The organism is Pseudoalteromonas sp. SR41-8 (assembly GCF_014163915.1).
Taxonomy (GTDB): domain Bacteria; phylum Pseudomonadota; class Gammaproteobacteria; order Enterobacterales; family Alteromonadaceae; genus Pseudoalteromonas; species Pseudoalteromonas rhizosphaerae.
Map to the genome: position 1 here is coordinate 1 of NZ_JACJEE010000008.1, position 57,671 is coordinate 57,671.

Sequence of the window (57,671 nt, forward strand, 5' to 3'; positions counted from 1 at the left end):
GGCTAGGCAATAATTATTTTTCAAATGTAAGAAAGCAAAAAACCGCCCATCAAAGGCGGTTTTTCATAATATGGTAGTGTTCTACAGATTTAAGCTCGTTCAAGTTAAAAAGTTTTAATGGTACCAGTGGACGTACTCGAACCATCAATCCCGAAGAAACCAGATTTTGAATCTAGCGTGTCTACCAATTCCACCACACTGGCATTAAAACTATACCACTACAGGGCTCCTTAAAAAGGAGTATAAGATCATACTTTTAAGTCAAGATAAAGTTCGTGATCTTACCCTGAGACCTGACCCCATTATTTTTTACTCTACTGAATATATGGAGGTAACTTCAACTTTATTATCTTTCAAATGAATATTAGCTTTCCACAATTGAGAATTTATATAAACTTTTATAGAGTATGCATTCTTTTCAAATAAGCCTGTTACTACTGGACTCATTGAAACAGCGCCAGGAATACTGGTGAATTTATTTAATTGACTGTCAAAAAACCAGTCAAACATATTCACCCTTTTTTTAATGGCGTTCTCTTTGTTATTTCTCAACTCTTCCATAAACCTCCAGATAACCCCATAATCTTCTATAGCAACGGTAGGCTCTAAACGGATGGCTCCATCAAAGTTACAACTTTGATTAGTCACAGCGACTTCCAATGTGGCAACATAGGGCTCAACTTTATATCCGCCAACCACGCCATAATGTTTTTTGTAGCAAATGCCATCAGTATTCGAAGGCTCTTCTACAAATATTGTATCACCACATTTAAAATGGAATTTGCCCCTTGCGCCATTTAATTTCTTCATTACCATTAGCTTATGCTGGTTATTTAGAACGCTTTCTCCACAGCTAACATGCAAATTACTAGTACTAACAACACTTGCAATAGCTAGAATCGTCGGACCTATCGCGACCACCATGATTTCTCCTCTGGTTTATAACTATCGGGGTCATATAACTATCGGGATCACTATCGGGGTCAGATCTTGTTTTTTGCCACTAATTACATAAAGACAAAAAGAAAGACCTGACCCTATTCACTTTGTTACTAAAGGGTGACTCTGTTTACTTTTCTGTTAGTTTAATCATCAGGCAAGGTAAGTAAATCATCAACTATTCCTAACTTACTAAGCAATGAAATGAATCTTGACTTTTTTTTATCTATCACATATTGCGCATCCATAACTACCGAAAAAACAACGTACTCAATGCCTTTTTCAAAATTCAATCTATCTCTTTTTATTAGCGTAGTGTAAGTTTTGACTTCAAGAGGTTTAAATATTACATCTCCTTCAAGTGGCGAAAACTCTACATTTTTAAACGATAATGGGTTGTCAAACGGGTTACTCGTTGCATACACGTCTTTTGCTCTATAAAACTTAAAAGCATGCTCAGTAAAATGAGTTTCATCGAAATAATTTGAAATTACTTTAATTTCAAATGCCGTATTATTTCTTAAAACAACACTCGTATTGCAATATACCAAATCGCAAATAGTATATACTACGGCTTCAATAGCTTTAGGTGGTTTTTCAATCGCATTTGAAAAGCATACCTGTGAATTAACTATTAAAAATAATAAAGTTAAAAATCTATATTTTGACATTATATTTCCTTGATGCACTATCGAAAAATTTGTGCCTTTCCTATTTTACTTTACGAGCACTTACTTCCTTCTAAAAAACTTTCCGAATATTTTATATATACAATCAGCAGTATAACTAAAAAGTGTAAGGAAGAAATAAAACAATAACGACAATGGTACTATTATTGTCAACAACCCCCAATCATTTGCACTATAAGAGATTTGGCTAATTGTCAATGCAACTATTGAAAACACACATAGTAAAGTAAATGCATTTTCTTTTACATCTTCAAAAAGAAAGCTCAAAGAAAAGAAATTGGATTTAGAACGGAAAATATAAAAAATACAAGTGGTTAACGATATGGCTATCCCATAGTGGTGATTTAAACTAATCACCAATAAAAATTGAAATATAATAAAAATAAAAATTACTTTTTTAATCATTTTTATTCCTTATTGATTCTAAAACTATTTACAAAACGCGACATAGCTAGAGTATGTTTTCTTTGTTCCTTGCATATACATTACCCCATATCCAACTTCGTAAGAAGCTCCGAGTGCATCTATAGAAAATGAATCTAGACGATGCTCAATTGCATACGCAGCTCCGTGTACCTTTGCGCTGTACTTCTTAAACCCTCTCAAAAATGCAGCTCCTATTGTTTCAATTTCCGAAGTAGACCAACCTCGGATACCATCAATATCATAAAAAAACTGTGCAATTACTATTTAAAGTCGTATTAAATTAAAGAGTTACAGTTTATTTATAGTTAAATCAGATACAGGAACAATCAGACTAAAAAATGATTAAATCAATAAAATATGTATATACGCTCAAATTAAATGACTACTTAAACGTAACTTTGCCGCCGATCATTTTATACGCGGGTGCGCCTCGGATAATTGCTTCTCGAGCAAAAGGGCGTGAGCAGTTGGGGCATACGCAAGGAATAGTGGTGAAATCTTGACTGATCCGTTCGATAAAACATTTAACCAATGCCCCTTTGCCGCCTTTACGATATTTGAATAGGGGAGCTTTACATTGACTACAAAAAATATCGACCGTTTTAGTAGGGCCTTTTTTATTTGGTTTTGCCATTATTTTGTTACTTTTACTACAAACACGCGAATAGATTAACAGCTTATGGCCAAAGTCCAAAGATTAAGCCCATTAAAGTAAACTGTAAAATATGGTAACCGCTATTGATTAAAAACAGCTTTAGTGGTCGTTGTTCATAAATATAGCTCATCCCTAAGGCACTGCTTACCCAACATAGTCCAACCGCAAAGCCAACGCCTACCGCAACCCCTAAATGTGGATGTGGTCCTAAAAACAGTGATAAGCCAAAAGCGATAAATAAAGATAAAACAAAACCGCCACCAAATACCCATTTTGGATTTGTTGCTTTTAAATCCAGCTCCGTTAATCCACAGCCTTCTAACCAGGCTCGTTGAAACAACCAAGGTGAATACCAAACGCCTCCTAACATAAAAGAAGACATGGCAGCTAATAATACGGCTACAAAATCCAGTTGTGATAAATCCATAATGACTACTTATGCTGATTGCAAAAAATACAATGATATTTTTACTGTAGTTAATGAACGCCATTGCAGCAACTATCTAAACTGCAAAACTATCTATGATGCGTGGCTGGTGCCAAAATATAAATACACTAAAGTAACCTGAGCTCCATTTAAAGTGACTAAAGGCGACTGTATTACTTAGTTGACCGGGTAAAACTTATTGCCTAAAAGGCAACAATAAACTTACTGAGCATTACTAAACCGGAAACCGTGATCCGAAATAACGCTCACTATTACGCTAGGATTTACTGCTGAACTGGTTTTTTTTGTAGCTTACGCTGTAAAGTCCGCCGATGCATATTAAGTTGCCGAGCAGTTGCTGAAATATTGCCTTGATTGGTATGCAGCACTTGCTGAATATGTTCCCACTCAAGACGCTCTGGCGACATAGTTACAATATCATCTGCAATTAACTCAGTAGTTGGCTCGCATGTGCCTGTTAAGGCTCGTAATAACGTGAGCATATCAACGGGTTTTGTTAAATAATCATTTGCACCTAGGCGCATAGCCTCTACCGCTGTGGCAATACTGGCATAGCCTGTTAATAATACAATATGTGCGTCTGTTAGTAATGCTCTCAGTGGTGCGATAAGAGCTAAACCGTTATCGTCAGCTAATTTCATATCTAACAGAATATGTGTCGGTGCGAAGTTTTTAGCTATGCCAATAGCCTCGGCTTTATCATGTGCCAGCTGACATGCAAAACCGTGTTTGTTTAAGCGCCGCGCTAACGTATTGGCAAGATTAATATCATCTTCAATAATTAATAGCTTCATACAGGCTCGACTTGTGGCTCATCAATGGTTAATTGTACTTTGGCAACCGCGCCACCTTGTGGGTGATTAAATAATGTTAAAGAGCCTTGTAAACGCTCAAATGTTACATTTGAAAGCATAACTGCAAGCCCCATCCCCGTTTCACTAGGCATTAACTGACCCCCTAACTCTGCCAATTGTGCTGCGCTAAATCCTTTACCAAAATCACGTATAACTAAACTCACTGTTTTAGGGTTATCTGGAGTCTGTTGCCAGTTCAATTCCAGTGTTTGTTGCTGTGCCTGTTGATTGGCAAAAGCAGCATTTTGCAACAAGTTTAATATCGCTGGCAGTAACATAGCATCATTAGTAACCGAGCTAGCAGGCGCTGCATTTAGCCAATTAAGCTGTTGATCGGGATACTGTAATAGCATTGTATCGCTAATTTGTTGAGCTAATGCGTTTAACGATACAGTCGCTGCAACCGTTTGTGTGCGTAGTTCAGATGACAGGGTACGAAACTGTTTTAACTGCTGTGCGCATTGCAACAAGGGCTGCTGCATGTCTTTCACAATCTCATTATCGGGCTGCTCTTCAAGAAGCTCTTCATACAATAATTGTAAATTGGCGATTGGGCTGGCTAATTGATGAGTAATTTGTGCCGCAGCACCATCAAGCGTGACTAACTGCTCTGCTCGTAATTGTTTTTCTCGCACAGTTGCAATTGTGCGCTCTCGCGAATGCAGTGCACGGTTCATAGTGCCGATAACGAATGCTATAACGCTAGCACTGATCACAAAGTTAACCCACATACCCACAAAGTGACTGGTCATTTGCATATGATGCATGCTGTGCTGAGGCATTTTAAATAGCAGCACGCTATAGGCGGTGATCGCTAATACAGCAATATAAGCTAAGCCGCGAGCACTGACACTCACCGCAGCAATCATTATTGGTAACAACAGTAACGACACAAATGCATTGGTCGCACCACCACTCAAAGACAGCAATACCGATAAAAAAAGCACATCGGCCGTAAGCTGCATTAACATCCCAAGTTCTTTCGCTTTACTGACATTACGATAAGCAATCACGCTTAAAATTTGGAATACGGCTTCAAGGGAGATCACTACCAGTAGAGGTAATAAAGGGATTTGGTGCTCAAGTAAAAAATAGACTGCTACAACGGCCAATAGTTGAATTGCAATTGCACCACTGCGTAACATCAGTAAACGGCTAATCGCAGGATCAGTGCGCATTAAAAACGCCATACATAACTACCTAATAAAAAATGCCTAATTAAAGAAGGTTAACCTAATCATCATCCATAGAGATACTAAACACAGCACACGGCGTTCCTTGATGAAACACCATTTTCCACTGGCCTTCGGTTAATCGCCACAGCGACATCCGTAACGAATAGTTAAACTCAGCGCGCGCAGAGCGCCGATATGCCGCTTGATAACTTAGTTGGGCAATATCATCACTAAGCATTCGGCCTTTAAAATGCTGATTGTAAAACTGCGGCACGACTTCGGTAGGTAACCGCGTTAATACTTGATATTTATTAAATACAGTACCATTAGCGGCAATTTCAATAAAATCATCATCGAGCAAAGCATCCAATGCCTGCTCAGATTGACGGATCTCAGGATCTAATAACTGGCGCTCAGCGTCAATCAAATGATTAAACAATGATGCCTTGATTTTGCTGCCCATACTGTATCCTACAATTGGTGTTTATATATTTGCCCTGCTTTCATCACAAATTGTACATTTTGCAATGTCGTTATATCATCAAGAGGAGAGCCATTAACGCTGATGATATCTGCTTGTTTACCAACACTCAACTGCCCTAGTCGGTCTTGTTGGCCGAGTAACTTAGCGGCATTAACTGTTGCTGACATAATAGCCTGCTTTTCAGTCATGCCATATTTAACTAACCATAAAAACTCATCAGCATTATTACCATGGCGTGATACGCCAGAATCTGTACCAAAAGCAATATTAACATTGTTTTTTAATGCCAGCTTAAATGAAGCTGCAACATTTGGTACAACGGTGCGTACTTTATCAGCAATAGCTGTTGGCATATTTGGGTTACTGAGTACTTCTTGACTGACCGTTTGGCCTGCCAATAACGTGGGCACTAAATAAGCGTTATATTGCTTAAATAACTTTACAGTCTCTTTGTCTAGGTAAGACCCATGTTCAATTGAATCAACACCTGCACGTAATGCCGCTTTGATCCCTGATGTACCATGAGCATGGGCTGTTACGCTGCGCCCTAAGTTATGTGCAGTATCAACAATCGCCATCAACTCTTGATCTGTGAACTGCTGATTGACACCCGCTGCGGTATTACTTAACACCCCACCCGTTGCGGTAATTTTAATTACATCAGCACCTGATTTAATTACTTCACGAACCGCGCGGCGACAATCATCAGCACCATCACACACCCCTAACCCTCCACTTATCACATCACTAATATCTTTACGGTAACCGTGCAGATCAGCATGCCCGCCCGTTGGGGTAATTGTATCTCCTGCAGCAAAAATACGTGGCCCTTGAATATCTCCACGCTCAACGGCACGCTGTAGTGGAAAGATCACTTTATAACTGCTACCTAAATCACGTACCGAGGTAAAACCGGCTTCAAGACTACGCTGTAAATATTTAATTGAGCGCAGAGCATAGTCCGCTTCATACTCTGTAAGCCATTGATGAGGGTTTGCGTTTGCGTCACGCTCAAATGTAACATGTACGTGCATATCAATTAATCCAGGCATAACAAATTGATTTTTTAAATCAATAATCTTTGCATCGGGCAATGCTAGATCAATAACACTCACATAGCCTTTTTCGATGCGCGTGATGATAGCGTCTTCTATAACAATAGTGCGTTGCTTTTCTAGTATTTGTTCAGCACCTGCTAACATTGATCCTGCGTAAATAACCTGAGTTTGTGTTGCAAAACTCGCCGCAGAATATACCGTCGTACCCAATGCAGCCAAGATAGTAATTAATTTTTGTTTCATGTTTACCTCATTTTTCTACTACCATTAGCCTAAATTACGTTTAATTACCACTATTTACGACGTAAGCTAAGTTATAAACTAGTCTTAGAACTGGATTTTTGGTATAAATCAAACATAGATGACACATGTCTGACCACTTAAAGAGAGCACACTATGACCTACGCACACATAACGGGTTGGGGTAAATGTATCCCACCAGCGCGTATTAGCAACGATGAAATTAGCCAATTAGTTGATACCAATGATGAATGGATCACATCCCGCACTGGTATAAAAGCCCGTAGAGTAAGCCACGTTAGTACTGCAGAGCTTGCCACTGTAGCAGCTAAACATGCAATAGCCTGTGCTGGCATTGATGCTAAAGACATTGACTTAGTGTTATTAGCAACATGTACGCCCTCTACTATGGTGGCAAACACAGCTTCGTTAGTACAAAAAAACATTGGTGCAGTTGGCGCTGCCGCTATGGACACCAATGCAGCTTGCTCTGGTTTTTTATATGCAATACAAGCAGCGACTGCACAAATTCAAGCCGGTATGATCAAAAAAGCTGTAGTAATTGCTGCTGAACGTATGACCTGGTATGTAAACTGGGATCGCCGTGACAGTGCGGTGTTATTTGGTGATGGCGCCGGTGCCGTAGTACTTGAAGCAGCAGACACGCCAGCGGGTTTACTCGCGACAAAAACAGGCTGTGATAGCGAAGACCGTGATATCTTGCATATCACTAACTTTGGTAGTGACTTAAATAAATATGTGCCTATTGGGCCATCTGATTTATTATTTGAAGGTCGCGAAATCTTTAAGCGCGCAGTAAAGGGCATGAGTGAAGCCTGTGACGATGTGCTCACACAAGCAAATTTGAGCCTTGATGATATCGATGTACTTGTGCCACACCAAGCAAATTTACGTATCATTCAAGCCATTCAACATCGCTTAAAAGTGCCAGATGAAAAAGTAATGGTTAACATTGGCGAATACGGCAATACATCGGCAGCAACTATTGCAATCGCATTATGCGAAGCTGTTGAGCAAGGATTAATTAAACCACATGCTAATATCATGTCTGCAGCATTTGGTGCCGGATTAACTTGGGCTGCTAGTTACATAAAATGGGGCGAACGCGTCACGCCAATCAGCGTTAGCGATGCAGCACTACCACCGTGTGATAAAACCGGTTTAGAGTTAGTGGCCCCCGCAGTAGCAGCTTGCAAAGGTAGTGATCAATAACATACTCAATATGGCGCAGCTATACTGCGCCATTTACCACAGATAGCTAAAAATGATGCAATTGCTAGGAATTCACCACGCTGCAATTATATGCAGCGATTACACCCGCTCAAAACATTTTTATCATCAGATCTTACAGCTGCCCATAATTGCAGAGCATTTTCGCCAACATCGCCACTCATACAAATTAGATTTAGCCTTGCCTGATGGTAGCCAAATAGAGCTATTTTCATTTGATAATGCACCAAAGCGACCTAGTTACCCAGAAGCACAAGGTTTACGACATTTAGCATTTAAAGTGGCCAATATTGAGCAAAGTAAAGTGTATTTGCAAAGCCAAGGTGTGGCAGTAGAAGAGATTCGAACTGATGAATACACAGGTAAACAATTTACCTTTTTTGCAGATCCTGATGGGTTACCGCTTGAGCTTTATGAGGCATAACCTCACAAAGCTCAATAAATTTATTTAAAACGACTTTGTAAGTAGTTAAATACGGCACGAATACCGAGTGCTTCACCACCGACTGGACGACCTGGTAATGAGCGGATATTCCATGCCATTACATCAAAATGTACCCATGGTGTGGTTGGCTCTACAAATTCTTTTAAATAAAGTGCAGCAGTAATTGCCCCGCCGAATGGGGTACTTGCACAGTTAGCCATATCAGCAACATCACTTTTTAATAAACTTTTATATTGCTCAAAAAGCGGTAATTGCCAAACAGGGTCGCTTACTGCAATACCGGCGTCAATAATGCCATTGGCAACATCACGCTCAGTTGAGAAAAACCCTGGTAACTCAGTGCCTAACGCAATACGACAAGCACCGGTTAAGGTTGCAAAATCAATGATCAACTCAGGATTGTCATTTTGTGCTTCCGTGAGTGCATCACATAACACTAAACGCCCCTCTGCGTCGGTGTTATCGATTTCGACCATAATGCCTTTACGTGTTTTAATTACATCGCCAGGGCGAAATGCATTGCGCGATACCGCATTCTCAACAGCGGGTACCAACACGCGTAAACGAATTGGTAAATTTGCCGCCATAATTAACTGCGCTAAACCAATTACATGAGCTGCGCCGCCCATGTCTTTTTTCATATTGCGCATACCTGAGCTTGGTTTAAGATCTAAACCACCAGAATCAAAACAAACACCTTTGCCGACTAAGGTGATCAAAGGAGCATCTGCAGCGCCCCAGTGTAAATCAAGTAAACGCGGTTTATTTTCACTGGCGCGGCCTACCATGTGGATAGTTGGATAGTTTTGTTCTAATAATTCATCCCCTATCCATTCATTGAATTGACCATTGTAAGTGTATGCTAAATCAGCCATCACTTGTGATAAGTGCTGTGGCATCATGTCTACGGCGGGAGTATTAACTAGATCTCTAACTAAGTTAATCGCATTTGCTTGGCGTGTAATACGCGCAAACAATGCTTCATCGGCAATTGCTAATTGTGCTTTTACAGCACCTTTGGCTTTATATTCGCTAAATTCATAACCACCAAGTATAAAACCCAGAGCAATCTGTTCTAATTGTTGTTCACACTCTTGAACTTGGTAAATTCCTGCTGGCAGTTTGCTGGCTAATTCACCCGCGAGCCAAAAGTCATCAACGCTATTAACTAAACAATACACCTGACTTAGCGCTCCACTTTGTGGATTGACCACCAAGGCTAAACCTTGTTTTGCAAAATCACAGCTATTTAGCCAGTTTTGTAAAAAAATTGGCTGCTGTGCTTGCCATGTAGCTAAGTCATTTTTAACAATAAAAGATAAAGGAATACCCGTAGAACTATGACGAATTAATGTACTCATTAAATGACTCGTTTAAAATTATATGATGATCAAGCATATCAATAACTCAGCATAAAAGGTATAGCACAAAGACTATCCTTTAAACTGCATGGCATTATTTTTTTACAGGTGGTTTTACGTCTGATTTTGCCGTTTTTTCAGCGTGGTGGTGTTGCTGCTCTTCATCAGCGATCTGCTGGTCAATATCTTTAAGTGATTTATTTATATTAAATGAACTTGGCAGTACATCAACTCCAACCCATTGACCCAACTTAACAACCAGTGGAATAGTCACAGGTGCAAAAGGTAAAACAGCAAAAACACCTAAACCCAATCCTTTGAGAATATCAACAAACTGGGCATTCGCTTTTTGCAGATCCTCTTTACTCACATCTCCTTGGGTGTAGCGACGATAAATTGTGAGCATTTCTTTGGTTTCTTGCTTTTCCTGCGCCAGTGCAATTTTAAGTGCTACCATAGCGCGCTTAAAACGCAACTGTTGGCGTTTTGTACTAATTTTTGCCACTCGAATTGGGGCACGATGAATAACTTTATATAGTCGCATAACGCTATTCTCACATAGCCTTAACGCTTCACAAAGCATAATTTAATACAATCACCGATTAACAGATCAACATCATTTCTCAACTAGCAAAAAAGCCATGATTAAGTATAATCACGGGCCAATAAACAGCCCATGCTATTAAATCTGTAAATAATGAATAAAATGCCGCAAAACACAGCCGATATACCATACCGAGTTGACGACACAAAACCAACCAGACCGACTGCTGATCAGTGCTGCGGTGGTGGCAGTTGTTGCCCATGTGTTTGGGATGAATACCGAGAAGCGTTAAAAGTTTGGCGACAACAAAATCCTGAACAAACTGATCATTAATAATCATTGAACTTTATTGAATTTTACTTAGTCTAAAGATTTATTTACAAAATTATTATTTCATTTACTTATAAAAAAATCCCACTTATTACTTTATTTCTAATTTCCCTTTTCAAAATATCATTACTTTTCATATAGGTATGTAAACCTCTAATTTCCTCTATAGAAAAACCAAAAAAAACCAAATCATTTAACACCTTGCACAATTATTTAACAAGTTGTATAACTTTAATAGACTATTTGGCTTTTTAAAAATCATATAGTTACGAAATTACAATAATTCTAACTGGGGAAATTAGAATGAAATTTAGAAATAACATATTAAATCATGCAGTTAAACTTGCATTAACGACAACCACCGCAGGCTTATTTATTTCGGGGACTGCCTTAGCTGCAGATGAACAAGCTGAAGTAACTAAAGTAAATAAAAATGTAGAAAAAATAGCCGTAGTGGGTACTCGCTCTGCACCGCGTTCTATTGGTGATTCACCGGTACCTATCGATATCATCGGTGGTGAAGAACTTGGTAAATCAGGTAATACGGATATGCTCGAGCTATTAAAAGGCTCAATTCCATCATTAAACGTGCATTCAATGCCTATTAGTGACGCAGCATCTTTGGTTCGTCCAGCTAACTTACGTGGCTTACCTTCTGACAGTACATTGATATTACTCAATGGTAAACGTCGTCATCGTGCCTCTGTTATTGCCTTTTTAGGTGGCGGCATAAACGATGGCGCACAAGGTGCGGACATTTCAGTTATTCCAAGTATCGCTCTAAAACAAGTTGAAGTACTAAGAGATGGCGCAGCCGCTCAGTACGGCTCAGATGCGATTGCTGGGGTTATCAACTTTGTACTAAAAGATGCCTCGGAAGGCGGCAGTTTCGAAGTACGCCAAGGTCAGTACTATGAAGGCGACGGTGATACAACACAGATTTCCGGTAACATTGGTCTACCATTTACCGACAATGGCTTCGCAAATTTAAGTTTCCAATACAAAACGGCTGACGCAACTAGTCGTTCAGTGCAACGTTTTGATGCAGCAAACTTAATTGAGGCTGGTGTTCCTGACATTGCCCCGATTACACAAATATGGGGCGCACCAGAAGTTGATGACGATATCTCTATTTTTGGTAATGTCGGCCTTGAGCTGACTAAAAACTCCGAATTTTACATGTTTGGTAACTATTCAGAGCGTGATGTACGCGGTGGTTTTTACTATCGTAATCCTCACACTCGCCCTGGGGTCTATTCAAACGATGGTGGTGAAACATTGTTAGTTGGCGATTTAACTGGCGATATGAGTGGTAACTGCCCTACTAACATCATGATTGATGACAACGTATTAGATAACCCAGTTTACATCAACCAAGTAGCTAATAATCCAGACTGTTTTGCCTTCAATGAAATGTTACCTGGCGGTTTTACGCCTAACTTTGGTGGCAACATTACAGATACCTCGCTTACAATAGGTACTAAAGGCGAGTTCACTGGTGGTATGTTAGAAGGTGCGTACTACGACTTAAGTGGTACGGTCGGCTTTAATGAATCTCGTTACTTTATTTACGACACTATTAATGCGTCATTAGGCCCTGATAGCCCGCGTGATTTTAGCCCAGGTAAATACTCACAATTAGAGAAAAACTTTAATTTTGATTTATCAAAAGGCTTTGATTTTGATCTAGCATACGATGTGAACATAGCCGGTGGCCTTGAATGGCACGAGGAAACATTTACAGTTACCTCTGGCGATGTAGCATCATTTACAGCAGGCCCACTAACGGATCAAGGTTTTGGTATCGGTTCAAATGGTTTCCCCGGCTTTAAACCATCTGACGCTGGTGAATATACTCGTCGCAACTACGCGGCTTATCTTGATATTGAAGCCCCATTTACTGAAGAGTTCTTAATGGGTTTAGCCCTACGCTATGAAGACTATGATACGTTTGGCTCTACTGTTAACTATAAATTGATGGCTCAATATCACTTAACCGATGATTTAAATGTTCGTGGTTCAATCAGTTCAGGCTTTCGCGCGCCTACCGTTGGCCAAGCCAATGTCAGTAACGTGCAAACAAACCTAAGCAGTGGCGTATTGGTCGACTCTGCTTTACTACCACCGACCAATCCAATTGCGGTACAGTTAGGCGGTACAGAGCTTGAGCCTGAAGAGTCGCAAAGTTATACCTTTGGCGCGGTATACACCATCGGTGAAGTATTTCTAACCATTGATTATTACAATATCCAAGTTGATGACCGTATTAGTCAATCTGATAAAATAGAGCTGAGTCAAGCTGATAAAGATACGCTTGAAGCCGCTGGTGTGCCAAACGTGCAAAGCTTAGCGCAAGTAAGCTTCTTTACTAATGACTTTGATACCACAACTCAAGGTATAGACTTTGTAGCAAACTATGCCACAGATTTACTCGGTGGTAGCTCAACATTTAGTTTAGCTTACAACTGGAATGAAACTGAGGTTACTCGCTCAACTAATATTACTGGGGTGTTTAAAGTAAGCCGTTTAGAAAATGACTTACCAAATCACCGTGGTACGCTTAGTTGGTCACAACAATGGGAAAGTTTCTCAATGTTTACTCGTGCAAATTATTTTGGTGAATACCAAGGTGTGCATGTAGATTATGACGATACAGCAAAAATGGCAGATGCGGCAATTACGCTCGACGCTGAAGTAACTTACTTTTTGAATGATTCGATTAGTTTCTCAGTCGGCGCACAAAACCTGCTCGACCAAGAAGCAGAGAAACTTGATTTTACCGTGGCACCTAATAATAACTGGGGTGGTAAATACTATGAAACTTCGCCATATGGTATTAACGGCGGCTTCTATTATGCCAAAGCAACTTATACGTTTTAATCATAATTAAGCGTTGAAAAGAAAGGCGAAATGCTCAAGACATTTCGCCTTTTTCGTGCTATACCCAAATAATAAATATAGTAATTAAAAAATAAAAAAAGTGATGCATGTTGCTAAAAAAAGCTAACCAACTACTTGCCGAAAACAAACTCCAAGAAGCGGAGTTTCACTATAAAACCTTGCTTGAAAGTGATCCCCAAAATGGCGAGGCGCTATTTGGTTTGGGCCGTATTGCCCTGCGCTTAGAGCGCTTTGATGCTGCAGTTTATTTATTACAAAGAAGCTGTGAACGTCTACCTAATATGTTGGAGCCACTGCACGCGTTAGCGGATGCATTTAATGGCGTTAATTCGCCAAATGATGCATTAACCGTACTGGAGTATGCAAAAAGCATTGCTAGTCATAACCCAGAGCCACACTATTATCTCGCACAACATTATTTAACCCATGGCGAATTAGATAAAGCACATACCACCTTTGCACAAGCACTAAGTATTGGTTTATATCCGGTCACTGCTTATATTTTATTTGAACTGGTACAACTTGGCCGCTTTGATCAACAGCATAACTACATCAGTAACTTGCATCATTTACTCACACAAACCAATAATTTACGTTTAAAAATGGTTTGTTATTACGCCTTGGCAAAAAGTTATGATCAACTCAATGATATAGAACAAGCTGTAAATTATTATAAACTAGCCAATAAATTGCAGCTGCAATTGAGTAGCTTCAACACTGAACAATTAACGCCGTTTTATCAAACTATTATGCGTTATAACCCAAAAAGTTTATTTGCCACTATCAAGCCTGGATTTACTGGTACTGTTTCGCCCGTTTTTATTATTGGCATGCCACGCAGTGGCTCAACATTATTAGAACAAATGTTAGCTTCACATAGTGAATTTGCAAGCCTTGGGGAAGATCGCTGTATTAGCTCGCAAGTTGTTGCATTCATAGAACAACAAACCAAGTTGTCCTACCCTGAATGTATCAGCGCACTAACACCGCAACTGATTGAGCAAGCGCGGGCTCTTTATACCGCACGGTTAAAACAAGCAAAACCTATTCGCGCGTTCATGATCAACAAATTGCCCGCTAATTATCAATCGTTAGGGCTTATCTATTTATTGTTTCCAAATGCTAAGTTTATTAACTTGCAGCGCGATTTTAATGCCACAGCTTGGTCCGTTTATAGTAATTACTTTGCAGAAAATGAACCTTATTTTTGCTCATTACCTGAATTTAAACGTTACTATGATTTATACCAAGGTTTGATGACGCATTGGCAACAAGCAATACCTTCGGCTATCTTAGATGTTCATTATGAGCAACTGATCAGCGAGCCGCGCGATACGTTAAAAAGCGTATTTACATTTTTAGGTACCGCATTTGAAGCACAATGTTTAGACTTTTATAAATCAAAAAAACCAGTTACCACGCTTAGCAAAGCAGCTGTACGAAAACCGCTACATAACCGTGCAATAGAACACTGGAAACGTTTTGAAACGCCACTCAGGGCGTTGCTGAATGACGCTCAAACCACGTCACTAGATCCTTAAATTGATCTGCTTTAGCACTAGCGTGCGTTAACATATTAATATGATCGTAATCATATTGATGGCCGTGTTTTTTCCCGTACATTTGCAGGTGTTGAATACCAGTACCTGACTCGGCAATAAATTTTTCAATATCAATTTGTTGTGCAAGCGCTTTGTCTTTCACCCCCCCTATGTGTAAGGTCGGTGGCAAACTTAAGCCAGCCACAGCTTGCGCGTAATCAAACCCGTCGTCGCTATCTAACCATGGTTTACGTTTAGCCCATTGCATACTTTGATAATGCGACTTTTTAGTTTCATCATCACTGCCCCACTTGAGTCTTTTGGCGGGTAAATAACCATGTTTTTTAGCCAGTATTGGCGCTAAAAAATACCAAATCAAATTTCCTTGAAGGTATTTTTGTGGATGATGATTATAAAGCGAGCGTTTAGTACCAAAGTAAGCACATGCTTTTACATCATTGATATACTGTGGGAAACGCGCAAACACACTATTCATTAATACACCACCCCAGGAATGGGCTACCCAATACGCTGGTGGTCTACCTTCACGCTCGGTAATTTTAGCAATAAAAGCGGGAATATCTTCAATAATAGCTTCGGTTTGGCCATAGTGAGCATGCTTTGAGATAGCCGGTTTGCTGTCACCACGACCTCGTAGATCAGCCACATAACACACATATCCTTGCTCAGCTAAAAAAGGTGCTAAACCCTTATTTGAATGCGTATAAAATATTTTGCCATTTTCAACAGCACCATGCATAAACAACACAGCTGGCCCAGCGACTTTGCTGTTATCTGCTATGCGGCGCAAATGTAATGTTTGTAGCTCAGTTAGTTTAATAAATACTGATTCTTGTACGATCGCCATTTCAGTTCCTTGTTGTCATTGTTATGAACCGCAACTCATCCTACCAGTAATTTAAACAAGATCACACGTCAATGTGTTTCTCTGGTAAAATAACTTTTTTGTTTGTTAAGCTAATTATTTGTTATGAAATCAACACCATTAAAATCAAAACTACACCCTCGAAATCGCCATAACGAAGGCTATGATTTAGACTACCTAAGTATTCAAGTGCCCACTTTAAAACCATATATCGTGCTTACTCCCAATGGTACTAAAAGTATTGATTTTAGTGATAACAAAGCAGTAAAAACGCTTAATCAAGCACTTTTGCAAGCGTACTATAACGTTGATTTTTGGGATATACCTGAACACAACCTTTGCCCACCGATTCCAGGACGCGTTGATTACATTCACTACTTGGCCGATTTACTAGCAAACGATAATCAAGGCGTTATACCTCAAGGCAGACAAGTTAAAGTGCTGGATATAGGTACTGGTGCGAACATAATTTACCCGTTACTAGCAAGCCATGAATATAACTGGAGCGTCACAGGCTCAGATATAGATCCGAGCGCTGTAAAATTAGCCAAACAAATCGTACAATTTAATAATCGCAAAATTACCGTCAAGCTACAAAAGCAGTCGCAGCATATTTTTCAGGGGGTAATAAATGCAAAAGAGCTTTTTCATATTACATTGTGTAACCCTCCTTTTCATGCCAGTGAACAACAAGCAGCTCAAAGTAGCGAGCGGAAATGGAAAAACTTAGGCAAAGCCCCTAAATCGGCTTTAAATTTTGGCGGGCAACATAATGAGCTTTGGTGTGAAGGTGGCGAAGCGCAATTCATTTGTACCATAATCGATGAAAGTGCCCTATTTGCTGAGCAGTGTATGTGGTTTACCTCTTTAGTTTCAAAAAAAGAAAACTTAGCCACGTTACAAGCACAATTAAAAACACACCCTGTGGCTGAAGTTAAAATCATTGAAATGGCGCAAGGGCAAAAAGTGAGTCGCTTTATTGCGTGGAGTTATTTTGATCAACAAACTCGCCAAGAGATCAGCAAGCAATTTACACAACCGGAGATATCATGATTGATTTTCGTTCTGATACTGTCACTAAGCCCTGCGCTAAAATGCGCGAAATTATGTTCAACGCCCCTTTAGGTGATGATGTATATGGTGATGATCCCAGTATTAATAAATTAGAAAGCGTTGCAGCACAGAGTCATGGCTTTGCCAGTGCATTGTTTTGTAGCTCCGGCACCCAAGCAAACTTATTAGCGTTAATGGCTCATTGCGAACGTGGTGATGAATATATTTGTGGGCAAAATGCACACAATTATAAATTTGAAGGCGGTGGCGCGGCAGTGCTTGGATCAATCCAACCGCAACCTATCGAGAATGAAAATGATGGCAGCCTCTGCTTTGACAAAATACGCGCCGCTATCAAACCCAAAGACTTTCACTTTGCTAATACCCGCTTACTCAGTTTAGAAAACACCATTGGCGGTAAAGTGCTGCCATTAAGTTATTTAGCCCAAGCGCGTGAGTTCACTCACAGCCATCAATTAGCACTGCATTTGGATGGTGCTCGCGTTTATAACGCTGCGGTTGCGCTTAAGGTAGATATTACCGAGATAACCAAACACTTTGACTCCGTGTCTATTTGCTTATCAAAAGGCTTAGGCGCACCAGTAGGCTCATTACTACTTGGCTCTGTTGAACTGATCAATAAAGCAAGGCGTTGGCGTAAAGTACTTGGCGGCGCTATGCGCCAAGCTGGTATGCTGGCAGCCGCTGGCCACTATGCACTTGAGCACAATGTTAGTCGTTTAGCCGACGATCACAGCAATGCGCGTTACTTAGCGCAGCAGCTCAGTGCCATTGAAGGCTTTAACGTTGACTTGTCGCGCGATACAACCAATATGGTCTATGCAAATGTTGCTGATAATGTTGATATTAATGCCATTGCACAGCAACTAAAAGGACAAGGGATAGTATTCAGCCCAAGCAAAACTTTGCGTTTAGTAACTCATTTACAGATCACTCGAGCCGATATTGATCAATTTATAGCAGCGTTAACTTCGGCGCTGCATGTTTAACGCAGCTTTATAGTGTTTGCGGCACACCGACACATAACGGTCGTTGCCGCCAATTTCCACTTGATTACCATCGGCAATCGCTTTGCCTTGCTCATCCGTACGCAATACATGGTTCGCTTTGCGACCGCAATGACACACCGTTTTAAGTTCAACCAGTTTATCAGCCCACGCTAGTAAGTACTGCGAGCCGCTAAATAACTCGCCTCTAAAGTCATTACGCAAGCCATAGCACAACACCGGAATGCCTAATTCATCCACCACATCGGTCAGTTGCATTACTTGCTGACGTGATAAAAATTGACATTCATCCACCAGCACACAGTGACGTTTTTGTTCACTATTAAGCTGTTTGATCAGTTCAAAAACATCTTTGTCAGCATCAAAAATATGTGCATCAGCTTGTAAACCAATTCGAGAAGATACCTTACCAACACCAGCACGATCATCCAATGCAGCCGTTAAAATAACAGGCTCCATGCCGCGTTCGCGATAGTTAAATGCCGATTGTAAAAGCGTGGTAGATTTACCTGCGTTCATTGCAGAATAATAAAAGTACAGCTGAGCCATGAAAATGCCTACCCTGAAAAAAGTGCGCTAATGCTACCTTAATCTTGATTGAACATCACCTTTTTTACCCGTGCTAAAACTAATTCCTGGAGTCTATTGACCCTTTTTTGAAGATTAAATCAGCCCTTCGTGCTCAAGTAACCACTGCTTGCGCTCTAGCCCACCCGCATAGCCGGTCAATTTACCGTTGGCACCAATAATACGGTGACACGGCACAATAATACTGATTGGGTTTTTACCATTAGCAGCCCCCACTGCGCGAACTGCCTTGGGATTATTGAGTGCATGAGCAATATCTGAATAACTCTGTGTTTGTCCAAATGGCACCGCGGTGAGCGCTTGCCATACCGCTTGTTGAAAAGCAGTACCATGGGTGGCTAGAGTGATATCAAAGGTTGTTCGCTTGCCTGTAAAGTAGTCATTAAGCTGCGCAGCACAATTTAAAATATGTGGCTGCTCAACCTCTGAAAATGGGGTTTCTGAGCACTCTATAACTGGATAAAAGCCCACATAACTCACCCCGTGTTGGTTACCTTGAATAATAATCTCATCAATTGGGCTGGGTATGCGGGTTTGAATAATAGTCATGTTAGCTGCTGCCATAGTTGAAAGGTTAAATAGGAGCGAAATGGCGCGCACATCTCATCATTAAATGGTTTTGCCCCCGCCTGTGCTTTCTTTACACCTAAATCTCCTGCTAATAAAATATCGGGCTGACTTTGGCCGCGTAATTTTGCATAGTTTACTGTCCAAGGTCCAATCCCTTTGAGTGGCAGCCATTGATCAAGCTGTTGACAATCAGGGTTATCGGCGCAGAATTGCGCTAAATTACGCAGCGCATTCTTTCTCGCTTGAGGCATTTTAAAAAATGCCAGCTCACTGTTTGCCACTACCTCAGGGGTTGGAAAATACACTCGCTCGCCATCTTGTTCGCCCAGTTCATCCACCAGCTGAGTCACTAAGTTATGCGCAGCAGTCACACTGACTTGTTGGCCAAGTACCGCACGAATACCAGCCTCAAATACCGACCAAATACCAGGTAACCGCAGCCCTTGGGTTAACACAATTGCCCCTTGAAGTTGAGTTGTTAGGTATTGTTCGATTTGCGCAGTATCGGCATCTAAATCGAGCACCCTGCGAATTTCACTTAAAATAGGCTGTAAAAAGCGTGGCTGATCAATATCAATGCTGACTAAAAAATGATGTTTGTGCTCTACAAACTCAGCCGTAAACTGGCCTTGGCAATGCTGGTTTTTAAAGCTGCGACCATAATATGTCTCACCAAGCCACTCAAGAGGTGAAATTAACCGCTTAGCTAAAAATTGCTGTAACGCAGCCCAATTATAAGGGGGCCGAAAAGGTAATTTAAGCGTCAACATCGCACGTGATGTACTGCGCTCACCACGCATTTTTGACGGGCAAATATGTAACTGCTGTAAAAAAGCATCATTAAAGCGACGAATACTATTAAAGCCCGCTGCAAAAGCAACTTGGGATACCGACAGGCTTGTTTCTTGTAATAATTTTTTAGCGAAATGGCATTGATTAAATAACCGATATTGAGTTACTGAGATACCAAAATGTTGCTGAAATAACTGCCTTAAATAGCGGCTACTCACGCCTAGTCGCTCAGCTAACCGTTCACAGCTTTGTTGTGTTGTTAAGTCACTGTCTATCAGATGTTTGGCTCGCAGCGCTGTGGTTTTTGTTCCTTGCCATGCGCTACTTCCAGGGGCGCTATCTGGGCGACAACGAATGCACGGGCGAAATCCAGCCTGGGCAGCATTATGGGCATATTGAAAGTATTCTACGTTTTGCTCTTTTGCAGTAGGGGCAGGACAAATTGGCCGACAATAAATACCGGTGCTTTTAACACCGATGAAAAAGAGTCCATCAAAACGATGGTCGCGGCTTTGTCTGGCAAGTTGCCAATGGCTAGTATCCATAAGGTGCTCTTAACTATACATCTGCTAATAGAGTACGTGAAAAAACACAGTTTACTAGCCATTTTCGGCACTCAACCTTTATTCGCTGATTGATTTACTGGTAGCAGCTAAATAACGACGCTCAACTTCAGCCCAATTAATCACATTATAAAATGCTGCGATATACTCCGGGCGGCGGTTTTGGTATTTCAGATAATAGGCGTGCTCCCACACATCTAAACCTAAAATCGGCGTGTTGCCGTGCATTAATGGACTGTCTTGATTTAAACTACTTTCCACCACAAGCTGGTTATCTTTATTAACACTTAGCCACGCCCAGCCACTGCCGAAGCGACTAACAGCTGCTGCTGTAAATGCCTCTTTAAAGTTATCAAAGCTGCCAAGCTGCTCTGTGATCGCATCTAATAAACTCCCTTTTGGCTGACCCCCACCATTGGGGCTCATTACTGTCCAAAACAATGAATGGTTTGCATGTCCGCCACCATGCTCTTGCACTACTTTTTGCAGCTCAGTTGGCAACGTGTCAATCTTTACGAGTAACTCATGTACATCAGTATCGCTATACTGGGTATTTTCAAGTGCCGCATTGGCTTTATTGATATATGTTTGATGATGCAAAGTATGGTGAATCTCCATAGTTTTAGCATCTAAATGTGGCTCTAACGCATCGTACTCATATGGTAATGGGGGTAATGTAAACGCCATAATTGTTCCTTGTCGGATTAAGAATAAGTGATCAATGCACAGTGGCAGTTTGATCTGGGGTGTAACTTAACGTCTGATTGATTTGTTCTATTAATTGCGGGTAATGACTGTGCAATTTGGCAAACTGTACTAACTCTGTGTAGGTTTTGTGATGATGGTGCACAACCACTGTACGCACCGTATCGCATGGATGCTGGAGCAAATGACTTGAACTTATATGCACATCACACAAACACTGACACGCTTGCTCTGCTTGATTCATCGCTCGATATGTATCCGCTAAATTATGAGCGGCAACAACGAATGCGGGGCAGCAATGTTCAATTGCGCTAATAACTGACTGGCATATTTTTGCTTGGCTAAATTGGCTTAATAAACGAGCTGCGAGGGTGTGTGCTGTCGTGTATTTATCGCGAGCTTCAATTAAAGCACCGCGTTCAAACGCTGTATTTCCAGCAATAATGTTGGCTTGCCAAGGACTTAATACTTGCTCAACCTGAGACAATTTATTACTGCTGTGAAACTGTGGGTGTGACATAAAAATCACCTGCACAAAATTAAATGATGTGATTAATTTACACAGCCAAACAACTTAATGCAAATGATTTTTATTTATATTTGCGTATTTTTATTTCTCGGCAAAATCAATTAATGCTTGTCCTGTAAGTCGATAAATGATCCACTCATTTTGTGGCTCTGCCCCCATACTATTGTAAAAATCGATCGCAGGTTGATTCCAGTCAAGTACCACCCATTCAAAACGGCCACAATCTTTTGCGATAGCTTGGCGTGCCAAATGTTGCATAATCAGTTTACCCGCACCATTACCTCGGCAATCTGGGCTGACATATAAGTCTTCAAGGTACAAGCCATTCTTGCCAAGCCAAGTCGAGTAATTGTAAAAGTACACCGCAAAGCCAATTGGCGTATCGCCTTCAAAACAAATCAAACTATGCGCTGTTGCACCTTCACTAAACAGGGTTTTTAAAATCGCCTGTTCATCGGTTTTAACTGCATCGGGCTCTTTTTCATAAATTGCCAATTCGGTAATAAAATGCAAAATAGTAGCAGCATCCGAAGGCTGCGCATCTCTTAAGGTAATCGTTTTTTGGTCTGTCATAAGCTCTCTTATTTATTACTGCATTGTTTAATACTGATCTAGTTTATCTTTTAATATTTGTAGTTGAATTGGTTTAGCCAAGTAGTCATCCATTCCAGATGCTAAACACAACTGTTTGTCTTCATCCATTGCATTGGCTGTGAGTGCAATAATCGTGATCTGTTGATGTTTAGCACCCGCCTCACCGGCACGAATTGCGCGAGTAGCGTCAAATCCATCCATCACCGGCATTTGGCAGTCCATGAGCACTAAATTAAAGTGTTCTGCAGGTACTTTCGCTAAAATATCAAGAGCTTGCTGACCATTCTCCGCTAGCGTTACGGTAAAATTCAGTTTACTTAACATTAGTTTAGATACTTGCTGGTTAATCGGATTGTCTTCAACCAATAAAATATGGCTATTTGCTCTATGCTGATCACTACGCAGTGAGGATATATAACTTGATGTCACTAAAGGTAAGTCTGTCGAACACTGTTCATCAGCGATCACTGCTATTGTTGAAATCAAATCAGCAGTGGTAATCGGTTTTGGAAAGTACGCTTGAAATCCAGCATCATTAAACCGCTGCGCGCCTTCCATCCCCGCAATACTGGTCATCATTACTAATGGCATAGCTTTAAAATCATCATCAGCTTTTAATTTTCGACACAGCGCTAAGCCATCCATTTCTGGCATTTGCATGTCTAATAACGCTATATCATATAAACTCTGTTGAGCAGCTATACGCTTTTCACACAGCTCAAGCGCCTGCCTTGCATTGCATGCAAGCTCTACTTTAGCTCCCCAATGAGCAAGCTGTTGGCTTATCACAATCCGGTTGGTTTCGTTATCATCAACCACCAATATAGTGAGCTTGGTCAGATCTATGGTCGGTATACTGCGTTCGGTTTCGCTCCCCTCTTGAAGCATAATCGTCGCTGTGAATTCACAGCCTTGGCCAACTTCGCTGGTTAAAGTGACAGTTCCGCCCATCAGCTCACACAGCTGCATACAAATTGCTAAACCTAAGCCAGTACCGCCATATTCGCGCGTAGTCGACGCATCAACTTGTGAAAAAGGGCTAAATAAATCTTTTTGCTTGGTTAGATCAATTCCGATGCCGGAGTCTTTTACACTAATACTGAGCTGATATTGCTGTTCAATGGCGGTTACTGATGCGCGGATCAATATCTCCCCCTGCGCAGTAAACTTAACAGCGTTACTCAGTAAATTGGTCAACACTTGGCGAATACGCCCCGGATCGCCTTTAAATTGCACCGGTGTCACAGCCACTAAATCGAGAATGATTTCAATATTTTTCTCTTGCGCTGATAACGCTTGAGATTCAGCTATTTCGCCAAGTAAATTACAGACATTGAAGTTGATGCTTTCTAGCTCGATTTTACCAGCTTCAACTTTCGAAAAATCTAAAATATCATTAATTACCGATAATAAAGAATGCGCACTATTTTTAGCAATAGCGACTTTCGTTCGCACCGGCTTGGTCAAGGCCTCAAGTTCGATAAGCTCAAGCATACCCAACACCCCATTCATTGGGGTGCGTATTTCATGGCTCATGGTTGCTAAAAATTGGCTTTTTGCTGTTGCTGCAGCATTAGCTTTAACTAATGCAAGTTTCAGCTCTTGAGCGGTTTGCTTTCGCCTTTGCGACATTAACACGCTGCCCACTAATGTCGCTAAAGAGCGTAAATAGGTTTCTTCATTTTGGCTCCAACAGCGATAGCTATCGACACTTTCCGCACATAGCACCCCTAAAATGCCCTCACCGGTAGATATCACCGCATCGAGCATCGAATTAATATTTAATGGCGTTGTGTAAGTATCAATAAATTCTACAGTTGCAGGATGGCTATTAACATCATTAATTGCCACTAAACCTTGTGCAAATATTGCTTGGTAATAAACGGGAAATTGACTCGCTTTAAACACTAAAGGCTGCTCGACAAAGCCTTGTTCATCAATAAATAAACTCACGCACGTCATTTCATCGCTAGCTTCATCAAACAACCAAACTGCTGCGCGTTGCACATCTAGTACCTCACACATTGACTGCGCAACTAAATTTTTTACTGCATCGAAATTACCAGCCTGTACCTCAGGAGAAACTGTTAAACTAGCCAGGTTTTTATTGTACTGATTGGCTTTTTTACTCTCTAATTCGAGGTATTTGTAAGTATCAATATTTTGAAATGAACCATACACACGCACACAACGTTCATTTTTAAATTCAACTTGGCCTATCGACTTAACCCATCTTTCATTGCCTAACGCTGTGACAAGGATTAACTCTATTTCCCAGCTGTTACCATTAATAACAGCATCTTCGAACAGTTCGCTAATTTTATTACGATGTTCACCTTGCTTATAAAAATCAAGAGCTTGCCCTATTACTGGCTGATAGTCGTCAGCGACTTCATGAATTGCTTTGACTTCATCAGACCAGTACATAGTCTGTGCTTCTAAATCAACTTCCCAGGCACCAATTTGACCTTGTTTACTCATTGCTTCAAGTAAGTTTTGTTGGCGGTAAAGTGTTGATTGAGTATGATAACGTTCGGTTATATCATGAATAAAACCATCTAAATACAATACTTTGCCAGCCTGATCATACACTGCTTGACCTTTTTCATGTACCCAATGAATACTGCCGTCAGAAGCGACCAAACGGTATTCTAATGACCATGGCTGACGAGCATCGACTCTCACTTTCTCTGCCACGCTTGAGACATCATCCGGGTGAATTAATTCAATGAAGCTCAGCTTATGATTATCAACTAAATCACTTGGTTCATAGCCGGTAATAACTTTTGTTTGTTCACTCAGATAGAGCATGCTCCATTGGGCATCGTATTTACATCGATACACAATGCCTGGAATATTGCCAACCAGAGACACAAATCGGTCGCGACTCAATTGTAATTGTGCTTCTGTTTCTTTTCGCTCTGTAATATCAAGATGAGTACCTATCATTCGTTTTGCAGAGCCATCACTATTGCGCTCAACGATACGTCCTGTGGTCAGTACCCACACCCAATGTCCGAGACGATGCAACATACGAACTTCGCAGACATAATAATCGCTCTCACCCGCAAAATGCTGTTCTAAAAGCTGCCCTGAAGTAACAAGATCAGCTGGATGAGTATATTTGTTCCATGTATTAAAATCAGTTGGTTGTAGTTCTTCTAATTTATAGCCGATAATACTCGCCCAGCGGTTATTAAAATATGCTTTGCCGGTATCTACATACCAGTCCCAGATCCCTACTGCAGTGCTGTCCAGCACTAATTGCAATTGTGTTTTATGCTGTTCGAGTTCAAATTCTTGTAATTTCAATGCGGTAATGTCTGTGCGTATAGCAATATAACTTTGCGGTTGCCCATGCTCATCTAAAAAAGGCGCTACGGTGGTATCGACCCAATAAAAGTCACCATTTTTTGCTCGATTACAGATTTGGTCATGCCATACATTGCCTGCGATTAAGGTTTTATACATGCCTTTAAAAAAATCTTTAGGGTGAGTCCCGGAGTTTAAAATACGGTGATTTTTTCCTAACAATTCACTTTCGCAGTAACCGCTGATCTCACAAAATTTCTTATTAACAAAGGTGATCGTGCCCTTGATATCGGTCACTGCAACAATTGCATGTTCATCAAGTGCGCTTTTTTGTTCCGCTAGTTGCTTAAGTGCTAATTGCAGTGCTTCACTTTGCATTTGCAACCTTGATTGCTGCTGTAATTTACTACTAACCAGATGATCGAGGTCAATCGACAACTGCTGCAGTTCACTGCTATCCGCTAAAATAGGTATGCGGCTTCGCGAACCATTGCTAATCTCAGTCGATGCCCTAGCAAGCGAAATAAGTGGCCGTGATAGCCGCCGAGCGAACCACCACGACAGCACCAGAATGACTAATAAAGCAATAATATTAACTAACATCGCCGCTTTTTTATAAGTAGTGGCGCCTTTGAGCATAACCACCGCAGGCTTTTCCACCAGTAGTTGCCAATCAGTTGCACTAGCAAAGTTTAACTGTGTAAGTATCGCGTAGTGCTTGGTATTATCACTTTTATGATAAGTAAAGACATGATCAAACTTTGCTAAATGCTTACTTAACATCGCAGAAAGTGAGGAGTGCGTTGCATCTTGTACAACGCCACTTTTGATAATATGAAAGGTCAACTCTTCATTATTTTCATGAACATGAGCTAAGTTTTCGAGCAACCCTTGAAAATTAACCTCAACCAAAATAATAGAGTTTAATATCTGTTGGGTATTGGTTACTGACAACACCACAAAGTGTCGTTGCGGCTTTGCTTGCGTTGAGATAAATACACTCGCTGCGCCTCGCTCTAAATCGGTAAGCATAGCGTTTAGCTGTTCGCTATCTAACTCAGAGAATGCAGCATTATTAACTAAATTAGTACGATTAAGAGGGTCAATAATAATATCAATGTCATTTACAAAGTCATAGCGCGCAACAAATTCGTTGATTAGTGATTGTTTATCCAACTGCTTATGGCTGAGCTGGTCATTTAAAAGGTACAAATCTTTAATATGATCTGCAAACCAAATATCAGCAAATTGCTTACCTATACTACTCAATTCAACTAGTTGCACCTCAGCACTTTGCTCTAGTGAATCAATAACATGTTGTAAACTAAACCACGACAGTAAACACAATGGCGCTAGCGCAATGACAATAAAAGTAACAATCAGTTTCGTCCGTATAGATTGGCTTTTATTTTTTAACAGGCTATTCAGCATTGTATTTCCATAATCAACTTTTTATTGTTTTAGACACTTACTTACATATATTAATGCACTAAATAACACAAGACGCAAGTTTATGCGCCTTGTGTAAGGTACTGCAGTAAAGCTAGTTTTTATTCCCATTGACACGATAAAACTGCTGACTAAATTGAGCGTAGAGTACCGGCAATACAAATAAAGTAAGAAAGGTTGCGGTAAATAATCCGCCAACAATAACCGTTGCTAATGGTTTTTGAATTTCAGCGCCGATGCCTGTTGATATCAACATGGGTATCAAACCAAGCGCTGAGGTTAACGCTGTCATTAGTACCGGTCGCAGCCGAGATAGTGCGCCATTAAATGCCGCGCTTTGTAGACTATCTCCCGCTTTAACGCGATTATTAATACTCTCAACCATCACCACGCCGTTAAGCACTGCCACCCCAAACAAGGTAATAAAACCCACAGAGCTTGGCACTGATAAATATTGCCCTGATACGTAAAGTGCAACCACACCACCAATAACTGCTAACGGCACATTGACTAAAATCAGCAATGCTTGGCCTATTGAGCCAAATGCAAAATACAAAAGTAATGCAATCAAAGCCAGCGAAATAGGCACCACGATAGATAAACGTTGCTGCGCCCGTTGTTGGTTTTCAAATTGACCGCCGATATTCACACCATAACCTGCGGGTAAATCAACTTGCTCAGCTATGGCAAGGCGAATATCCGCGACGACTGAGCCCATATCGCGCCCTTGTACATTGGCTTGGATCACTACTCGGCGCTGAACGTCATCACGGCGCACTTGTGGCGGACCAGATTCAATATTAACCGTTGCGACATCTCCAACCCTAACCACGGCACCTGTCGGTGAGGATAAACGTAGGTCTGCAATGGCTTCTGGGCTGTCACGAAACTCTGCACCAATGCGCACATAAATATCATACCGCTCATTGGCATTAATAATTTGCCCTGCCGCAGTGCCGCCAATGCCATCTTGCACTATCGACATTAAATCACCCACAGATAAACCATAGCGAGAAAGTGCTAAGCGGTTCGGTTTGATCACTAATTGTGCTTCACCAGCAATTTGTTCCATTGCCACATCTTTAGCGCCAGCAACACTTTTTACAGCTTGCTCAATTTGCTGCCCTTTAGCGACTAACACATCTAAATCAGCACCAAACAGCTTAATCGCTAGTTGCGCTTTCACCCCTGATAGTAGCTCATCCACCCGCGTGGCTATCGGCTGTGAAAAGTTAAACAATAAACCAGGAAACTGCGCTAATTTTTGTTCCATTAACACTTGCAGTTGTGCACGATTAGCAGCTGATTGCCATTCACTCACTGGCTTTAAACCTAAGTAAATCTCAATATTATTAACTGGCTCTGGATCCCCCCCGACTTCTGGGCGACCAATTCGGCTAAGTGCATACTCAACTTCAGGAAAGGCCAATAATATCGCTTCCAACTTAGGAGCGACCATTAATGCTGTATCCAAGCTTGCCGAAGGTGCCAGTGTTACCCGTAAGTTAATAGTGCCTTCTTCAAGCTCTGGCACAAACTCAGTGCCTAGTTGCGGCAATAAGATACCAGCAATCACAACTAATATTCCCGCCAGCGAGATCACCGTTTTACGTGCGTTCATTGCCCAGCGTAAACATGTTTGATAAGTTTTATCTAACGGTTCAAGTAATACACTGCGCCTAACTGTGACACCTTTAGAAAATAAATACACTGCCATTGCTGGCACGATTACTAGCGCAACAATCACAGCAGAAATAATAGCTAACATGATACTTATAGCCATTGGCTGGAATAATTTAGCTTCTACGCCTTCAAAACTAAACAGCGGCATAAACACGACTAAAATAATTAGTGCAGCAAAAAATACCGGCCTGGCAACTTCTTTAGCCGCCATAGTGATCAATTTAGCCGGTGAGTGATCAGCATGAATATTGTTAGTTAAGTGACGAAAAATATTTTCCACCATAACCACCGAGCCATCCACCAGCATACCAATTGCCACAGCAATACCACCGAGTGACATCAAATTAGCCGAGAGCCCTAACCACGACATGACACATAAAGCCATACTAATGGAGATTGGTATAGACAATAAAACCAATAATGTGGCGCGTAAATTCATTAAAAACAACGCCAGCACAACCACAATAAATACAAACGCTAATAGCAAGGCATCTACCACAGTATCAACCGCTTTGGTGATCAAATCAGCTTGGTCATATAACGGTTCAAACGTTACCCCCTCTGGTAGTGCTTGATTGATCATCGCAATCCGCGCGCTAATACCATCAATGGTTTGCTTGGTATTTGCACCAATGCGTTTTAATACCACCCCTGTCACCACTTCACCTAATGATTGCACATTACCTTGACCATCTTTTTTACTCATCGTAGCGGCACCTTGGCGAATTTCACTGCCAAGCGTCACCTCTGCCACATCGGCAATGGTGATCACTGTGCCATTGATGGTTTTCAATGGCGTTTGTGCTATTTCTTGCAGCCCTAGTGTGCCGGCATTAAACCAACCTGTTCCACGAATAACTAACTGCTCTTGGCCGCGGTTCATATACCAGCCACCTACATTGGTGTTGTTTTCTTCCAGTGCAGTTACCACTTGTTGTTGCTCGAGCTGATAAGCCAATAACTTATTTGGGTTAAGATTTACTTGGTATTGACGCACATCACCACCGAACGACAGTACTTCGGTAACCCCATCAACAGGTAGAATAAGCAATTTGACAATCCAATCGTTTAAGCTGCGCAGCGCCATACTATTCAAGCCAGATTCAGGTGATGCCGCTAATAAGTATTGGTAAACCTGCCCGAGCCCTGACGTATTCGGGCCCATTTCTGGCAAACCAATCCCGTCCGGGATCAGTTCTTTCGCTGCTTGCAAACGCTCAAATACCAGTTGGCGGGCAAAATAGATATCCACCCCTTCTTTAAACACCACGGTGACACCAGAAAGCCCCGTTTTAGAAATCGAACGAACTTGCTCTACATCAGGTAATGCATACATGACCGCTTCAATTGGGTAAGTGATCAGCTGCTCAACTTCAACGGCAGCCAAACCTGGTGCTTCGGTATTAACAGCCACTTGCACATTGGTAACATCTGGAAAAGCATCAAGGTTGAGTTTTGGGATCACCACAACACTGGTGACAATTAATACACAAAGAGTCAGCAAAACCAGTAATCGATTAGCAATCGCACTATCTATTATATTATTAAACATAGTGTTAGCTCCTAATGGTTGTGCGGATCAAAACCGCCTTTAGCTTGTTCTGATGCGACAAAAAATGCTCCTTGAGTAACGACTTTAGTGCCCTCAGCTAATCCTTTAATTTCACGAAGCTGACCAAACCGTCGGCCACGTTCAATTTCAGTTGCTATAAATTCACCGTCTTCATCTTGCACATATACCGCCCAATCACCATCTGGGTTCCTAAGTAGAGCTTGCTCTGGTACTGCCAAAACTTGTTGCTCAGTTGAAAATTCAAAATACACGTCACTAAACATCCCCGGGTGTAATTGATGCTGGCTGTTTTGTACACTTAAACGCACAATCCGTGAACGAGTGATCTGATCTATAGTGTGTGCTTCTTGGATCACCTTGGCTGGGTATGTGAATTGATTCACTTTCACTTGCGCTATTGTGCCTGTATCAATATTAATGGTTTGATTTGCCGACAATTGCGCTTCAACCCACAGTAGACTTTCATCAGCAATCAGCATCAGTTCAATTCCTGCATCGACCCGCTGCCCTTGTGCAAAATTATCACTGAGCACAGCCCCTGACGTACCAGCAAATAATGTGTACTCCCCCAGTTTATCGGCTGGGCTGACCGCACTTTGCGCAATTGCTTTAGCCGATAAACCAAACGCCACAAGTTGACTGTGAGCCACTTCATATTCTGCCTTGGCTGTGAGTAAGCGTTTTTCGCTCACCGTACCTTTGCCCATTTTTTGCACCCGCTGCCACTGTGCTTTAGCTAATCGATAAGTGGTTTGTGCACTGGCGACCTCGGCACTAAATAAAGTCACTAACGGTGCGCCTACTTGAATATGTTGTCCTAAGGTTGCGTGACGTTTCACCACAATTGAATCTACCCGTGGCGATAATACATAACTGCTATAACCATTAGCTTTGATTTCACCAGGGGCATATAGCTGCGATTGATAAGTGCGCTTCACTAATGGGCTGATCTGCACATTTGCTAAACGCATTTGTGTCGGGGTTAAACGTACCCCGCCGGCTTGATCATGTTCAACATTCTCACTCGGTTGTACTGCTGTGGTAGCACTATGATCAAGGGCTGCATCTGGTGTATGAGCGTGCGGTGCTTCTTCACTGTGTTGATGACCTGTTTTTGTATCATCAAACTTTTGTTGTGCAACAGTGGTTGCCTGCCCTAAATTGCTAAAAATAAATAGCACAGCAGAAAGAATAATTTTTAAGCGCGTCATAGTGCAGCTCCATCAGTTAGGGGATCCGTAAAGGTAGAAATATAATGACTAAGTTGACCACTTTGCGTTAACCAATTCACGCTCGCCAGTTGGCTTTGCTGAACAATTTCAATGCCAGCAAGTAATCCTGAAATACGCTGTTGGCGCATGGTTAGGTACTCAGCGGTACTGATATCACCGCTTTGCCATTGTTGCTCTATCAACGTAAGGCTGCTATCTGCATTTGCTTGGTTAATCGACTGCCAACGCTTAACGCGCTGAGCGTACGCTTGCATCACCTCTTTACTGGCTTGCGCTTGAAACGTCATAGTGCGCTTTAAAGCTTGATATTCGGCTTCTTTTGACATCACCATAAATTCTGCAGCTTGATATTCATCGCTAAAATTATTCACTATATTCAGCGGAATAGAAAAACTCACAGAGACAAGGTTATCATCACCATTTTTACCTGCTACAAGCCCAATGGTTGGTTTGACGGCTCGTTCTGCTTTGATCACCTTTACTTGCTGACGCTGTTGTTGCCATTGTGATTTCACCAGCAAAAGTTGTGGATGTTGGACCACATTTTCAGTATCTGTAGTGAGTTTAATACCACTGAGTAACTGTTCAGGTGTCAGCTGTCCATCCTCGTGCCACGTTGGTAACAGTGCCTGCACAGCTAATTTAGCATCTGCATAAGCACTGGCTTGTTGGGCGGTTTGATTCAAAATTTCTGATAGTGAGTACAATGCTAATTGTTCATCCAGCAACCCGACTTCTCCGGCCGCTCGACGGCGCTTAACCACGGTAACTAAACGCTCTAATTGCTGCTCTTGCTGTTGCGCTAACTGAAAAGCTGCTTTACTACTGCGCCAATTGATAAGCGCAATCAGGGTTTGTTCAACTAATTGTAAATACGTTAATTGCAAACGCTGCTGCTGTGCAACCAGTGTAAGTAGCGCCGCACTGTGTTGTGCCTGTTGTTGATCATTAATATCAAATGTTTGGCTCAGCCCAATACTAAAATTATTAGCATCGCCTTCTTTTTCAATACTCGACTCAAGGTTTGGATTATATAGAGATTGCCCTGCGGCTCGCACAGATGCAGTGGCACTTTGCAGCTGCTGAAAATCAGCCTGTAAATTTGGGTGTTGTTTTAATTGCAACAACAACCAGGTTAAATCGGCGGTATTGTGCGTTGGCGCAGCCAATGCGGGTGGTGCAGCTAATACAGTCGCACACAGACAAGCAAACCCAAATGGTTTGTATAAATTCATAACATATACTCTTACTAAATAAATCGGTGACCATAATATTGGCCAGCTAAAAATTAACTTAGTGAGTGAGTAATTGGAGGGCGTAGATCAGGAATAAGCAGACGCGAATTAAATACAGGGGCGTTCAAACTAATAATGTCGTAGCTTGGTAAATTGACATGCTGCTGCCACGGCTCAGTAAAAAATGCGGGGATATGACATACATGACAATGCGCATCATCGGCGTTATCAGCTAATGCTTGGCTTAATTGCTGATGTTGCAGTTGGTGAATATCATGATCGTTATTGACAGAGCAGTGTTCGTCTAATTGACTTTGTTGATGTAATAATTGCGAGGTTACATTAATAGCAGTGTTATGATCAGCCACGTCAAAACTATCCAGCACAGGCTGAAGTAGTACAAACGCTAAAATAAACAACACTAATTGCTTCAAGCAATATATCCTTTGAACGATTTCCAAGCTAACTTAACACATCTTTTCGTTACTGAGAAGTGCTTAACCGCTCGCGACAGATGCCAACTTTATGCCACTGGCTAATTCAGCAATGCTCATTTAGTATTGTAGTATCAATATAATAACAACTTAGGCAATACTCAATATGGCTCATCAACATTCTCATAGTCATCACAATGACGACCAAAGTGATCGCCAGCTAGGCTTCGCTGTTTTTATCAATGTGCTACTTACTATTGCCCAAGTTGTTGGCGGTCTTATCTCTGGCAGTCTGTCTTTAATTGCCGATGCATTGCATAATCTCAGTGATGCAGCGGCTATTTTTATCGCATTAATCGCCCGTAGAATTGGTAATAAACCCGCTAACGAGCACTATCATTTTGGTTATAAACGTGCAGAAATTTTAGCCACATTGTTAAACAGCAGCACCTTAATCATTATTGGTGGATTTTTAATACTAGAAGCCATTGACAGCTATTTTAACCCAACCCCAATCGATGGCTGGATTGTAGTGTGGGTGGCAGCATTAGCACTAGTAATTGATGTTGCGACGGCGGTGTTGACCTTTCGTGCGGGGGCAAAAAATAGCATGAATATTCGCGCTGCATTTATTCATAATGTGTCTGATGCTATGGCCTCGATCGTGGTAATTGTGGCTGGTACCTTAATTATTCTCTATCAATGGTATATTGTTGATTTGATTGCCACAGTATTCATTTCGGCATATGTAATTTATCACGGGGTATTACTACTGATTGAAAGTTGCAAAATTCTTATGCAAGCTGCGCCCAATAACTTTAATCGTGAAGCAATCACTAATGCGTTACAAAAGCACTTTACAATTAGCCAAGTACACAGCATTAAAGCCTGGCAAATTGATGAGAAAACGACCTGTTGTGAACTGGTGATCATAGCTACTCAGCCACTTGATATTGACGCAATTAAAGACTATTTACACCATGAATTTGCTATTGAGCAATGTATTATTGAATATAAACAGCCACAATAACAAACCATGATGCGAACTCATAATTGCATTTAATCGGATTTTTATTGAAAACAGCTCGCGTTCTCATTTATCATCGCATCTTTATTTTTATAAATATCATAGGATATCTGTGTTGTTAAAGCTGTGGTTACGCCGTACTCATTTAATACTGACATTAGTTAGTGGGCTGTTTTTGATCTGTTTAAGCATCACCGGCGCTATTTTAATTTACGCAAAAGACATTCAGCAAATCATTAACCCGCAATATTGGACAGTAACCCCGCAATCAACACCACTGGCCTATCCGGTGCTTATCAATACGCTGGCTATTCACTCCAAACAAAATGTCACTTTACTTATGCCAGAGCAGCAGCCCACTGTTGCATGGCAAGCCCAGCTTGCTGATAAAAACTATATCAGCGTTAACCCATATACCGGACAAGTACTGCTCAAATATGATTATTACAGTACAGTGTATGGCTTTACCATGGCCGTTCATCGTTGGCTATTATACCAAGATGCAGATGGCAAAAAGCCGCTGCGCAATTGGGTCTCTATCTGTGCGTTAATTTTTATTATCAATATATTCGTTGGCGTATACATGTGGCTTAAACCTAAAAATCGCCTAAAACGTTTAGTAATAAAACCCAAGGCTAAATTACGTATTTTGCTTTACCAACTCCATACAGTGATTGGCATGTATCTGTTTATCCCTCTTATTTTAATTGCCTTTACTGGTATGGCATTTCACTGGAAAGACGAGACCAAAGCAGTGCTTGAGTTTGTAACACAAAATAATGTAGAGGCACGCCCTAAAGCGCCGGAACTCGAGGTGCCAAATATAATCAATGGCGATAACTTTGCAGTGGCTATACAAAACGCATTAGCCGTATTTCCTGAGGCTGAATTATTTCGTATCTATTTACCTAAAAAAGCCAGCGACCCAGTTGCACTTAGAGTAAGAAATCCTGATGAAAGTCATGCTTATAGTTGGGTATGGGCCGATCAATACACCGGTCAAGTCCTGCAATCTTACGATGCCTCAAAGGCCAACCTTACAACTCGCGCGTGGAATTTTAAATACAAATTTCATATTGGCGATTTTGCCGATTTTTTGGTGCAAATGTTATGGCTATTGGTTGCACTACTGCCTGCTTTTTTTACTATCAGCGGGGGTTACTTTTGGTATAAACGCCATTATAGATAACTCAGCATTATAACGTTTTAATAAATCAGCTCGCACTGGTGATGTTGAACAATAACTTTAAGTTCACACCACCAGTAACACTGTCAGATCAACTCATGCCACCCTTACCTTTCAAATAACTGCCGTTCCTGACTCGATGTAAATGTACTTTTTGCCTTGTGGCAACTCATACTTTAAACAAGTGACGTTGCTTTATTTTTCCTATTTTAGCTCCTAAAATTAATCGTACCAATTACATGGAATTAATCACTTATTAGCGCATCAGGAAAAAAGCTTAAGGACGAGAGCTATGAAAAGTGTTCTATTATTATTTATAATCAACCACCTGTGTTTTTTTATAGCAGCCGAGTTTTTTACTGGCACCTTGAGCAAACTATCAGGTAATAGCTTTCTCTCAGTGATAGGAATCATTTATGCCTTTGTGGGTTTTCCACTCCAGCTACTTATTGAGCTACTACTGCTTATTGGTTTTTGTTATCAACTTTTTAATGTCGGAAAATATCAAGCAAGTGCGCCGCTTTGGTTGGCATTTTTTGCAAGCATAATGCTGATGTTTAACTTTTTTGAATAGCAAAAAACAAAATGCAATTGATAATAACTATCAATACCCTTGCCTTTACACTTCTTTACACTTATTATTGCGCCAATAAAAACAGCAATATCTCATAATTACATAGTCGTAAAGGATCTTCATGTTTAAAACCTCTTTCACTTTATTAGCCCTCGCTGTAAGCACTGCCACTTTTGCCGATGAAGCAATCAATAAAAACCAATTAACCGATGCACAAATGGAGCGTGTGGTTGTCTCTGGTAGCCGTGTTTTTGAAAGCATTGATGAGGTTCCCGCATCAATTACTATTATCAATCAACAGCAAATCGAAGAGCATTTAAAAGTAAATCCAGAGCTACAAAGCTTACTTGCGCAAATGGTGCCGGGCCTTGCTCCTGATACAGGTAGTTCGAGTAATACCGGGCAAACGCTGCGTGGTCGTGCACCACTTATAATGATTGACGGCGTGCCGCAATCAACCCCACTGCGTAATGGCTCTTTAGGTATAAAGAGCCTCGACCCAAGTGCCATCGGCCGCATTGAGGTGATCAAAGGTGCCACCTCTATTTACGGTAACGGTGCATCAGGCGGTATTATTAATTACATCACTAAACAAGCAAAAAGTGATGGTAAAACCGAAGGTGAAATAAGTTTATCGAGTCGCTTTAGTGCGGTAAAACTTGAGGAAAGTGCCGGTGCAAGGCTATCAGCAGCCATTAATGGCCGTGCTGACAAATTTAGCTATTTAGTTACTGCCAGCTATGAAGAAAATGGCGTACAACGTGATGCCCAGGGTGACATACTCGGTTTACAATATGGTTTATCCGACGCAGTTACACAAAACTACTTTACTAAATTGGGCTATGATTTTGATGACGAAAAACAGCTACAGTTTAGTTATAACTACTTCAGTTCGCAGCAAAAAACAGACCTAGGCGATGTTGCTGGCGATATGAGCTTAGGCGAAAAAACCTACGCAATCCATGTACCATCTGAATTACAAAAACAAGGTAAACCACAAGGCCCCGAAGGCAACGAAAATATCACCCTAAAGTACATAGACTACGCGCTATTTGATAACACCCAAATGACCTTAGATCTTTATATGCAAGATATAGAAAACGTGTTTTTCTTCTCCACCAATCTTGCTAATCAAGACGAAAATTATGACGGCGGCCAGTCAATTATCAGATCAGAGAAAAAAGGCGCACGGGCAACATTTAATACCCAAATAGATTTTGATTCTATCGAAGCCTCATTTATTTATGGTATCGATGCATTAACCGATGTGACTTCGCAGCCACTTGTTGATGGCCGTATCTGGGTTCCAGAGATGGATATGCAAAGTGTTGCTGGCTTTTTACAAACCAAATGGGTGATTGCTGATGACCTTATTGTCAAAGCCGGTGTTCGCAAAGAAAGCATTGATTTAACTGTAGACGATTACCGCACACTTAAACTATGTAAAACGCCAACTCAGTGCTCAGTACCTATTAACGTTAAAGGCGACACTATAGATTACGATGCGACAACCTATAATATTGGTATTAAGTACAACCTTGATGAAAAATTCAGCCCATTTTTAAGTTACTCACAAGGCTCCGATATTTCAGACATTGGCCGTTTGTTGCGTGCTGCCACGGTAAACGATATTGGACAGATCCAAACTGAAGCCTCGATCATCGACAACTATGAAATTGGTTTTAATTCACAATTTGATAATGTACGTATTGAAGTTGCCGCCTATCGTAGTACCTCTGAACTTGGCACAACCAATAAATTTAATGAAGTGACCGGCGTATATGAACCAGTACGAGCACCACAGGAAATTTGGGGCTACGAAACACTGGTAGATTATACAATTTCTGCAAACCTAAAATTACTGGCAACGTATAGCTATGTTGAAGGTAAAAACACCGAAGCAGATGTTTATTTAGGTTCTAAACAGATCAGCCCACCAAAAGCGACAGCTAACCTAAACTGGCAACCCAGTGATGCTATGTCTCTAACATTAAGTTACCTGTATGTCGGCGATAGAAAACGCTTTGCAGCAAATGACGATGGCAAATATGTGGGCGATCAGGGCCCTGTCGAAAGTTATAATATTTTTAACTTAACTGGCCAATACCAATTTGCTGATAACTGGCAAGGGTTTGCAGGTATTGAAAACTTATTTAACGAAGATTACTTTCCAGCCCGCGCTCAGTCATATACATTCGGCGGCTATAACATCAAAGGTTTAGGAACAACAGCAACTGTTGGCGTTAAATATAAATTTTAAGCATCATTAAACTCGTTCATTACGCGGTGCAATGAACGAGCCTTTCTTAATTTAACCTTTAACCTTTAACCTTTAACCTTAAATATAAATAGCAATCTGTTCATAAAGCAACCAACAATGCAAACTTAAACGAGAATCACACGCAATATTAACCATATGATTTAAAAGGAAAATACTTGCAATTTTGTGGTTTTACACTAAACTTGTCGCAATTATGAATTTCAAGGTAGGCCGTTATGAAAGGTAATCAAAAAGTTATCGACAGCTTTAACACATTGCTTGCAAATGAACTTGCAGCAATCGATCAATATTTCATCCACTCACGTATGTACGATGATTGGGGTTTAGATAAACTTTATGTACGCCTTAATCATGAAATGGAAGAAGAAAAAGATCACGCTGATTGGTTAATTAAGCGTATTTTATTCCTCGAAGGCGTACCGAACATGACTAAACGTCGTGATCTAATTATTGGTCATGATGTTAAATCAATGATGCAAAATGACTTAACCCTAGAGCTTGAAGTCGTTGAGTGTGTTAAAGAAGTAATTGCAGTCTGTGAGCAAGAAAAAGACTATCAGTCACGTGAGATCCTTGAAAAGCTATTATTCGATACCGAAGAAGATCACGTTTACTGGCTTGAACAACAACTTGGTTTGATTGATAAAATTGGTAGCCAAAACTATCACCAATCACAAATGGGCGAATAGGAGCTAAATTATGAAAGGCGATAAAGACGTTCTTGTTGCATTAAATAAAATACTGGCAAATGAATTAGTAGCCATTAACCAATATTTTTTGCATGCCCGTATGTTTAAAGATTTTGGTTTTAGCGCATTAGACAAAGCCGATTACAAAACCTCGATTCAAAAAATGAAAAACGCTGACCGTTTAATTGAGCGTATTTTATTTTTAGAAGGCTTACCTAATCTTCAAGATCTTGGCCGTTTACGCATTGGCGAAAACAGCGAAGAAATGATTGCCTGCAACATGAGTTTTGAACTAGATTCATTGGTTGATCTAAAAGATGCGATCAAACTTGCTGAAAGTAAAAAAGATTATATTAGCCGCGAAGCGCTCGATAACATTTTATCTGAGCAAGAAGAGCAAATTGACTGGCTAGAAACACAACAACAGTTAATTAAAAGCACCGGTATTGAAAACTACCTGCAGTCGCAAATGTAACGTTTGGTTAATACCAAAAAAGCAGCTTAGGCTGCTTTTTTAGTTTTTATAATACAGATAAATGTCACTGAGTTTAAACGATTACCAATAAGCAATAGCTACGCCACTTGCTCAGTAATATCAGCAATTTGAATAAGCTTACGGTTGAGGATCTTTTTAGTACAGCCGCAGCATTTGCCGCACTGGCTACCGACTTTAAGCTCTTTAGAAAGCTCGCGCATTGTAGTCGCGCCTTCGTCGATTGTTTGTTCAATTTTTTTATCTGTCACACCGTGACATAAACAGATATACATGAATACAAACCACTCTCAATTACATTCGAGCTTGTATATTAATCTAAACGTAAACGGTTCGCAATTAATAATCGCATAAAATTGAGAATTATTTTTATTTGCTTAATTTCATATAGTTTTAGATGATCACCGCAATCCGGCTAAAACTTGAGAGGCTGATATGTGTCACTTCATGAAATAAAGCATATCTAACCGTTATCTTCTTCGAGCCACTCATTCATATCATTCAATAACGCAGGAAGCAGCTTTTCCAGAAGTGAAAACTCTTTTTCAATATCTAGTTGCCCCTTGCTTGCTTGTAATTCAATCTCTGCAAACAAACTTCTTAACCCGTCGGCGCTTATCTCACCACATAAACCTTTAAGAGAATGCGCAACTTGACGAACTTGTTCATAATTACGATCATCGACAAATTCTGTTAGCTGTTTAAATTTTTCTGGTACTGTTTTAATAAACATAGTACAAATTTTAGTAAGCAATGCTTCTTTGTTAAGTAAACGAGAAAGTGCAGCTCTTTGGTCCCATAACACTTCTTTTTCAGCCGTAATTTCAGTGACAGGGTGTTCATTGTTGTCGTAATTAGATAATGCCCACTCTATTACTTTAGCTTGCGCCTCATTAGCTTGAATGGGCTTACTAATATAGTCATTCATACCAACCGATAAACACTTTTCTTTTTCACCCATCATGGCGTTAGCTGTCATAGCAATAATAGGAATATTTATAAACTCATTACCAGCATCTCCCGCACGAATTTTCTCACAAGCTTGGTAACCATTTAAGATAGGCATTTGACAATCCATCAAAATACAACGTATTGGCTTTCCTGCTAAGCGACTAAGCTTTAATGCTTCAATTGCTTTTTCACCGTTACTTGCTGTTTTTACATAAATTGGTAAAAACTCAAGTGCTCCAACTGCTACTGCGATATTTATCTCATTATCATCAACAATTAATATACTGCACCCATCAATTTGCTCTAAAGTTCGTACTGGTATATTACTGTTTTCGCTTGCTTCTACAGTAAGCAACTGCAATTGATCAACCTTACTCAGAGTTAATCCAATCGCTCTTAGTAAGTCACTTTGTGTGAATGGTTTACTAATTGTCGTGATCTTACTTGAAATACCTTTAGGTAATAGCGTTCCGGGTTTATGTAACACAACAATTTTAACGTTTGATTTATGGTGCATGAAGTCATCAATTATTTGTTCTAACTCACCACTTTTATTGTCTTCTGCATCTAAGAAAATAATGTCATAAGGTTCAGCAGTTATATCGGCTAAATCTTCAAAACTTGAGAGTTCGACCTCGCCCCCTTCATGACGAATTAACTGTCCTAGTAGCTCTTGAGATTCTTTATTATTATTAATAACTAAGACTTTTTTAGACAAATAATGTTTGTTCTGTGGTGTATTCTCACTACTTTCACTATCAATTATTATCTCAAAACTAAACGTACTGCCCTTAAGAGGAACTGAGTTCACTTTTATATCGCCCCCCATCATCAGGCATAACTTTTTGCATATTGATAATCCCAGTCCCTTAGCACCAGAGCCTGCGGTTATAGAGCTATCAGCTTGGTTAAATGCATTAAACAGTTGTTGCTGGGCGCTATACTCAATGCCTACGCCGGTGTCTTGGACGCTAATAATTAATTTGTGTTTTTGATCCTCAATCTTTTCTGATTCAACTTTGATCTTTATGAAACCACGCTCTGTAAATTTAATCGCATTATTAATTAAATTATTGATTATTTGGGTTAACCTTAATGGGTCTGATACAGCTCGCTGGCAATTTAAACCTCGTGTATCAAGATAAACCTCAAGCTCTTTATCAAAGGCCATTATGGAGCACGATTCAACTAAGCCTTCAATCAAGTACTTGGGATTAAATGTTTTAAAGTTTAATTCAAGTTTACCCGCTTCAATCTTAGACAAATCTAATATATCGTTTATCAACAAGTTTAAATTTGTGGCACTTAACTCCATCATACTAATCAACCTGCGTGATTGTTCTGGTAATTCTTCGCGCTTTAAAATATTCAATGTTCCAATCACACCATTAAGAGGCGATCTTAGCTCATGGCTGATATTAGAAATAAACGCGCTTTTTAGATCACTATTTTTGATAGCCAGATCTTTCGCTACAGCAAGGTCTTTCGTTCTGTTTCTAACTTTTGTCTCTAGTTCAGAGTTCAAACGTTTTACCTTAATTTCAGCCGCTTTCTCTTTACTAATATCCCGGATAATAAGCGCAAGGCCATTGAGTACAAGCTGTTCAGAAAATACCGGGCTTACTGAAATAGCAAAAAAGTAGGATTGCCCATTTACCTCTACGGACCGTTCATCTTTGACTTGTGGTTTCGAGTTTTCCAAATCGGCTATATACGTATCTATCGGCAGTTGTTGGAGTAATATCAGTTCATTGGTATGCCTACCTATAGATAAAGCTCTAGACGTTGATAATAATCGCTCTGCACTAAAGTTAAGGCTGGTTAATTCACCTTGAAGATTTAATCCAACAATGGCATCAATTGAACCATCGACAATGGCAGAAGACTCCCTACGTGCTTCTGCTAGCATTTGGCTTCTGGTTGCATTTCGATAAAAAGTAATAAGCAGTATTACAGTAAAGAAGATAATTACCAATAAAAAGCCATAAGTCAAAAGCCGTTTATCACTAATCATCGTATCGATATACTGCTTTGAAACGACAGTACTTAAATCAATATAACTAAACTTTTTTCCCGGTCGCATTTGCACACTATCGGAAAACACATAGTATTGATCACTCGCTTTTTGCTTCGAATCGATACGATAAAGTCCTTGGTATTGGATCGGCTGCTCATATAGCGTATCCCATGTGATGTTCGGTGCTAAATCTCTTGTAAATCGATACTTTTCGATAGGATGATATAAAAAGTCACCTTCAGAGCTGCTAATTATAAGCTGAGAATAGTCAAACACTGTGGTTGTTAATTTTTCAATTAAGGCATTTGCGTTCACGTTCATAATTAAGAAAGCAAAACGCTTACCTTCTTCACTGTAAATAGGGATAGAAAACCGTAACATCGGCTTATATGGAAATGTAACTTCTCCAAACTCGCGATTCAACGACATCGGAGATAAATATATTTGCTTAACTTCAAGCTGCGAACTCGGCAAAAAATACCGCTCCCCACTTTTGGGCTGTAACGAATAATCGGGTACAGCCTCCACTGAAGCACCTCGGCGCTGTACACGAATAAGCTCTTCTCCTGTTGCGGTAACGGCAATAACACGCAATTGCTCAATATTTAAATTATTTTCCATAAAGCCAATAAAGATAGTCTCTAATCGCTCTTTCCACTGTTTATAAGTGGTTCCATCATATGGGTCTATGCCATTATTATAATGAGCTCTTGGTAACCCTGAAATAGGCGGTGTAGAATGCAAAAAACTAATTTCCGATTTTGATCTAGATATAGATGAAGTCACCACCTCCCTTAATCGCAGGTTTGTTGCTGTAAACTCGTCCTCTATTTGTATTAACACACCTTTTTTTACATGCATTTCAAATAGTAAAACAGCCAAAACCAACAACAGACCAAAAAAGAACGTGATCCACCTAAGAAACGCCTTTGAAGATACAACTGACTTATTTACTTTCATGGAAGTATTCATTTTAGTCCTTTGTTACTAATGCTTAGTTAGGGGATTACACCACTTTAATAGTACCGTTCTTAAGCACTCATAATTTATTGGTTTGCCGATAAAATCATCCATACCAGATTCAAAACAACGCTGCTTATCGCTCCCTAGTACATTTGCAGTTAAAGCTATTATCGGTGTTGTTAAAAAAGCTGGCATCGTTCTAATTTTAAGTGTTGCTTGAGGCCCATCAAGAACAGGCATTTGCATATCCATAAAAATAATATCAAACGCACACATTTTGCACTGCGCAATCGCCTGTTCACCATCACTTACTATATTAATAAAAGTAATATTAAACTCTTTCAAAAGCGCTTCAATAACAATTTGATTAATCTCATTGTCCTCAACAACTAATACGTTTAAGTTAGATAGATCAATCTTTTGCGGTGCTGATAATTTAGTATTTTCATGTTTTCGACTCGCCTGTTTATCACCCCTTTGAGTCTTTAATTCAAAATAGAAGAGCGAGCCTTTACCAAGCTCACTTTCTACCTTTAAAGGCGCATCCATGAGCGCTAATAACTTGCTGGTAATAGCTAAACCGAGGCCTGTGCCGCCAAATCGGCGTGTAATCGAAGTATCTGCCTGTGAAAAAGCCTCAAAGAGTGTATCTATATGCTCTTGTGATATACCTATACCAGTGTCCGACACACCAAACGACAATATAAGCTCATTATTCGCCTCTTTCTGAACATTTACATTTAATGCAACACTTCCTCTTTCAGTAAATTTAATGGCATTGCCTAACAAATTTATAAGTACTTGCTTTATGCGTGTTTCATCTCCTGCAAAAATAATATTCTCTTCGTCTGTCGGCGATGAAACAAAAAGCGGCACTTGTTTTGCACTTGCTTGTTCACTAAATAGTAGCTTTAACTCTTCTAGCATTTTATGTAAATCGATTGATTGGTTTTCAAGCTCGACTTTTGCGGCATCAATCTTACTCAAATCGAGAATATCATTGATAATAACTAACAGGCTGGCGCCTGAAGACTGAATAATCTCCAACATTCTCGCTTGCTTATCTGTCAAAGAGGTATTACCAAGCTGTCGCGCCATCCCCAAAATTCCATTCATAGGAGTGCGGATCTCATGACTCATATTCGCCAAAAATTCAGATTTGACCTTAGAAGTATGTTCCGCTGCTTTTTTTGCAGAAATAAAGTCTTTACTTAACGCCCTGAAACGATTTGCAGCACCCGCTAACAAACCGATTTCATCTTTGCGTGTTAAATCGTGAATGGGCGCCGATAGGTCACCATTAAGAAAGCTTTGAAAACTTTTGGTTAATAGTTTAATAGCATGTGCTATATGAAAGTGAAAAAATAACGCTAGTCCAATGATATACAAAATAGCGCCTATTCCGAGTAGCTGTAAAACATGCTCTGTTTTTGAAATACTAACTGAGCCGGTTTCTTTTATTGTAATTAAACGTGACAGTGACTGCTCTCTAAGTGTATTTGCTAATGCACTAAACTCGATGGCATCACCCGCCATAACAACATTAACTAGACTTAAATAGTTACGATTTGCTTGAACGCTTTTAGTAAAAGCTTGCTGGTAATCTACAGCTAACTGAACTGTTGGGTCTTCGATCCTGTTTTGCTGCTTTTGCAAAGCTAATTCGGAGCTTGAGAGACTTTGCAGCGCCTTAATGACTTGTTGACGCTTAGAATAGTCCTTTTTAGTTAAATAAAGCTGCGCATTGTGGTGTAATGTGTGCCATATATTTATATTTTGCGTAATTAGCAACTTATCTTTTAAATCTGCGGTCAGTTGTAGTAAGCCTGTTAAATGGGCAACAGCGCCTAAATAAATACGTGGCAGCTCTGTATCTATCAATGCTGTTTTTATATTATAGCGCTTTTTTAGCACGCTTAGATTATCACCATACCTAAGCACGAGTTCAGACATGGCATCGATATAAATTTTATCGTCAACTTCACTATTTTTTTTATCTATTGCTTTTAAACGCTGGTCAATACTTTGGTAGTTCTGTTCAATCTTAGCAAATACCGCATCACTCCCTGATGCGCCATAGACCGAAATATCACGTTGCATTTCAACAATATCTTTGTTTATTCGTAAAACACCAATGGCATGATTACTAATATCCGTAATGTTATTTACCGATGTATCAATTGCTTCTAAGCGTTTATCCATGACGAGGTAGCTGATACTGAGTGTAATTACCACCAGTGCTAACGCTAATGTCATTTTAGCTGCAATAGAACGCGATATTAAATGTACCAAACGACGTCCTTAAGCATTAAGTAGTTCATACCATTTATCTAAACTATAATCGTAATTTTGCATTACGGTATTCCACACAGCTATATTTGAAAAACGTTTAATATAACTTCCACCATCGCGAGTCTGGCCAGCTTGTACAGAAATTTTACCATCCGTTCCAATCAGCTCCGTAGTTGCTTCTTTTCCCTCGTACCAATAATCCCACTCAGGCTTAGACATTAAGGGCTGGCTACGCTGTGGGTTAGATATATAGTAACCTTGTCGAGCAATAAAGGCTCCTGGATAACCAGATAGCCACCAATTCATATATTCATAAGCCGCATCTTTTACATGCCCCGAGGTATTAGCAGATAAACACATAACACCATGCCAAGCACGATACCCTTCCTTCGGGGATGCATTGACAACAGGAATACCTTGGCCTCTACAGGCACTCACACCCGGTGAAAACATACTTTGGATATTAACGCGCTTTGTCTTCATAAAATCCACTGACTGCGGTACTGATGTCCAGAAACCAGAAAAGTGGCCTTGCCTTTTTTTCGATAATAAAATTGCAAACAATTTATCTAATTCGCCAATGCTCATGTTGCCAATGTCGTTAAATGTCATCAGACCTTGGCCCTGAGCAGCAAGCGCAGCATCAAATATGCCTATTGTTGGTGCATTAACAAGGGCCACTTTTCCCTTATTTCTATCATCCAGCAACCAAGACCAAGACTCAGTTTCATAGGCTTGCCCCTTTTCGATGTAATCTGTGTTATAGCCAAATGAGTCAACATTGTGGACATATGGCATAAAGCTTATTTTTTTTGTAGGTGTACTTGCTAATGAGCCATCATTTTGAACAAATAAAATTTTGTTTGGTGCATCACCTGCCCCTAGTTTGGCCGAGGAGGTTATTTTACCTGTTTTAGTAAGGTCATTTATTTCATTCCAGTAGACAAGCCTATCGACGTCTATTGGTTGAATAGCACCGGCTTGCCATAGGATATTTATTGAGTCTGACCACTGTTCATAAAGGTCAAAAGAAGTTGGATCCGCCGCAGCTTTTTGTAAAACAGCTGCACTACCCATAGGTATAAATTGTAAATTTATACCTAGCTCTCGCATTGCTCGCTGCCGAAGCTCTTCTTGCAATGTAACGTGAGTGCCCATGACGCGCAAAGTTGTTACTTTTTTAGCAAATACATAAGGCGCTTTGAATGCGAGTGTTGATACAGCGGCCCCGGCACCTACCGTACGCAGGAAGTGTCTACGATCAGGTGAATAACTCATTATTATTTATCCAATACCAATGTCCCTAAGAGAAAAGTATAGACTAAACAATAAAAAAAACAGCAAATTAGATCTCATAATTAATTAAAATTACTAAGGAGCCAAATTAAACAACCTGTAATTTATAGCAATTACGGCCATCTCGCTTGGCGCAATATAGTCCTTCGTCAGCCAATGAGATCAACTCATTAAGCTCCATTGTGCCCTGTTTCTCACACGTTACTCCGCCAATACTAACAGTAACGTGCCCAATGGATGATTGACTATGCTCAATATTTGACTCATTAAGTTGTAGAATTATTTGTTTGCATACGTGCGACATCCCTTCAATGTCGGTATAAGGCAGAACAATCAGAAACTCCTCACCTCCAAATCTAATCGCTACGTCATGAGGCCTTTTTATACTATTGGCAAACACATCGGCAATTTGTTTTAAACAAATATCACCTTGAAGGTGACCATAATGGTCGTTATAAAGTTTAAAATGATCAATATCGATCATTAACACACTAAATGGCTTTTTTTCACGCTCTGATTGTTTCAGCGCATTACTGACTTCCTTCTCTAGATAGTGCCGATTATAAAGTCCTGTAAGAGAATCTTTATAAGTCAACTTCATCAACACTTCTAAGCGCAGCTTATTCTCTACGTGATTTGTAGTTCGATGTATAAGCGTTGAGGCAATTACTGGTTTATCAATAAAATCTGCTGCACCAACTTCCCAACAAGCATTCTGAGAATCAGTATCATAAGTTGCAGTAATAAATACAATAGGAACGTGCGCAAACAATATATCCTGTTTTAACGCTCTGCATACATCTAAGCCACTGATGTCTGGCAAATTTACATCAAGTAAAATGAGATCTGGGATATTGGATTTGCAATAATCTAACGCTTGTAAGCCCATAGCTAGTGTTTCGACTTCAAAGTAATCTTCCATGATAGCCTGTAGTGAAAAACGAATTATTTCATCATCATCAACTATTAATATTTTACATTGCGTTAATGGCTTAAGAGCTAGGTGCATATATTTCCTTTATTTTTGGCTTGAGTAAGCACGTCCATCATCTCTAAAAAGGGCATTGGTTTACCAAGTAAGTATCCCTGACCAATGGCACAGCCTAGAGATTGTAGCTTATCTCTTTGTTGGCTTGTTTCAATACCTTCCGCCACGATCTGTAGGCTTAATGAATTAGCCAAGTCGATAATTGCAGTAACAATATCAAGCGATTGAGAGTCACTAATCATATCACGCACAAAAGACTGATCAATCTTCAGCACATCAAGAGGAAATAGTCTCAAATATGACAGACTAGAATACCCCGTGCCAAAATCATCAAGCGCAAGGCTAACCCCCATATCAGCGATCGCCTGTAATTGCTTTATCGTTTGTTCGAAATTATCAATCAGTGCTGATTCGGTTACTTCCAGCTCTAAATAACGACTTGGTAGCTTAGTTTTTTCTAATATTGATGCAACCGTATCAACCAGCGAAATACCAGTGAATTGTTTAGCTGAAATATTAACAGCGACTTTCTTTGGGTATCCTGCATCAAGCCACTTTTTAGCATCAACACAACTTTGCTCCAAAACTTGTTCACCTAAACGGTAAATTAGTCCTGATTCTTCGGCATATTCAATAAAATTAAGTGGAGATATAAATTCTCCAGTGTCATCTTTTAGTCTCACTAATCCTTCAGCACCAATAACGTCGTTGGTCACTAAGTCATATTTTGGCTGATAAAGCACAACAAGATCATTGTTATCTAGCGCGTTGCGTAAGCAATTACCCACTTTTAATCGCTTAGTCATTTCAACTTGGAGATCATTACTAAAATAATAATAGCTATTAGCGCCTTCTTGTTTTGCTTTATACATTGCTGAATCTGCATGACGAAGCATTTCCTCTACACTTGATGCATCATCAGGATACACACTTATCCCCAAGCTTGCTGAAAGGACATGTTGCTCATCAGCTAATCTGAAAGGTTTAGCGATGACATCTAGCACTTGACTAATAAGCGGTTCAAGACCGAATGTGTCTTTTTCATAGGGAACAACAAGTGCAAATTCATCGCCGCCCACTCTTGCAACAGTAATATCATTACATGCAAATTTATCAAGGCTATGACCTATATGGGCAATTATTTCATCACCAATATGATGTCCTAAAGCATCATTTATGTACTTAAATTTATCTAAGTCAAGAAGCATCAGGCTCACCTTAGTATTATTAAATGAGGCTCTAGCTATTCCTTGAGTTAATCTGTCATGCAACAATACGCGATTGGGTAATGCAGTTAGTTGGTCGTGATGAGATAAATAAGTCATTTGAACTGACATAGCAAGGACTTCGCTAACATCTTGAAAAACCATTACTGCACCACGCTTATTACCATCCTTATCTAATATTGGAGCCGCACTATCTTCGACTCGGTGCAGCATACCTTGCCGACTAATTAACTGTGTGTTTATAGCCATAGCAACAGGCCGATTTTCCTTCAGAGCAACTGATAAAGGATTTATAGAAGGTATTTTTGTTGAGGCATCTCTGAGTATCATCACTTCTTCAATATGCCGCCCTCTAGCCGCGGTTTGTGACCAACCGGTTAGACGTTGCGCTACTGGATTTAGGTAAGTTATACACGCATGCTCATCAGTAGAAATAACACCATCAGCAATAGAGTCTAACGTGATCCGTAAGTGCTCTTTTTCAGCAGCCAAAGCTGCTTTAGTGCGCTGAATAGTTTTTTCTTGAATTCGAATTTTTGCATGGTTTTCAACCCTCATTCGACATAAAGTTAAATTCAAAGGTTTAGATATGAAATCAATAGCTCCCAATGAAAGCGCTTTTTGCTCGATTTCAGGATCATTATGAGAAGTGATGACCAAAACGCGTAAATCACCAAGATGAGGTCTTTTTTGTATTTCTAGTAATATGTCAAATCCACTAACATTAGGCATTTCTAGATCGAGTAAAAGTATATCTGGTCTAAACTCTTCAATAAAAGCGATGGCATCCTCACTTTTATTACATGAACAAATAAACCCAACATCGTCCAGAACATGCTCTAGTTGCAAGGTATTGATCTCTTCATCATCTATAACGAGGATTTTACAAAGCTCTGCCATTTAAACGCTCTCCATAATCTAATTTGCCTATAATTAAAGATAGTCCTAATCTCTATGAAAAGCGATACAGCCCAGTTTTAATATATATGTTGAATTATCATCCACATAAGTGGAAACAACTCAAATCACTATATAATCCTAAAGAGGGTTGGAATAAAAATAAGCCTGTAGGACAAAGGTTGCTTCTCAAACTTCAACAAATATGAGTTATTCGAATACAACTAGAACTATTTTATAAAGTAAGAGATCTGGCGCTTTTTAACCTCGCTATCGATAGTAAACCAAGAGGGGGGGAGGTGAGTAAATGACATCGCACATGGTAAAACAATCCAATCAAGGCCTATTGTTGCTCAGAAAAAGACAGGTATGTGGCACAAGTAAAGTCGACCAAAATGGAAACACATGCTAAAAATATTTAGCCCGTATTTCGCTTTTTAGACAAACTTCACAAAAGTGCCCTAGCGCTCATTCAGGGATTATATTCTATCTGCAAATTTCACTCATTGACGATTTAGTAGCTATCTACTTACTTCTTATTGCTTACCAAGCATTAAGAAATTCCGCATAAACTTCTAAGTCAATTTGATCCCCAACAATCGGTATATAACTGTCCATGCCAAAGTCAGAACGTTTGATTTGACCTACCGCGCTAAAACCAATGGTGTATTTTCCTGTCATCCAGTTGTCTGCTCCACCGTGAAATGTGGCTTTAAACGTCACAGGTTTGGTAACACCTCTAAGAGTTAAATCACCTGAGAAATTAAAACTGTTATCAGATATAACTGTAACAGTGTGGCTAGTAAATGATGCCTGCGCAAAACGCTCACTGTTAAACCAAGTGTCATTTTGTAAGGTTTCTGCTAAGTCAGCATTATTAATATCAATAGAGCTAATATCCACCACTGCGTTTAATGACGCCGCAGTCATATTATTAGGATCAAAGTTGAGTTGTGCATCAAATTTATTAAAACGCCCTACATAGGTTGATAACCCTAAATGTTGGATTTTAAATATTAATGCAGCATGTTGACTGTCTAGCTGATATTCGCCCGCTTGAAGCGCTATCAACTCAGATTTAACAGTTGGTGCAATCCAACTCACACAACTTGTCAGTAACAGCGCAGCACACATAACTGAGACCGAATGTATAAATGTTCGCATTGTATTCTTTGACGCTGAGTTCATAGTAGTTAAGCCATTAGTGATGTGTTGAGTGTAGGTAAAATAAAACGTCATTTTTCATAAAATCAAAATATATAATGCCTCATATTTTCCATTTTCACTTCTCTTTTATATTATGATGGAATGAAGCCGCGAATTTTTCCTTCACGCTCAAAGCCGAACTACTCAAAAGTGCATTTAGCGGACGGTGGTAACGCCCTAAAAAGTAAAGTGCGTAGCTGAGCGAAACCGAGTCAAACTTTAGCAGTTCCGCCTTAATTAGCTTATTAAGCGCCGTTATTACTGTCTTAAGGTTATCATTTCTTTTGCTACAAGTGCAGCTGAAGGCAAAAACATTGTTGAGATAATACGTTGATCTGCAATCACAGCGTGTTTATCTTTTAATGTTTTTTTATTTTGAGCAATAGCACCATTCTTATTAAGTTGATTTTCAATAAGAAAAGGTAAAAGTGTTCCTTGTTTTGCCCATGGTTTCGATGTTTCAGCAGAGTTAGGAAAACCAGCTATTTTTTTCCCTTTCACCAAAAACTCCCCATTAGATAATTTCACGTTTACAATGCCCGCTGAGCCATGACCACCAACACCTAAAATACCACCTGACTCATAAATACTACTGATAATGGATTGGATTTGTTTGTTATCTGTAACGTCAAACATTACTCCATAGCCACCACCTATGAATACGCCCCAATAGTCATTCGGGTCAATTTGAGCAGGTTTGAATGAGCTGTTTGCTTTTTCTAAGAAGCCTTCATATTTGATGGTGTAACTACTTATACCTAAAGGCTCCAACATAAACTTAACTTCTCCACCATTAGGTGATACAAAGTCAACTTCAAAGCCGTGGCTAAAAAAAATGTGATACGGAGGTGCAAATTCCCATAAATTATTTCTTGCGTCATGCTGTTCAGGATCACCCATATTTATCATATTAGATGCCACTATCAGTACCTTCTTTTTAGGCTCTGCTATTGCATTTGTGGCTAGCAAAGCGCCGGTTAGTAAAATAATGGATAAGAGTTTCATTTTTTTCCTTTATAAATAATTAAACTATTATTTAGACGAGACAAAAGACGAAAAGGTTTAAATATAGAATTTGTATCGGTACTTAAAAGCGTATTAGGAAGGCCTGCAAGATAGAGGTTTAGTCAAGTCAGATAAAATAGTTATCAATGAACGACCGCTATCCGAACGCAGCCAACTGTAAAAAGAGGGCCTATGTAGTCTTAGTCTTTGCAGCTTATTTTCTGGTTGGGTTTTAAACGCTAATAACTGCTGGCAAATTTCAATTTATCGAAAATTCTTAACCCCTATAATTTCATTTAGTGCTAGATTTTCTAAATTTTTTATCAACCATAAAACGCTAAATTTATATTTCAGATGCTCAACCCTCTCACACTTAAAGTAAGAGGGTTATCATCTTTAAAAGTTAATTGTGATGCCAATAGATGGTAAAGGCATATCAGGGAACTGGTAGTCTTTTTCAAACTCGCTGTAGTCTTGATTGTATTCTAGCTCCTGTACTGCGCGTGAAGCAAAAACATTTAACACTTCAAAATATAAATTAGCATCAAAGCCATGGAGCTGTGTTTTATAATCTGCACGAATGTCTAAACGGTGGTAATTGCTCCATTGTGAACTGTTAAATTCACTGTATTTTGGAATATAAAAGAGCGCATTTTGACTGCCAGTTTCTTTATAAGGCTGTGCAGATAATACTGGCGTATAGCGCCTGCCACTTTGAAATCGCCATTTTGCACCGACTTGCCAGTGATCATTCCATTTATAATCTAAAACCAAGTTTGCAACCCAAGGCAGGTCAAATTCAGAATTAAACGCCTCTGCTGTTAATGGGTTCTTTCGCTCTGTTTTACTATAAGCAATACTTGCCCAGCCAAACCAGTCGTTCGACAGTTGCTTATTTACAAGTATTTCAATCCCATACGCTTCGCCACTGGCAACATCATCAAAAAGCAGATCACTGAGTGCTACATCGTTTTCGCTGCGAGCTTGTGCTTGCGGGTTTGCAACAACGAGGTTTTTCAATTCTTTGTAAAAAAGCTCTGTTCGTAGAGCTATTCCATCAGCTAATTGTGAATCAAGGCCTAAAACCCATTGCGATGAATTACTCGCCTCAAGGCTTGGCTCTCCATATTGAGCGGTTAAAAATTGATAGTCATCTATAAAGGTATGATGGATCCCGTAGTTTAGTCTGAGCGTGTGATTGTCATCGAGGTCGAAGCCAATCCCTAATCTTGGTTCAACATAACTTTGGCTGTTATTGTCTGTGCCAACAACAGCAATGCCGATTTGATAATCAAGTTTAGCAGTGATTTGCCCCGTAAGATGGGTGTAAGCATGATAATCTGAAATAGTTAAAGTCCCTTGCTCATTAAATTTAGGACTAAAGTAGCTAGGTGGGCACATTTCAAATTCGGTATTACACGGCATCAACCGGCCACTGGCTAGATAGTCTACCGACGTGTCTCTATAGGTGGCACCAAAATTTAACGTAAAGGATTCTGCTACGTATTGGTTTTCAGTTTTGAAAATCAATTTTGTGATATCTGCATCCCATCTAAAAACCTCCCCTTCACGCTCTTGCTGATTTTGAGTCAATAAATTAACACTAAAATTAGCCTCTATTACATCGCCAAAATGTTGCAAACTCACCGCTTGACTGTGGTAGTAAGTTTGATATCTTTCGCCGCTGGCTAGATCAGGATTTTTAGCAATATCTCTACCGTCTTGATCAAACGCTATTTCGATATAATCTTTTGCGCCACTGGCGGAGAATCGAATAATATTGCTTGCGTCAAAATCCCAAATAAATTTTGCCTGATAGTCTCGATTTCTCGGTGGTACCGCGAAAGAAAAGTCTTCGTCTTCTATAAAATTATCAACATAAGTATGAACTAAGCTTTCTCGAAAAGAAACGTAGAACGCTGCGTTGCTTGATAAGGCCTGTTCATATAAAAACCCACTTCTAAAAAAGCTTAAGTCGATCACTCGTGCCGGCTCCACACCATTGGGATCTCTTAAATTGGTTAATATCACTCCGCCATTCGCATTTGCGTATTGACTGCTCCAAGCCCCCGTTTTTAACTCAAAACTCTCAACGAGAAGTGGGTTATAAACACTTAACCCGTCATTATGAAAAACATACCCCATCTCCAAGCCATCGGTAAGATATAAGTTGTCATTGCTCGAGCTACCACGTATTGCAGGCTGCGCAACCGGGCCTCCGGTGGCGGGAGTTGCAAGTACAACCCCCGGCAGTGCTTCTAAGCCCTTTAATGGATCATTCCCGGTGCCTGGTAATGATAAGAGCTTGTCTGAACTGATCTTTAAACCATCTGGTTTTACTGCGATCACCGTTATTTCTTCGAGCTCTTTTTCATCACTAGCCTGAGCGTTAATGACTGCCAAAGCACAGATTGTTAAAGGTAATAATCGTGTCATTTTATTCATAGTATCCATTCCTTGTATAAATTGTGATGACAACAATTTACGCCATGGATTGAATTTGCTTTAATTAAGTTTGTTGATTTTGAACGAATGGGCAGCTTTTTGTATGAATGGGCATTTTCCGTTAGGTGAGATAAATCCTTGGCGATATTTTTTTATCTTGGGGTTTATTTTAGCAAGCCTATTTACCCTCGTTAACGATGATGAAACACGTCATGTTGTTGAAGTTTTTTTACAGTGGCAGCTTCAAGTTCATAGCGGATCATTATTTTTTATCGCCACTCACCTATTTTTAACTAGCCAATTATCAGGACTTAACAGTGCTTTAAAGTTGCTAGTGAGCGCATTTATTGCCTCTCTATTTTATGCCCCCGTCTCACTGCTATTTGATGTTTATTGGCTACATGATACTGATTATACCCTCGCAGCTTTAGTCCAAGAATGCAGTGATATGATCCCCACGGCAATGTTTTCTTGGTTAGTTGTAAATCTACCTTGGTTAACTGGGCTTTCTTTGCAAAGAAGAATACCTTTACCAGAAATGCCGCCCGACACGCCAACTTTAGCAATTGCTCGCACAATACCGATATCCCCCCCCTTAGCGCCACTCAAAGCTGTAGAAGTAATAGAACCAGAAACAAAAAAGCTTACCGCATTTTTACAGCTCGCTACTGTAAATAGCGTAGATGAAATAGTCTATTTAAAAGCCGAGCTACATTATTTAAAAGTCGTTGCACATGATTTCGAAAAACTGATCTTATTTAATTTAAAAGATGCCATATCGGCTTTGGCCGAAGCTGATGAACAACATACAATGAGTCAAACTCACCGTAGTTATTGGGTCAATCGGGCGTATATTCGCAGTGTAAAAAGTAAAGGTCGCCAAGCAACACTACTCATGAGCAATGATGATAAAGTGTTGGTAAGTAGGAATAATATGCAAAAAGTAAAAGCATGGTTTTAAGCATACGTTTATATTCAATTACAGAGTTCACCCTCAGCCGCACCACAAAACCTGTTGTTGTACCTTTACTCTAAAAAAGAAATGTGGCAAAGTGCGCACTTCTCGGGGGAGTAGCCTGCTTGATGCCTTTTAACTTAAAGCGCAGCAAGTAAACTTATCAACATAATTGCACCTCATGTGCATGGTAAGTTTGTAATGTAGCAAGCATTATCGGCAAGACCTGGGTAAACACTATCCTCATGGCGGGAGATAGGCGTTTACCTTGGTTTAATGTTCCCGCCTTATAGAAGTAAAATGGATACATTTATCACATCAACCGTCACCGTTGCTTTAGCTGAAATAGGCGATAAAACGCAACTTTTATCCCTGCTGTTAGCTGCCCGCTTTGCCAATAAACCTGCACTTATTTTAGGTATTTTAGTCGCTACTATTATCAATCATGGTTTATCTGCATGGTTGGGCGATTATTTATCGCAAAGCTTTACCTCTTCGTACCTGCCTTGGATTGTGAACGGCTGTTTTATTGTCGTTGGCTTATGGCTACTGATCCCAGATAAAGATGAAGAAGTAAGCAATAAGTACGATCAATACGGGGCTTTTTTAGTTGCCTTGGTGCTGTTTTTCATTGCCGAAATTGGCGATAAAACCCAAATAGCAACAGTATTGCTTGGCGCTCAATATCAATCAGTGTTGTGGGTAACCATAGGAACCACTGTAGGTATGTTACTTGCCAATGTGCCGGTTATTTATGCTGGCAATGCCTTGCTAAAACGTATTCCAATGGCAAAAGTAAGAATGCTTGCTGCTATAGTGTTTGTTGCTTTGGGTTGTTACGGCCTAGTTACTAGCTAACTTTATCTGCACGTTACAGCACCGGCGAATATAGTTTTGCTGGTGCTTGGCGTACACTAAATGTTTGCGTTGTGAGAAGTAGCGAACAACATACTAATAAAACACTTACTGCACCCATGATACCAAACCATTGCAATAATGAAGGCTGCTTACGCTTTACTCTCAGCCAATTCATATACAATCCAGCCATACATATACAGGTCATTAAACAACCAAATACAGCCCAAATTAACTTCGTACCTAGCCCTGCAAAGTTGCCAAAATGCAAAGGATCTGCGGTATCTTTAATGCGCGCGACAATAGGTAAATCTGCGGCTTTTTGAATTGCCAGTACATCTGCTGAAGCTGGATCTAAATACACTTTATTAGCTCGTAAACGTACTAAAATGTCATCATTATCGCCCAGTACCACAACCGGTTTATTTGCTTTGCTTGGGTATTGTATAGCGCGAATCTGTAAACTTGGAAACGCTGATTGCGCCGCGTTTACCATGGCACTTATCGCTGGCGGATGCGCGGCGTCAGTTTGTAGATCCGTAACCTCTGCGGGGGGTTTTATATAATGGTCAATTTTGGCTGTTTGTAGGGTGTGTTCAACTAAGTACCACACGCCAGTAATGGCCATGACCACAATAAACCAGTAACTCCAAAGCCCCAGTAATTTATGCCAATCAGCCCAGCTGCTACGATTGGTTGTTTTTAATTGCCGTGGCTTTTTTAAAAAATGTCGCCACCACTGGCGATAAACAATCGGA

The 57,671-nt window shown here is 40.1% G+C and carries 46 protein-coding genes and 1 tRNA gene (1 of these 47 running past the window's edge); 14 read left to right on the forward strand and 33 right to left on the reverse strand.

Going from position 1 to position 57,671, the window contains the following annotated elements; translation table 11 throughout:
- Window positions 1-118: 118 nt before the first annotated feature.
- From H5162_RS07240 to H5162_RS07280, 9 genes are all read right to left on the reverse strand, one after another.
- A tRNA-Leu gene (locus H5162_RS07240) sits at window positions 119-203 on the reverse strand.
- Between the two features lie 106 nt (window positions 204-309).
- Window positions 310-924, reverse strand: coding sequence for a hypothetical protein (locus H5162_RS07245; protein ID WP_182717833.1), 615 nt, complete (start codon window positions 922-924; stop codon window positions 310-312).
- Window positions 925-1,085: 161 nt separating this feature from the next.
- Window positions 1,086-1,610, reverse strand: coding sequence for a hypothetical protein (locus H5162_RS07250; RefSeq protein WP_182717832.1), 525 nt, complete (start codon window positions 1,608-1,610; stop codon window positions 1,086-1,088).
- 826 nt (window positions 1,611-2,436) lie between these two features.
- A complete protein-coding gene (locus H5162_RS07255) occupies window positions 2,437-2,688 on the reverse strand; it encodes a hypothetical protein (protein ID WP_149980101.1) in 252 nt (83 codons plus the stop codon).
- Window positions 2,689-2,731: 43 nt separating this feature from the next.
- A complete protein-coding gene (locus tag H5162_RS07260) occupies window positions 2,732-3,136 on the reverse strand; it encodes a DUF1761 domain-containing protein (RefSeq protein ID WP_145236169.1) in 405 nt (134 codons plus the stop codon).
- Between the two features lie 284 nt (window positions 3,137-3,420).
- On the reverse strand, window positions 3,421-3,951 hold the full coding sequence (locus H5162_RS07265) for a response regulator transcription factor (protein ID WP_182734090.1): 531 nt from the start codon (window positions 3,949-3,951) through the stop codon (window positions 3,421-3,423).
- Complete coding sequence (locus H5162_RS07270) at window positions 3,948-5,189, reverse strand: ATP-binding protein (protein WP_145236312.1); 1,242 nt, start codon at window positions 5,187-5,189, stop codon at window positions 3,948-3,950. Before H5162_RS07270 ends, H5162_RS07265 begins: the two co-directional genes overlap by 4 nt.
- Window positions 5,190-5,244: 55 nt before the next feature.
- Window positions 5,245-5,649: a DUF4440 domain-containing protein gene (locus H5162_RS07275; RefSeq protein ID WP_145236175.1), complete on the reverse strand. Its 405-nt coding sequence runs from the start codon at window positions 5,647-5,649 to the stop codon at window positions 5,245-5,247.
- Window positions 5,650-5,657: 8 nt separating this feature from the next.
- Window positions 5,658-6,971 (reverse strand): amidohydrolase family protein, encoded by a 1,314-nt coding sequence (locus tag H5162_RS07280; protein ID WP_182778068.1) that lies wholly within the window; start codon window positions 6,969-6,971, stop codon window positions 5,658-5,660.
- 153 nt (window positions 6,972-7,124) lie between these two features.
- Here H5162_RS07280 and H5162_RS07285 point away from each other — a divergent pair, with 153 nt between their 5' ends.
- Together H5162_RS07285 and H5162_RS07290 are read left to right on the forward strand one after the other, a co-directional pair.
- On the forward strand, window positions 7,125-8,201 hold the full coding sequence (locus H5162_RS07285) for a ketoacyl-ACP synthase III (protein ID WP_145236180.1): 1,077 nt from the start codon (window positions 7,125-7,127) through the stop codon (window positions 8,199-8,201).
- A 55-nt stretch (window positions 8,202-8,256) separates the two neighbouring features.
- The gene (locus H5162_RS07290; RefSeq protein WP_145236314.1) at window positions 8,257-8,643 is read left to right on the forward strand and encodes a VOC family protein; all 387 of its coding nucleotides are present in this window, start codon (window positions 8,257-8,259) and stop codon (window positions 8,641-8,643) included.
- A gap of 20 nt (window positions 8,644-8,663) precedes the next feature.
- Here H5162_RS07290 and H5162_RS07295 read toward each other — a convergent pair whose 3' ends face one another.
- On the reverse strand, window positions 8,664-10,025 hold the full coding sequence (locus tag H5162_RS07295; protein ID WP_182778070.1) for a M17 family metallopeptidase: 1,362 nt from the start codon (window positions 10,023-10,025) through the stop codon (window positions 8,664-8,666).
- Window positions 10,026-10,119: 94 nt separating this feature from the next.
- A complete protein-coding gene (locus H5162_RS07300) occupies window positions 10,120-10,569 on the reverse strand; it encodes a hypothetical protein (RefSeq protein ID WP_145236186.1) in 450 nt (149 codons plus the stop codon).
- 162 nt (window positions 10,570-10,731) lie between these two features.
- Between H5162_RS07300 and H5162_RS07305 the strand changes: the two genes are divergently transcribed.
- The 3 genes from H5162_RS07305 (at window position 10,732) to H5162_RS07315 (ending at window position 15,341) form a co-directional block, all read left to right on the forward strand.
- A complete protein-coding gene (locus tag H5162_RS07305) occupies window positions 10,732-10,902 on the forward strand; it encodes an oxidoreductase-like domain-containing protein (protein WP_145236189.1) in 171 nt (56 codons plus the stop codon).
- A 300-nt stretch (window positions 10,903-11,202) separates the two neighbouring features.
- Window positions 11,203-13,779 (forward strand): TonB-dependent siderophore receptor, encoded by a 2,577-nt coding sequence (locus H5162_RS07310; RefSeq protein ID WP_145236193.1) that lies wholly within the window; start codon window positions 11,203-11,205, stop codon window positions 13,777-13,779.
- A gap of 107 nt (window positions 13,780-13,886) precedes the next feature.
- Window positions 13,887-15,341, forward strand: coding sequence for a sulfotransferase (locus H5162_RS07315; protein ID WP_182778072.1), 1,455 nt, complete (start codon window positions 13,887-13,889; stop codon window positions 15,339-15,341).
- On the opposite strand, the gene H5162_RS07320 is transcribed toward H5162_RS07315, so the two are convergent.
- The gene (locus H5162_RS07320) at window positions 15,295-16,209 is read right to left on the reverse strand and encodes an alpha/beta fold hydrolase (RefSeq protein WP_182778074.1); all 915 of its coding nucleotides are present in this window, start codon (window positions 16,207-16,209) and stop codon (window positions 15,295-15,297) included. The genes H5162_RS07315 and H5162_RS07320 overlap by 47 nt on opposite strands.
- Window positions 16,210-16,332: 123 nt before the next feature.
- On the opposite strand from H5162_RS07320, the gene rlmF reads away from it, so the two are divergent.
- Both rlmF and ltaE read left to right on the forward strand, forming a co-directional pair.
- Window positions 16,333-17,280, forward strand: a complete 948-nt coding sequence (gene rlmF / locus H5162_RS07325; protein ID WP_182778076.1) for a 23S rRNA (adenine(1618)-N(6))-methyltransferase RlmF — start codon at window positions 16,333-16,335, stop codon at window positions 17,278-17,280.
- On the forward strand, window positions 17,277-18,290 hold the full coding sequence (gene ltaE, locus H5162_RS07330; RefSeq protein WP_182778078.1) for a low-specificity L-threonine aldolase: 1,014 nt from the start codon (window positions 17,277-17,279) through the stop codon (window positions 18,288-18,290). The genes rlmF and ltaE overlap by 4 nt, the downstream gene beginning before the upstream one ends.
- Here the strand turns inward: ltaE and H5162_RS07335 are convergent.
- The 11 genes from H5162_RS07335 to H5162_RS07385 form a co-directional block, all read right to left on the reverse strand.
- Window positions 18,267-18,857: a thymidine kinase gene (locus H5162_RS07335; protein WP_145236208.1), complete on the reverse strand. Its 591-nt coding sequence runs from the start codon at window positions 18,855-18,857 to the stop codon at window positions 18,267-18,269. The two genes, ltaE and H5162_RS07335, sit on opposite strands and share 24 nt — an antisense overlap.
- A 114-nt stretch (window positions 18,858-18,971) precedes the next feature.
- Window positions 18,972-19,445 carry a methylated-DNA--[protein]-cysteine S-methyltransferase gene (locus H5162_RS07340; RefSeq protein WP_182778080.1) on the reverse strand — a complete coding sequence of 158 codons (474 nt, stop codon included), beginning with the start codon at window positions 19,443-19,445 and terminating at the stop codon, window positions 18,972-18,974.
- Window positions 19,442-20,803 (reverse strand): DNA-3-methyladenine glycosylase 2 family protein, encoded by a 1,362-nt coding sequence (locus H5162_RS07345; RefSeq protein WP_182778082.1) that lies wholly within the window; start codon window positions 20,801-20,803, stop codon window positions 19,442-19,444. Before H5162_RS07345 ends, H5162_RS07340 begins: the two co-directional genes overlap by 4 nt.
- Before the next feature lie 78 nt (window positions 20,804-20,881).
- Window positions 20,882-21,508, reverse strand: a complete 627-nt coding sequence (locus H5162_RS07350; RefSeq protein WP_182778084.1) for a superoxide dismutase — start codon at window positions 21,506-21,508, stop codon at window positions 20,882-20,884.
- A 31-nt stretch (window positions 21,509-21,539) separates the two neighbouring features.
- On the reverse strand, window positions 21,540-22,046 hold the full coding sequence (locus H5162_RS07355; protein WP_182778086.1) for a hypothetical protein: 507 nt from the start codon (window positions 22,044-22,046) through the stop codon (window positions 21,540-21,542).
- Between the two features lie 90 nt (window positions 22,047-22,136).
- Complete coding sequence (locus tag H5162_RS07360) at window positions 22,137-22,628, reverse strand: GNAT family N-acetyltransferase (protein ID WP_182778088.1); 492 nt, start codon at window positions 22,626-22,628, stop codon at window positions 22,137-22,139.
- 27 nt (window positions 22,629-22,655) lie between these two features.
- The gene (locus H5162_RS07365) at window positions 22,656-27,392 is read right to left on the reverse strand and encodes a PAS domain-containing protein (protein WP_182778090.1); all 4,737 of its coding nucleotides are present in this window, start codon (window positions 27,390-27,392) and stop codon (window positions 22,656-22,658) included.
- A gap of 112 nt (window positions 27,393-27,504) precedes the next feature.
- Entirely contained in the window at window positions 27,505-30,645 is a 3,141-nt protein-coding gene (locus tag H5162_RS07370; RefSeq protein ID WP_182778092.1) for an efflux RND transporter permease subunit, read from the reverse strand.
- 11 nt (window positions 30,646-30,656) lie between these two features.
- Window positions 30,657-31,877 (reverse strand): efflux RND transporter periplasmic adaptor subunit, encoded by a 1,221-nt coding sequence (locus H5162_RS07375; RefSeq protein WP_182778095.1) that lies wholly within the window; start codon window positions 31,875-31,877, stop codon window positions 30,657-30,659.
- Window positions 31,874-33,133, reverse strand: coding sequence for a TolC family protein (locus tag H5162_RS07380; RefSeq protein WP_182778097.1), 1,260 nt, complete (start codon window positions 33,131-33,133; stop codon window positions 31,874-31,876). The genes H5162_RS07375 and H5162_RS07380 overlap by 4 nt, the downstream gene beginning before the upstream one ends.
- 53 nt (window positions 33,134-33,186) lie before the next feature.
- Entirely contained in the window at window positions 33,187-33,567 is a 381-nt protein-coding gene (locus H5162_RS07385) for a hypothetical protein (RefSeq protein WP_182758504.1), read from the reverse strand.
- A gap of 166 nt (window positions 33,568-33,733) precedes the next feature.
- Between H5162_RS07385 and H5162_RS07390 the strand changes: the two genes are divergently transcribed.
- The 5 genes from H5162_RS07390 to bfr (H5162_RS07410) all read left to right on the forward strand — a co-directional run bounded on the left by H5162_RS07390 (window position 33,734) and on the right by bfr (H5162_RS07410) (window position 39,799).
- Window positions 33,734-34,597 carry a cation diffusion facilitator family transporter gene (locus tag H5162_RS07390; protein WP_145236243.1) on the forward strand — a complete coding sequence of 288 codons (864 nt, stop codon included), beginning with the start codon at window positions 33,734-33,736 and terminating at the stop codon, window positions 34,595-34,597.
- 112 nt (window positions 34,598-34,709) lie between these two features.
- Complete coding sequence (locus tag H5162_RS07395) at window positions 34,710-35,783, forward strand: PepSY domain-containing protein (RefSeq protein WP_182778181.1); 1,074 nt, start codon at window positions 34,710-34,712, stop codon at window positions 35,781-35,783.
- A 692-nt stretch (window positions 35,784-36,475) separates the two neighbouring features.
- A complete protein-coding gene (locus tag H5162_RS07400; RefSeq protein WP_182778099.1) occupies window positions 36,476-38,614 on the forward strand; it encodes a TonB-dependent receptor in 2,139 nt (712 codons plus the stop codon).
- 236 nt (window positions 38,615-38,850) lie between these two features.
- Entirely contained in the window at window positions 38,851-39,324 is a 474-nt protein-coding gene (gene bfr, locus H5162_RS07405) for a bacterioferritin (RefSeq protein ID WP_149980077.1), read from the forward strand.
- Window positions 39,325-39,334: 10 nt separating this feature from the next.
- Window positions 39,335-39,799, forward strand: a complete 465-nt coding sequence (gene bfr, locus H5162_RS07410) for a bacterioferritin (protein ID WP_145236253.1) — start codon at window positions 39,335-39,337, stop codon at window positions 39,797-39,799.
- Window positions 39,800-39,897: 98 nt separating this feature from the next.
- On the opposite strand, the gene H5162_RS07415 is transcribed toward bfr (H5162_RS07410), so the two are convergent.
- The 9 genes from H5162_RS07415 to H5162_RS07455 all read right to left on the reverse strand — a co-directional run bounded on the left by H5162_RS07415 (window position 39,898) and on the right by H5162_RS07455 (window position 55,103).
- Window positions 39,898-40,092 carry a (2Fe-2S)-binding protein gene (locus tag H5162_RS07415; protein WP_145236256.1) on the reverse strand — a complete coding sequence of 65 codons (195 nt, stop codon included), beginning with the start codon at window positions 40,090-40,092 and terminating at the stop codon, window positions 39,898-39,900.
- Window positions 40,093-40,280: 188 nt separating this feature from the next.
- Window positions 40,281-43,757, reverse strand: a complete 3,477-nt coding sequence (locus H5162_RS07420) for an ATP-binding protein (RefSeq protein ID WP_182778102.1) — start codon at window positions 43,755-43,757, stop codon at window positions 40,281-40,283.
- 15 nt (window positions 43,758-43,772) lie between these two features.
- A complete protein-coding gene (locus H5162_RS07425; protein WP_182778104.1) occupies window positions 43,773-46,040 on the reverse strand; it encodes an ATP-binding protein in 2,268 nt (755 codons plus the stop codon).
- A gap of 9 nt (window positions 46,041-46,049) precedes the next feature.
- Complete coding sequence (locus H5162_RS07430) at window positions 46,050-47,318, reverse strand: PotD/PotF family extracellular solute-binding protein (RefSeq protein ID WP_182778106.1); 1,269 nt, start codon at window positions 47,316-47,318, stop codon at window positions 46,050-46,052.
- Window positions 47,319-47,424: 106 nt separating this feature from the next.
- Window positions 47,425-48,345, reverse strand: a complete 921-nt coding sequence (locus tag H5162_RS07435; RefSeq protein WP_182778108.1) for a diguanylate cyclase — start codon at window positions 48,343-48,345, stop codon at window positions 47,425-47,427.
- Window positions 48,336-50,450, reverse strand: a complete 2,115-nt coding sequence (locus tag H5162_RS07440) for an EAL domain-containing protein (RefSeq protein WP_182778110.1) — start codon at window positions 50,448-50,450, stop codon at window positions 48,336-48,338. Before H5162_RS07440 ends, H5162_RS07435 begins: the two co-directional genes overlap by 10 nt.
- A gap of 540 nt (window positions 50,451-50,990) precedes the next feature.
- The gene (locus tag H5162_RS07445) at window positions 50,991-51,611 is read right to left on the reverse strand and encodes a YceI family protein (RefSeq protein WP_259398182.1); all 621 of its coding nucleotides are present in this window, start codon (window positions 51,609-51,611) and stop codon (window positions 50,991-50,993) included.
- Between the two features lie 300 nt (window positions 51,612-51,911).
- The gene (locus H5162_RS07450) at window positions 51,912-52,658 is read right to left on the reverse strand and encodes a type 1 glutamine amidotransferase domain-containing protein (protein WP_182778112.1); all 747 of its coding nucleotides are present in this window, start codon (window positions 52,656-52,658) and stop codon (window positions 51,912-51,914) included.
- 396 nt (window positions 52,659-53,054) lie between these two features.
- Complete coding sequence (locus H5162_RS07455) at window positions 53,055-55,103, reverse strand: TonB-dependent siderophore receptor (protein WP_182778114.1); 2,049 nt, start codon at window positions 55,101-55,103, stop codon at window positions 53,055-53,057.
- Window positions 55,104-55,206: 103 nt separating this feature from the next.
- Between H5162_RS07455 and H5162_RS07460 the strand changes: the two genes are divergently transcribed.
- On the forward strand, window positions 55,207-56,064 hold the full coding sequence (locus tag H5162_RS07460; protein WP_182778116.1) for a LytTR family DNA-binding domain-containing protein: 858 nt from the start codon (window positions 55,207-55,209) through the stop codon (window positions 56,062-56,064).
- A gap of 294 nt (window positions 56,065-56,358) precedes the next feature.
- Window positions 56,359-56,916 (forward strand): TMEM165/GDT1 family protein, encoded by a 558-nt coding sequence (locus H5162_RS07465; RefSeq protein ID WP_145236272.1) that lies wholly within the window; start codon window positions 56,359-56,361, stop codon window positions 56,914-56,916.
- A 13-nt stretch (window positions 56,917-56,929) separates the two neighbouring features.
- On the opposite strand, the gene H5162_RS07470 is transcribed toward H5162_RS07465, so the two are convergent.
- Window positions 56,930-57,671, reverse strand: partial view of a PepSY domain-containing protein gene (locus H5162_RS07470; RefSeq protein WP_182778118.1) — the 3' portion only. The gene runs 452 nt beyond the window's last position; the window shows 742 of its 1,194 coding nt (coding positions 453-1,194); the start codon falls outside the window, past its right edge; the stop codon is at window positions 56,930-56,932.

What these genes read in the sequence shown, in the direction of transcription:
- H5162_RS07260 (WP_145236169.1), bottom strand. Translation starts at nt 3,136, where the DNA reads ATGGATTTATCACAACTGGATTTTGTAGCCGTATTATTAGCTGCCATG.
- H5162_RS07335 (WP_145236208.1), bottom strand. Translation starts at nt 18,857, where the DNA reads ATGGCTCAGCTGTACTTTTATTATTCTGCAATGAACGCAGGTAAATCT.
- H5162_RS07440 (WP_182778110.1), bottom strand. Translation starts at nt 50,450, where the DNA reads ATGGCAGAGCTTTGTAAAATCCTCGTTATAGATGATGAAGAGATCAAT.
- H5162_RS07435 (WP_182778108.1), bottom strand. Translation starts at nt 48,345, where the DNA reads ATGCACCTAGCTCTTAAGCCATTAACGCAATGTAAAATATTAATAGTT.
- H5162_RS07250 (WP_182717832.1), bottom strand. Translation starts at nt 1,610, where the DNA reads ATGTCAAAATATAGATTTTTAACTTTATTATTTTTAATAGTTAATTCA.
- H5162_RS07290 (WP_145236314.1), top strand. Translation starts at nt 8,257, where the DNA reads ATGCAATTGCTAGGAATTCACCACGCTGCAATTATATGCAGCGATTAC.
- H5162_RS07355 (WP_182778086.1), bottom strand. Translation starts at nt 22,046, where the DNA reads ATGTCACACCCACAGTTTCACAGCAGTAATAAATTGTCTCAGGTTGAG.
- H5162_RS07350 (WP_182778084.1), bottom strand. Translation starts at nt 21,508, where the DNA reads ATGGCGTTTACATTACCCCCATTACCATATGAGTACGATGCGTTAGAG.
- H5162_RS07450 (WP_182778112.1), bottom strand. Translation starts at nt 52,658, where the DNA reads ATGAAACTCTTATCCATTATTTTACTAACCGGCGCTTTGCTAGCCACA.
- H5162_RS07400 (WP_182778099.1), top strand. Translation starts at nt 36,476, where the DNA reads ATGTTTAAAACCTCTTTCACTTTATTAGCCCTCGCTGTAAGCACTGCC.
- H5162_RS07320 (WP_182778074.1), bottom strand. Translation starts at nt 16,209, where the DNA reads ATGGCGATCGTACAAGAATCAGTATTTATTAAACTAACTGAGCTACAA.
- H5162_RS07310 (WP_145236193.1), top strand. Translation starts at nt 11,203, where the DNA reads ATGAAATTTAGAAATAACATATTAAATCATGCAGTTAAACTTGCATTA.
- H5162_RS07295 (WP_182778070.1), bottom strand. Translation starts at nt 10,025, where the DNA reads ATGAGTACATTAATTCGTCATAGTTCTACGGGTATTCCTTTATCTTTT.
- H5162_RS07375 (WP_182778095.1), bottom strand. Translation starts at nt 31,877, where the DNA reads ATGACGCGCTTAAAAATTATTCTTTCTGCTGTGCTATTTATTTTTAGC.
- H5162_RS07265 (WP_182734090.1), bottom strand. Translation starts at nt 3,951, where the DNA reads ATGAAGCTATTAATTATTGAAGATGATATTAATCTTGCCAATACGTTA.
- H5162_RS07245 (WP_182717833.1), bottom strand. Translation starts at nt 924, where the DNA reads ATGGTGGTCGCGATAGGTCCGACGATTCTAGCTATTGCAAGTGTTGTT.
- H5162_RS07455 (WP_182778114.1), bottom strand. Translation starts at nt 55,103, where the DNA reads ATGAATAAAATGACACGATTATTACCTTTAACAATCTGTGCTTTGGCA.
- H5162_RS07345 (WP_182778082.1), bottom strand. Translation starts at nt 20,803, where the DNA reads ATGGATACTAGCCATTGGCAACTTGCCAGACAAAGCCGCGACCATCGT.
- H5162_RS07315 (WP_182778072.1), top strand. Translation starts at nt 13,887, where the DNA reads ATGTTGCTAAAAAAAGCTAACCAACTACTTGCCGAAAACAAACTCCAA.
- ltaE (WP_182778078.1), top strand. Translation starts at nt 17,277, where the DNA reads ATGATTGATTTTCGTTCTGATACTGTCACTAAGCCCTGCGCTAAAATG.
- rlmF (WP_182778076.1), top strand. Translation starts at nt 16,333, where the DNA reads ATGAAATCAACACCATTAAAATCAAAACTACACCCTCGAAATCGCCAT.
- H5162_RS07340 (WP_182778080.1), bottom strand. Translation starts at nt 19,445, where the DNA reads ATGACTATTATTCAAACCCGCATACCCAGCCCAATTGATGAGATTATT.
- H5162_RS07285 (WP_145236180.1), top strand. Translation starts at nt 7,125, where the DNA reads ATGACCTACGCACACATAACGGGTTGGGGTAAATGTATCCCACCAGCG.
- H5162_RS07305 (WP_145236189.1), top strand. Translation starts at nt 10,732, where the DNA reads ATGCCGCAAAACACAGCCGATATACCATACCGAGTTGACGACACAAAA.
- H5162_RS07465 (WP_145236272.1), top strand. Translation starts at nt 56,359, where the DNA reads ATGGATACATTTATCACATCAACCGTCACCGTTGCTTTAGCTGAAATA.
- H5162_RS07365 (WP_182778090.1), bottom strand. Translation starts at nt 27,392, where the DNA reads ATGCTGAATAGCCTGTTAAAAAATAAAAGCCAATCTATACGGACGAAA.
- bfr (WP_149980077.1), top strand. Translation starts at nt 38,851, where the DNA reads ATGAAAGGTAATCAAAAAGTTATCGACAGCTTTAACACATTGCTTGCA.
- H5162_RS07280 (WP_182778068.1), bottom strand. Translation starts at nt 6,971, where the DNA reads ATGAAACAAAAATTAATTACTATCTTGGCTGCATTGGGTACGACGGTA.
- H5162_RS07270 (WP_145236312.1), bottom strand. Translation starts at nt 5,189, where the DNA reads ATGCGCACTGATCCTGCGATTAGCCGTTTACTGATGTTACGCAGTGGT.
- H5162_RS07380 (WP_182778097.1), bottom strand. Translation starts at nt 33,133, where the DNA reads ATGAATTTATACAAACCATTTGGGTTTGCTTGTCTGTGTGCGACTGTA.
- H5162_RS07460 (WP_182778116.1), top strand. Translation starts at nt 55,207, where the DNA reads ATGAATGGGCATTTTCCGTTAGGTGAGATAAATCCTTGGCGATATTTT.
- H5162_RS07255 (WP_149980101.1), bottom strand. Translation starts at nt 2,688, where the DNA reads ATGGCAAAACCAAATAAAAAAGGCCCTACTAAAACGGTCGATATTTTT.
- H5162_RS07420 (WP_182778102.1), bottom strand. Translation starts at nt 43,757, where the DNA reads ATGAATACTTCCATGAAAGTAAATAAGTCAGTTGTATCTTCAAAGGCG.
- H5162_RS07390 (WP_145236243.1), top strand. Translation starts at nt 33,734, where the DNA reads ATGGCTCATCAACATTCTCATAGTCATCACAATGACGACCAAAGTGAT.
- H5162_RS07370 (WP_182778092.1), bottom strand. Translation starts at nt 30,645, where the DNA reads ATGTTTAATAATATAATAGATAGTGCGATTGCTAATCGATTACTGGTT.
- H5162_RS07415 (WP_145236256.1), bottom strand. Translation starts at nt 40,092, where the DNA reads ATGTATATCTGTTTATGTCACGGTGTGACAGATAAAAAAATTGAACAA.
- H5162_RS07360 (WP_182778088.1), bottom strand. Translation starts at nt 22,628, where the DNA reads ATGACAGACCAAAAAACGATTACCTTAAGAGATGCGCAGCCTTCGGAT.
- H5162_RS07430 (WP_182778106.1), bottom strand. Translation starts at nt 47,318, where the DNA reads ATGAGTTATTCACCTGATCGTAGACACTTCCTGCGTACGGTAGGTGCC.
- bfr (WP_145236253.1), top strand. Translation starts at nt 39,335, where the DNA reads ATGAAAGGCGATAAAGACGTTCTTGTTGCATTAAATAAAATACTGGCA.
- H5162_RS07275 (WP_145236175.1), bottom strand. Translation starts at nt 5,649, where the DNA reads ATGGGCAGCAAAATCAAGGCATCATTGTTTAATCATTTGATTGACGCT.
- H5162_RS07445 (WP_259398182.1), bottom strand. Translation starts at nt 51,611, where the DNA reads ATGCGAACATTTATACATTCGGTCTCAGTTATGTGTGCTGCGCTGTTA.
- H5162_RS07300 (WP_145236186.1), bottom strand. Translation starts at nt 10,569, where the DNA reads ATGCGACTATATAAAGTTATTCATCGTGCCCCAATTCGAGTGGCAAAA.